Origin of the sequence: Polaromonas sp. CG_9.11 (assembly GCF_015752225.1) — a bacterium.
Taxonomy (GTDB): Bacteria; Pseudomonadota; Gammaproteobacteria; order Burkholderiales; family Burkholderiaceae_C; genus Polaromonas.
This window is the reverse complement of record NZ_JADOVE010000022.1, coordinates 1-57,671: the sequence shown is the minus strand read 5'-3', so window position 1 is coordinate 57,671 and position 57,671 is coordinate 1. Positions and strand designations below refer to the sequence as shown.

42 protein-coding genes and 1 pseudogene (1 of these 43 running past the window's edge) are annotated in these 57,671 nt (G+C 60.0%); 17 read left to right on the top strand and 26 right to left on the bottom strand.

Annotated elements, in window-relative coordinates; translation table 11 throughout:
• Window positions 1-17,989: part of a hypothetical protein coding region (locus tag IWX85_RS16915; RefSeq protein WP_231379892.1), annotated on the bottom strand (this coding region is incomplete at its 3' end). The annotated region extends 12,811 nt beyond the left edge of the window; the window shows 17,989 of its 30,800 annotated nt.
• On the opposite strand from IWX85_RS16915, the gene IWX85_RS20565 reads away from it, so the two are divergent.
• Window positions 17,988-18,161, top strand: a complete 174-nt coding sequence (locus tag IWX85_RS20565) for a hypothetical protein (protein WP_231379891.1) — start codon at window positions 17,988-17,990, stop codon at window positions 18,159-18,161. The two genes, IWX85_RS16915 and IWX85_RS20565, sit on opposite strands and share 2 nt — an antisense overlap.
• Before the next feature lie 32 nt (window positions 18,162-18,193).
• Here IWX85_RS20565 and IWX85_RS21000 read toward each other — a convergent pair.
• A pseudogene (locus IWX85_RS21000) lies at window positions 18,194-18,316 on the bottom strand (LEPR-XLL domain-containing protein); the annotation flags it as partial.
• 311 nt (window positions 18,317-18,627) lie between these two features.
• Between IWX85_RS21000 and IWX85_RS20560 the strand changes: the two are divergent.
• From IWX85_RS20560 to IWX85_RS20550, 3 genes are read left to right on the top strand one after another with little or no spacing between them, the layout of a single operon-like run.
• The gene (locus IWX85_RS20560) at window positions 18,628-19,305 is read left to right on the top strand and encodes a hypothetical protein (RefSeq protein ID WP_231379890.1); all 678 of its coding nucleotides are present in this window, start codon (window positions 18,628-18,630) and stop codon (window positions 19,303-19,305) included.
• 57 nt (window positions 19,306-19,362) lie between these two features.
• Window positions 19,363-19,617: a hypothetical protein gene (locus IWX85_RS20555; RefSeq protein WP_231379888.1), complete on the top strand. Its 255-nt coding sequence runs from the start codon at window positions 19,363-19,365 to the stop codon at window positions 19,615-19,617.
• Window positions 19,618-19,638: 21 nt separating this feature from the next.
• Window positions 19,639-19,989 carry a VWA domain-containing protein gene (locus tag IWX85_RS20550; protein ID WP_370584316.1) on the top strand — a complete coding sequence of 117 codons (351 nt, stop codon included), beginning with the start codon at window positions 19,639-19,641 and terminating at the stop codon, window positions 19,987-19,989.
• Between the two features lie 317 nt (window positions 19,990-20,306).
• On the opposite strand, the gene cheA is transcribed toward IWX85_RS20550, so the two are convergent.
• The 13 genes from cheA to fliE all read right to left on the bottom strand — a co-directional run bounded on the left by cheA (window position 20,307) and on the right by fliE (window position 32,218).
• Window positions 20,307-22,385: a chemotaxis protein CheA gene (cheA, locus tag IWX85_RS16905; protein WP_196870498.1), complete on the bottom strand. Its 2,079-nt coding sequence runs from the start codon at window positions 22,383-22,385 to the stop codon at window positions 20,307-20,309.
• 100 nt (window positions 22,386-22,485) lie between these two features.
• On the bottom strand, window positions 22,486-23,427 hold the full coding sequence (gene motB, locus IWX85_RS16900) for a flagellar motor protein MotB (protein ID WP_196870497.1): 942 nt from the start codon (window positions 23,425-23,427) through the stop codon (window positions 22,486-22,488).
• 21 nt (window positions 23,428-23,448) lie between these two features.
• On the bottom strand, window positions 23,449-24,312 hold the full coding sequence (gene motA / locus IWX85_RS16895; RefSeq protein WP_196870496.1) for a flagellar motor stator protein MotA: 864 nt from the start codon (window positions 24,310-24,312) through the stop codon (window positions 23,449-23,451).
• 57 nt (window positions 24,313-24,369) lie between these two features.
• On the bottom strand, window positions 24,370-24,987 hold the full coding sequence (flhC, locus tag IWX85_RS16890; RefSeq protein WP_196870495.1) for a flagellar transcriptional regulator FlhC: 618 nt from the start codon (window positions 24,985-24,987) through the stop codon (window positions 24,370-24,372).
• A 63-nt stretch (window positions 24,988-25,050) separates the two neighbouring features.
• Complete coding sequence (gene flhD, locus IWX85_RS16885) at window positions 25,051-25,368, bottom strand: flagellar transcriptional regulator FlhD (RefSeq protein WP_036805039.1); 318 nt, start codon at window positions 25,366-25,368, stop codon at window positions 25,051-25,053.
• A gap of 268 nt (window positions 25,369-25,636) precedes the next feature.
• Window positions 25,637-25,942 (bottom strand): EscU/YscU/HrcU family type III secretion system export apparatus switch protein, encoded by a 306-nt coding sequence (locus IWX85_RS16880; RefSeq protein WP_231379885.1) that lies wholly within the window; start codon window positions 25,940-25,942, stop codon window positions 25,637-25,639.
• Complete coding sequence (locus IWX85_RS16875; protein ID WP_196870494.1) at window positions 25,932-27,173, bottom strand: flagellar hook-length control protein FliK; 1,242 nt, start codon at window positions 27,171-27,173, stop codon at window positions 25,932-25,934. The genes IWX85_RS16880 and IWX85_RS16875 overlap by 11 nt, the downstream gene beginning before the upstream one ends.
• Window positions 27,174-27,278: 105 nt before the next feature.
• Complete coding sequence (locus IWX85_RS16870; RefSeq protein ID WP_196870493.1) at window positions 27,279-27,623, bottom strand: flagellar protein FliT; 345 nt, start codon at window positions 27,621-27,623, stop codon at window positions 27,279-27,281.
• A gap of 3 nt (window positions 27,624-27,626) precedes the next feature.
• Entirely contained in the window at window positions 27,627-28,103 is a 477-nt protein-coding gene (gene fliS, locus IWX85_RS16865; RefSeq protein WP_196870492.1) for a flagellar export chaperone FliS, read from the bottom strand.
• A gap of 10 nt (window positions 28,104-28,113) precedes the next feature.
• A complete protein-coding gene (fliD, locus tag IWX85_RS16860; RefSeq protein WP_196870491.1) occupies window positions 28,114-29,580 on the bottom strand; it encodes a flagellar filament capping protein FliD in 1,467 nt (488 codons plus the stop codon).
• A 57-nt stretch (window positions 29,581-29,637) separates the two neighbouring features.
• Window positions 29,638-30,060, bottom strand: coding sequence for a flagellar protein FlaG (locus IWX85_RS16855; protein WP_196870490.1), 423 nt, complete (start codon window positions 30,058-30,060; stop codon window positions 29,638-29,640).
• 171 nt (window positions 30,061-30,231) lie between these two features.
• Window positions 30,232-31,470 (bottom strand): FliC/FljB family flagellin, encoded by a 1,239-nt coding sequence (locus IWX85_RS16850; RefSeq protein ID WP_196870489.1) that lies wholly within the window; start codon window positions 31,468-31,470, stop codon window positions 30,232-30,234.
• 430 nt (window positions 31,471-31,900) lie between these two features.
• A complete protein-coding gene (fliE, locus tag IWX85_RS16845; RefSeq protein ID WP_196870488.1) occupies window positions 31,901-32,218 on the bottom strand; it encodes a flagellar hook-basal body complex protein FliE in 318 nt (105 codons plus the stop codon).
• Between the two features lie 305 nt (window positions 32,219-32,523).
• On the opposite strand from fliE, the gene fliF reads away from it, so the two are divergent.
• From fliF to fliR, 13 genes are all read left to right on the top strand, one after another.
• Window positions 32,524-34,227, top strand: a complete 1,704-nt coding sequence (gene fliF / locus IWX85_RS16840; protein ID WP_196870487.1) for a flagellar basal-body MS-ring/collar protein FliF — start codon at window positions 32,524-32,526, stop codon at window positions 34,225-34,227.
• Complete coding sequence (gene fliG / locus IWX85_RS16835; protein ID WP_196870486.1) at window positions 34,220-35,212, top strand: flagellar motor switch protein FliG; 993 nt, start codon at window positions 34,220-34,222, stop codon at window positions 35,210-35,212. The genes fliF and fliG overlap by 8 nt, the downstream gene beginning before the upstream one ends.
• Window positions 35,205-35,987, top strand: a complete 783-nt coding sequence (fliH, locus tag IWX85_RS16830) for a flagellar assembly protein FliH (RefSeq protein ID WP_081932368.1) — start codon at window positions 35,205-35,207, stop codon at window positions 35,985-35,987. The genes fliG and fliH overlap by 8 nt, the downstream gene beginning before the upstream one ends.
• Window positions 35,984-37,396 (top strand): flagellar protein export ATPase FliI, encoded by a 1,413-nt coding sequence (gene fliI / locus IWX85_RS16825; RefSeq protein WP_196870485.1) that lies wholly within the window; start codon window positions 35,984-35,986, stop codon window positions 37,394-37,396. Before fliH ends, fliI begins: the two co-directional genes overlap by 4 nt.
• Before the next feature lie 29 nt (window positions 37,397-37,425).
• Complete coding sequence (gene fliJ / locus IWX85_RS16820; protein WP_196870484.1) at window positions 37,426-37,881, top strand: flagellar export protein FliJ; 456 nt, start codon at window positions 37,426-37,428, stop codon at window positions 37,879-37,881.
• Between the two features lie 128 nt (window positions 37,882-38,009).
• A complete protein-coding gene (locus tag IWX85_RS16815; RefSeq protein ID WP_196870483.1) occupies window positions 38,010-39,266 on the top strand; it encodes a flagellar hook-length control protein FliK in 1,257 nt (418 codons plus the stop codon).
• Window positions 39,267-39,396: 130 nt separating this feature from the next.
• Complete coding sequence (gene fliL / locus IWX85_RS16810; protein ID WP_036805078.1) at window positions 39,397-39,870, top strand: flagellar basal body-associated protein FliL; 474 nt, start codon at window positions 39,397-39,399, stop codon at window positions 39,868-39,870.
• A 23-nt stretch (window positions 39,871-39,893) separates the two neighbouring features.
• Window positions 39,894-40,907: a flagellar motor switch protein FliM gene (gene fliM / locus IWX85_RS16805; RefSeq protein ID WP_036805081.1), complete on the top strand. Its 1,014-nt coding sequence runs from the start codon at window positions 39,894-39,896 to the stop codon at window positions 40,905-40,907.
• On the top strand, window positions 40,900-41,337 hold the full coding sequence (gene fliN, locus IWX85_RS16800) for a flagellar motor switch protein FliN (RefSeq protein ID WP_196870482.1): 438 nt from the start codon (window positions 40,900-40,902) through the stop codon (window positions 41,335-41,337). Before fliM ends, fliN begins: the two co-directional genes overlap by 8 nt.
• A complete protein-coding gene (gene fliO, locus IWX85_RS16795; RefSeq protein ID WP_036805086.1) occupies window positions 41,334-41,807 on the top strand; it encodes a flagellar biosynthetic protein FliO in 474 nt (157 codons plus the stop codon). Before fliN ends, fliO begins: the two co-directional genes overlap by 4 nt.
• Window positions 41,808-41,860: 53 nt before the next feature.
• The gene (gene fliP, locus IWX85_RS16790; RefSeq protein WP_196870500.1) at window positions 41,861-42,586 is read left to right on the top strand and encodes a flagellar type III secretion system pore protein FliP; all 726 of its coding nucleotides are present in this window, start codon (window positions 41,861-41,863) and stop codon (window positions 42,584-42,586) included.
• 50 nt (window positions 42,587-42,636) lie between these two features.
• The gene (gene fliQ / locus IWX85_RS16785; RefSeq protein ID WP_036805089.1) at window positions 42,637-42,906 is read left to right on the top strand and encodes a flagellar biosynthesis protein FliQ; all 270 of its coding nucleotides are present in this window, start codon (window positions 42,637-42,639) and stop codon (window positions 42,904-42,906) included.
• Complete coding sequence (gene fliR, locus IWX85_RS16780) at window positions 42,907-43,701, top strand: flagellar biosynthetic protein FliR (RefSeq protein WP_036805093.1); 795 nt, start codon at window positions 42,907-42,909, stop codon at window positions 43,699-43,701.
• A 59-nt stretch (window positions 43,702-43,760) separates the two neighbouring features.
• On the opposite strand, the gene flgL is transcribed toward fliR, so the two are convergent.
• From flgL to IWX85_RS16725, 11 genes are all read right to left on the bottom strand, one after another.
• Complete coding sequence (gene flgL / locus IWX85_RS16775; RefSeq protein ID WP_196870481.1) at window positions 43,761-44,969, bottom strand: flagellar hook-associated protein FlgL; 1,209 nt, start codon at window positions 44,967-44,969, stop codon at window positions 43,761-43,763.
• Window positions 44,970-44,989: 20 nt separating this feature from the next.
• Window positions 44,990-46,912: a flagellar hook-associated protein FlgK gene (gene flgK, locus IWX85_RS16770; RefSeq protein ID WP_196870480.1), complete on the bottom strand. Its 1,923-nt coding sequence runs from the start codon at window positions 46,910-46,912 to the stop codon at window positions 44,990-44,992.
• Between the two features lie 163 nt (window positions 46,913-47,075).
• Window positions 47,076-47,495, bottom strand: a complete 420-nt coding sequence (locus IWX85_RS16765) for a BLUF domain-containing protein (RefSeq protein WP_196870479.1) — start codon at window positions 47,493-47,495, stop codon at window positions 47,076-47,078.
• A gap of 156 nt (window positions 47,496-47,651) precedes the next feature.
• Entirely contained in the window at window positions 47,652-49,388 is a 1,737-nt protein-coding gene (locus tag IWX85_RS20820) for a methyl-accepting chemotaxis protein (RefSeq protein WP_196870478.1), read from the bottom strand.
• Between the two features lie 15 nt (window positions 49,389-49,403).
• Entirely contained in the window at window positions 49,404-49,901 is a 498-nt protein-coding gene (locus tag IWX85_RS16755; RefSeq protein ID WP_036805103.1) for a chemotaxis protein CheW, read from the bottom strand.
• Window positions 49,902-49,912: 11 nt separating this feature from the next.
• Window positions 49,913-51,658, bottom strand: a complete 1,746-nt coding sequence (locus IWX85_RS20815) for a methyl-accepting chemotaxis protein (RefSeq protein ID WP_196870477.1) — start codon at window positions 51,656-51,658, stop codon at window positions 49,913-49,915.
• A gap of 36 nt (window positions 51,659-51,694) precedes the next feature.
• Window positions 51,695-52,192: a chemotaxis protein CheW gene (locus IWX85_RS16745; protein ID WP_196870476.1), complete on the bottom strand. Its 498-nt coding sequence runs from the start codon at window positions 52,190-52,192 to the stop codon at window positions 51,695-51,697.
• An 11-nt stretch (window positions 52,193-52,203) separates the two neighbouring features.
• Window positions 52,204-53,946 (bottom strand): methyl-accepting chemotaxis protein, encoded by a 1,743-nt coding sequence (locus IWX85_RS16740; protein ID WP_196870475.1) that lies wholly within the window; start codon window positions 53,944-53,946, stop codon window positions 52,204-52,206.
• A gap of 167 nt (window positions 53,947-54,113) precedes the next feature.
• Window positions 54,114-56,171 carry a methyl-accepting chemotaxis protein gene (locus IWX85_RS16735; RefSeq protein ID WP_196870474.1) on the bottom strand — a complete coding sequence of 686 codons (2,058 nt, stop codon included), beginning with the start codon at window positions 56,169-56,171 and terminating at the stop codon, window positions 54,114-54,116.
• Window positions 56,172-56,325: 154 nt separating this feature from the next.
• Window positions 56,326-56,820, bottom strand: a complete 495-nt coding sequence (locus tag IWX85_RS16730) for a chemotaxis protein CheW (protein WP_196870473.1) — start codon at window positions 56,818-56,820, stop codon at window positions 56,326-56,328.
• A 273-nt stretch (window positions 56,821-57,093) separates the two neighbouring features.
• Window positions 57,094-57,671: methyl-accepting chemotaxis protein (locus IWX85_RS16725; RefSeq protein WP_231379883.1), on the bottom strand; the 578-nt coding region annotated here is incomplete at its 5' end.

The window sequence follows — 57,671 nt, the reverse complement described above, 5'->3', positions numbered from 1 at the left end:
ACACCGCCTGGCGCTGGGCGCTGCTGAGCTGGGTAAAGGCCTTGTACGCACTGGACTTGTAGTCCCCGGTGACCGATTCTGCACCCTGGTCAGGATTGGCATCGGTGCCTGCCTTGCTCCAGTCGACTGCGCTGTTGAAGTAGTCCACCCCTTCGATAAAGAACTCCCGGGCCTTCATGCCCACAGGCGCATTGGGGTTGTAGTACCCGGTTTGCGTGAGCGTGACCTTCATGCTGGTGGAAGTGCTGCCAGTCTGGACCAGCTGGGTTCCGAGTTGCTGAATTTTGGTGAAGTTGCTCCAAGAATCCACATATGTGGTGAAAGTTCCGGCGGCTACTTCTTTCGTTCCGGTAACTTCGACCACGGTTTCGGTGCCCACGCGTACAAAGCGGCTCTGCAGGGTGCTGTCCCCCGCGCCAACCGTTGCGTCCGACAGGACATTGACATCACCACCGGCCTGAATGAATACGTCCCCGGCTGCGTTGACCGTGCCCTTGCCCACAATGGTGATGCGTCCACCGCTCAGGCTGGTGGCGGCTATGACACCTTCCAGCGTGGCGCGGCTTGACAGCACGTTGATGCCCGCACTCATGCGGACGGCACCGGCCGAGATTATTTCCCCGCTAACCTGCATCTGGGTGCCTGCGTTGAGCAAGATCAGCCCATCACTGGCAATGACTTTGAGCACACCGTCCACCGTGATCAAAGGTGACAGCAGGTGAATGAGCGTGTCGGACTGAATGATGGCTTTTTGCAGCGGCTCAATTTTTCCCGAGAGCACCATGGCTTGGCGAGCGTGCATGAACACCTGGGCATCTGCCCCTGTGGCAAAGGCGTGGCTGCCAGGCAGCAAGTTCACCTGGTTTGCGGTGACGCTGATGCTGTACAAAGCGTCAATCAGCCCCAAAGCGGTCACGTTGCCGCCGGAAGAAGCAATGGTGATGTTGCCCACCTTGTTCACAGGCGTGGTGCCGCTGCTGGACGTGCCCACATTGCCGTTGAGCAAGATGGTGTCATTGGCCTTCAAGGTGATGCTGCCGTCCTGTGCCGTGTCCAGCACGCCACCCGCGATGGCGTTGCCCGCATCGGTGGCACTGATGACCACACCCACACGGCTGCTATGGCTTCCGCCAGTGACAACCAGTTGATTGGCAGCGTAGACCAGGTTGTTGACAACCAGCAGGGAGCCCGAAGTCACCGTGGCCTCTGCGCCCGCGCCATCTGCCTTGACCACGCCGTTCAAGGTCATGGTTCCAGCAGAACCCAAGGTGATGCGGCTGTTGCTTGCGTTGGTAGTAATTGAACTGGTATTTGACAGGCTGAGACCAAAGCCATTGCTTTCCTGGCCTGCTTGAATCAAGACTGACCCGCTGGCGCTTATGCCCGCAGAAGCTGCGATCAAGTTGCCGTAACCTGGGCCGGCGGTGAGGTCCACGCGTTGGCCGCCGATGAGAATGCCGCGATCGGCACGCATATCCAGAATGGCGTTGGCGCCGGACGCCACCGTGACGCTGACGTCCGGGTTGAACCCGGCGTGTATTGAACCCGCCAGTTGCATGCTGCCTGCGGTCAAGCGCAATGCACTGTTGGCGGCCTGGGTGTACAGGCTGGCATCACCGGCCAGGCTTAGCAGGCCGCCGGCCTTGATGTCCAGCGCGGTGTCGGCTTGCAACTGAACCGCACGCGCGCTGGTGTCGCCTGCCACAGGGCTGACGTTGCCCAAGTTCAAATAGCCGCCTGACTGCACCCACATGCGCTGACCAAGCTGGTTGGTCTTGATGGTGGTGTTGAACATGTCCAGGTTGCCGCCAGCCTTCATCTGCAGTGACCCGGCAAGGACCATTTCGCCCGACATGGACAGGTAGTTGGCCGCTGTGACCTGGACTTCGTAGTCCAACAGGGATGCCGTGGCGCGGGTACTCGTGACCACGCCCTGGAGCACCACGTTGTTGCCTTTGAGATTGATCTGGCCGGCAGTTTCGACTTGTCCGCCGTCTTTGGCCAGCGTGAGGGTGCCGCGCTCTGCCGTGATGTCCACCAGACTAAGCCCGGCGTTACCCACACCGACAAAGCTGTTGATGACCACATCGTTCAGGCCGGCCAGCAATATGCGGCCGCTGACGCCCGTCGAGCTGAAGCTGCTGCTGGCGTGGGTCTGCAGGCTGACCTGACCCGACACGACGTTGGTTCCCGCACGGACAATGATGTCCCGGCTTACCGTGATCTTGCCATAGATGTCTAGCGTATTGCGGGCTGTGATGATGACGTCAGCATTGGTACCGGCGGCTATCAGGCGGCCATACAAGGCACTGGTGCCTGCGGGGTTGAGCACGATGTTCCCGCTGCGGGTTTCGATCACGCCCAGCACACCCAAATCGAGGTCCTGTCCGCCGTCGCTGGCAATACCCGCATTCAGGTTAACCGCCGAGTGGCCCACCACCCAGTTGTTGAGGCTGATTTTTCCGCCCGTTGCGCCCGCTTTTCCAAGGTTGACTACAGAGCCTTGCTTGCTGGCGTCCACTGCATATTCGCGCACACCGTCGGCCCGGCTGCCGGGGCTGGCGATCTGGGTAAAGCCCAAGCGGCTCGCCCCTGCAGAGCCTGTTGCCAACAAGCTGAAATCGTAATTGCTGGTCAACAGCAGACGGCCATCGACCAGACTGAACTCCAGTTTGGCCACATCGATGGTTTGTTGCGTATTGAGTGCCGGTGCGCCCGAAGCACCACTGGTTTGCACCACGGTGAACTGCGCTGCATACAGAGCAGCGTTCATGTCATCGCGCAAACTACCCAGACCCGTATTGCCAATAGTGACACTCTTGGGAACTTGCACGGTCGCGCGCAGGGTGTAGGTGCCCAGGCTGATTTCGAGGGTCAGCGCCACATCGGCGCTCAGGTCACCGGCCGCAAACTCTGCAAAACTATCGGCCAGTATTTGCTTGTTCCAGGCTGGCGCCAGAACCGTCAGGTTGCCGCTTGAGCTCAGGTTGATGGCACTGTTGTCCAAACCAGTTTTCAGGTGAACGGTGCTCAGCAGCACAACACCCTGATCGGCGTAAGCGCGGTTGCTGTTGGCGGAGGTGGTTCCGCCGCGCAGGTCAATAAGGCTACCTGCATACAAGTCGCGTCCCAGGCGAATTTGCTTGGAGGCTGCGATGGAAATTTTGGACGCACCGGTGCCATGCACCGTGGTCGCGCCCAGGGTATTGCCCCGGCTGTCCAAGTGATCCAGGACTTGCCCGCCCGCCACCAGCGCGCCATACAACTCAGCATCCTGCGCTGCATCAATGATGATTTCACCCGCCGCATTGCTCGTGGCAACGCGCGCGCCTCCGGGCATCTTCAGGCCAATACCGTCGCCATTGCGGCCACTGCCGCCCTGCAGTTTGACAAGCTGGTTGGCACGGATGGTGCCGCCAATTTCCACACTCTCACCCGATTGGGTGAGGGTTTGACCACCCAGGTACAACTGGCCTGTGGCCTTGATGTCCACGCTGGACAACTCGCTGGAGTAGTTGATGGTTTCCGACACCAGGCGACCTGCGTCATAGACCTGCGTGACACTGCCGCCCGAAAGCACCATGCCAATGGCCTCGACATGCCCCTTGGCATCGATTTTTACCAGACCCCCGCTGTTATTCGAAGTGATGCCTGTAGCGGTCAAACCGGACGCAGTGGTGAGGCGAACGGCCACACCATCGTCGTCTGAACCCGGCGTTGCGGTGGTGGTCAGGGTCACTGACTTGGTGGCTTGCAGCCCTGTATTCACCAGAATCTGCTGTCCGGCCCGTACATCGATCGTTGCATCGGCAAAATTTCCGCCGGCTATCGTGGCACCGTTGAGTTCTACGTCTTGGCCACCCCAGATCTTGATCTGGGTTCCGGCATTGAGTGTCTTCAAGAAAGCAGTTGCGTGGGTGTACACACTGACGCCCTGTGCATTGGCACCACCCGAAGGCATGCCCGCGGGATTGGTTCCGTCCAGCTTGACACCACCGTACAAGCTGATGTTGCCAGCGACGCGGGCGGTGCCCTCCATGTAAATCCAACGATCGGACTGCAGTACCAAATTGGCGTTGTCCCCCAGGAGGTTCAGGTTGCCGCGAATGATGACGTCTTTGGCGCCGGTCACGGTCAGACCCTGGTTGGCGTCCAGGGTGGTAATGGTGCCGGTCAACAAGAAACCGTAGCCACGCTGTCCAAGGAGTTCGTGTTTTTCCTGGATCTTGAAACTGTCGATGACTCCGTCTTTCTCGGCGTCGTAGGCATACACCACGTAGGTCTTGCTGCCATCGCTCACGACCCAGCGGTTTTCTTTCCCGTTCGGCAGCGTCGCGTTGCTGTAGTGCAGGCCTTCAGTGAAGCCGTTCATCACCGCTTGTTGTTTAAGCAATGTATCGGGGTTGGCCTTGAAGTAGACCTCGTTCTTGTTCCACGCAAACCCGGTTTGCTCCAACACCCGGAACTGCTGTGCGGGTGTGAGCACGGTTTTGTGGGCTGCAATTTGCGCAGGCGTCAAGTCGCCGCTGAACTGGGCATCTGCTTCAGGAGCGGTGACAGTATTCCAGGCGATCTGGCTATTGCGATAGTCGTAGCGGGTGGCCAGGGTGTACTCACCCGTGCTTGCGTCTTTCGAATTTTCACCTTGGGTGAATGTCAGATTGAAGGTGTTGGAGCTGCTTTTAAACCAGACCTGTCCATCAAAACGGCTGTAGCCGAGCTTGGACAGCACTTTGTCTTGTTGTGCCAACGTCAGGTCTGCAAAAGCTGTGGCAGGCGCCGGCTTGCCAGCATCTGCCCACTGCACGCCCGCTACGGTGTAGTCTGCGGTTGCTCCTTCGGTGAAAGCCGTGCGAATTTGACCTTGCGCCACGGTCGCTGCCGGATTGTAAAAAACCTGTTGTCCGTACAAGTTGTAGCCCAAGCCTTCTGCCACCAAAGTACGCTGGGCAAGGGTCAGGTCTTCGAAAGATGCAAATTCGCTGACCGTGCCACTGGCTTGCATCGGCGCACCCGGACCACCCCAGTCAATGCGGCTGTAGTCGATTTGGCCGGCCATGTGGAAGCCCTTGACCATTTGTTGGCCAGAGGCCGCGTCGGCTTTGTAGAAGCTGGTGCCGTCGAAAATCTCATACCCCAGGGCGAAGGCGACCTGCTTCTTCTGGGCGGCAGACAGTGAGGCAAATGCTGTCTCTGCGCCTGGTGCTCCCGCAGAACCCCAATAAATGTCCGCGTTTTTGTAGTCGGTGACTACCCCTTGCGTGAAGTTGGTGACAATGCGCTTTTCTGGCACGGCACTGAAGTTGCTGAAGTAGTAACCCGCGACGGTTGTGCTGAATTTCAAGGTGTTGGCAACGGCCTCTTTCTGGGCTGGTGTCAACTTGTCAAATGTCGTGTCGGCATCTGGCGCAGCGACCACACCCCAGTTGACTGAGGCAACGTCGTATTCCGGAAAGTAACCCAGATACTTGGCGGCATCTATTTTCTGGTTGATGGTCAGCTGGCTGAGATTTGCATTGGCCGCTGGGGCACCATCCTTGACGCCCCAAGTGGCGGAAGCGTTGAAATAATAAACCCCAAAGGTGCTGCGCTGGTTGTCTGGTACGTCCGGCACATACCCTGCGGACAATGGGTTCTTCGTGAACTGGTATTTCGGTTCTACGTTGTAGCCCAGTTGGCGTGCTACCGCCAGTTTCTGCGCATCGCTCAGGCTACCAAAGTCAGCGTTGACCGATGGAGCTGACACACCCTGGGCGGCCCAGTTGATCTGGTTATTGCTGTAATCGGCAGACTTGCCCTGCAACAAGCCAGTGGTGTATTGCCCCGTGGTGGGGTTGAAGTAATACGTTCCGGAGAGCTTGGAATATCCTCCAGCGGCTGCCTGTGCGTCCTGTTGTCCCGACGTGAGTTGGGCTGGGGCCAGGTTTTCCACGAAGGTGTTGGTGGCAGCGTTGTAGAAGCCCCCTTTGTCGTACACGGTGTAACCCAATGACGTGGCGATGCTGCGCCGCACCTCCAGTGGCAATGACGCAAAAGGCGTGTAGTTGGTCACCGAGGTAACTGTGGGCGTCGTACCCAAAATAATGCCCTTGGCGACCAACGCGTCACGCAATGCGGTGGGCAAAGTACGGTTCTGCAACCCGGTCAAGATCGCGGCGTCAAACCCAACGCTGCTCACTTCGACGCCATTGATGGTGTCAAAGTAGCTGGCGTAATCGTCATTCTTGTCGCCATAGTTCAGGCTCATGCCTCCGGCAGCCGTTACCGCACCATCCAGACGCAAGCGGCCGGCAGTGTCAATGATCAAACGGGTGCCGGTGCCTGTGGCTACCGCCAATTGTTCGCCGTTGACCGTCTCAAATCGGGCGCCCACCGTTACAGCAGCGCCGCTGTCCACGTACAGATAGTCGCTTGATTTGAGGGTAACCAAAGCATTGGAATTACGCGCAGCCACCACGGCGCCAAACTGCAACTGAATGCCCGTGCCAGCATCCATGGTGACGCTGGAGCCCACCCCCTGGGCCTGAATGGTGGTACCACTGATGATGGAGTGGGAGGTTTTAATAACAACGCTGCTCGCGTCATTGTAGGAATAGATGCTGCTGCCTTCGTCTGCCTTCACCGAGTTGGGTGCTGCGCCGAAGGTCACCATGGCGTCAACGCCCGTTGAGCCGTGCACCTGGATATTGACCCGGTCATCACCCCGGATCCAGCCGGTTACCAGCAGTTGCTCGGTCAAATTGATGCGGGTTTCGCGACCATGCACACCCGAATCGGCCGCGCCCATGGGCGCACGCACGTTGGTGCGTTGCACCTCCATCAGGGCCGCTTCAAAGCGCAATACATCAGTGGAGCGCACATCGCCCACGATGTTGATGCGATCGGCCTTGAAGGTGGCTGCGTCACGCAGCATGGCGCTGAAGTTGAAGATGCCAATGGGGAAGTCTTTGACATCTCCAATGTACATCGTGACACCTGAGGCCTGGTGTCCCACGTTGATCTGGGCAAAGCCGTCTTGTAACGCGGAAAGGTCGCGCATCCCCAATTCCATCGCGCCGGTGGCTCCGCCTGTCGAGTAATCTCGTCCATAGACGGATTGCCCTGCGCCGCCAATGCGGTAGTTTTGCGTGGCCGCTTTGGCCGTGATGGTCAACACCCCTGTGCCACGCACCTTGTCGTCACCCGACATGAAGTCAATGTCGTCACTGGTCAGGGTGATGTCCTTGGCACTGGCCGCGGTCTGGATAACACCACTGTCCAGGCTCAGCAAAGCCTCTCGACCAGCGAGTTCAATGTCGATGCTGCCGCTGCTCGCGTACACCCCGCCTGCGGACCCGCGGGCACCCTCGGTGATGGTGAGGCTGTCTGACTCACGAACGATGATATTGCCCGCGCCCAAATTGACCATCGTCAACGCGCCAAGCGTGGTGCGCAGTGTGCCAATGAGGCCGTTGGATTGCAGGTTGAAGTGGCCCAGGGGGGCTACCAACTGGGATTCGCTCACATTGAGCACGCCCGCTGCGGTCAACTTCAGGCCGGTCGCCCCCCACGAGTTGCCGGCGACATTTTTCAGCGTGGTCGTGACCGCGCTGTCGGTCACGACGATCGTGTCTACCGCGTCATCAAAATTGATGGCACGGTCTTTGTACAGGTATTGGTGTGCATTCAGGTAAATCGGCGCATCGGACGTCAGCGCATCCAGCACGACCGTATCCTGCCCTGTGCCACCCTTGACAGTTAGCACGCCGGCGTTGTCGGCATAAACCGTGTTGTTGCCACCACCAAGCGCCAGGCTGGTGTTGGTGGAGCCGCGCACCGTGATGGTGTTGTTGCCGCTGCCTGCATTGATGGTATTTTTGCCCGCACCCATGTCAATGGCGTTGGAGCCCATGCCTCCAGTGAACTTGTCGTTGCCCGCACCGCCGCTGTAGGTAATGCCGCTGACGTCACCACCCATAAAGACATCATTGCCCGCCCCGCCGCTGATGGCGCTGCCTTGTTTTCCACCCAGAATAATTAAATTGTCGTTGCCGTCGCCGCCGTTTATTTCCAGCACCGCGTCCACACCTTCACTGACAAAATAGCTGTCATTGCCCTTGCCGCCATTGGCAACAATGCGTTTGACACCGGTGTAGGTATTTTTCACCCCCAAAGCACTGACGCTGATGCCGCCGGTCAACTTGCCGTCGGTGTCGCGCAGGGCGTCAATGTTGTAGGTTTCGTGGATAACGTCGTCGTAGATGCCGGCGCCGTAGCGCCCAGCAGCATCACCCGAGTGCAGGTACAGCGTGTCGCCGTCCTGATGGCTGATCACCGGTGGAGCGCCCCAGCTCCAGGCATAGCCTGCAGACACACTCATCCCCGCAACCGTCACACTCGCGTTGAGCGTGGCGCTGGCTGCGGTAAGAATAATTTCGCCGCTGAATCCCGCCAAAGTCTCGTTGATTTCAAAAAAGCCCAGGTCAATGTGAACATCCAAACTTCCGTACACACTGGCAGCAAACAGCGTGTTGCTGAAGGTCATGGACATGCCAGCCTTGAGCACCAGAATCTCCATATCCACTTCAACGTCTACCGAACCCTTGATTTCAAAATCACCGTCCGACTGCAAATAGCCGCTGATATCGACCTTCAGAACGCCAAAAAAGTCCAGCGTTGCCTTGTCCAAACGTATTTCGAACACACTGTCGACCAGGCTCATCCCGCCTTTGAAGTCAAGGTCGAATGCCAGTATCTTGATCTTTCCATCCAATTCCAGATTGAAAATGGTGTTGCCCTTGATGACAGCGCCTGTCAAGGTGGTGTAGTCGGCCGAGCCAGTGTTTATCTCCAGCAAGGCGCCGGCCTTGATGCCAATGGCCGCAATGCCGAGGTCCACAGTGGTATTGGCCCGCAGTGCGAAGAACGCGCCATCGCCCTTGTCCATGATGGCAGCAGCACCGGTGAAGCCCAAGGCGCCAAAAGCACCCAGATCAAGCTTCATGTCAAGCGCAGCCTGAATGCCCTGCTTGTCCAGCTTCAGCGCCATGGCGCCTTCGAGCGTGATGCCGACCAGGTCAATGGAGCCAGCACCTTTGAGGAACAAGGTGCTTGCTTCGATGGTGCTTAGCTCGGTCAGGGCCTTGCCATTGCCGTCCCGCATCACCGCCTTGATGGCGTCCAGCTTGAGCGTTTTGACAGTCTGCAACGTGTTGGTGGTGTTGATCTGCAACAGCACGCTGGCTTCAATGGAAAAGGCACCAGCAACTTCAAGCAGTTTTTGGCCAGGTGCGCCTACTTGCAAGCTTCCATATAGGCCTTCTGCCACCATGCCCAATGTGCCCGTGACATCCAGCGGTTTGAGCAAGGGCAAATCCAATGTAGCGGTGACACTCATCTCCATGCCTGACGCGGAAACAATGATGCCAAAGTCGCCATCCAGCTTCAACGCGCCATCCAGCAGGTCAAGGCTGCCGTCCCCCAGCAACTGCACATACATGCCGGTCCACTCGGGTTTGCCACTCGGCGTGGCACTGATGCTGTACTGCCAGTTGGGGAACTGCGCAGGAGCTGTGGCGGGGTTGGTGTCGTCGTCCAAAACATGCTTGAATGCAGCTGGCACGTCATAGACAATGGTTTGTCCAAACGTGTTGAGCGTCAAGTCCAGGTGTGCATCCAGTCGGGCCACGCTGCCCAGATCGATGCCGGCAGACAACTCCATGCGCAACGCCACACCGGCGACGCCACCGCGTTTGCCAATCACCAAAAGGCCGGTTGCTTCTCTTTCTATAGCAAAGGCGCCCTTTCCGATGCGCGCGGTAACGTCGGCAAACACGGTAAGACCGTTACTGGCACTGGCTTGGAAGTCCAGCACACCTGTCATGTGAACCAGGCCATACAGGTCCAATTCGGCTTGCCCAAAGATACGAATCAGCTGTTCCTTGTAGTCAAGGACGATGGGTGCTGACGAATTTCCGGTGGGAATGGCGTAACCAGGCTTGACGATATCGTTGCTGGTGATGTCGTCCTGGTTGACCGCCAGCGACATGTCCTTCCAGTTGCTCTTGGAAAAGTCGATGGTGGTGAGTGCAAAGGTGGCGCTGGCGTCGTTGTACGAAACAGCACCCGTAGCTGAATCTTTGACATACCCACCTGCGCTGATGACGGTGCGTGCGCCGGTGTTCAAGTTCAGCTTCAGACCGGTGGCTTGCAGGGTGACATCGTCGATGCCCACCATTTTGATGCTCTGGATGTTGGCTTGGGCCGCGAGGTAAACGCCTACCGTGAGTCCGCCGGTACCAAACTTGAGTTCTCGGGCGACGACGACACCCAGATCCAGGTTTTCAATGGCCAGGCCGACGGCAGTGGTGTCGGGCGTGTCGCTTGCCTCGATGCGACCGTAGCCAGTGGTTCCTATTGAACTGGTATCGCGCCAATAGGCTCCTACGCCCACAAACCCATAGGCATCGTTGATACCAATGGCCAGGGTGCTGACCTGGGTCACTTCTCCGGTGGACAGCGTGACGGTCTCAGAGCCTTTCTTGGTGAACGCCATAGAGGCCGACAGCTGTGCGAAACCGGCCAGGTTGATCTGCGCGTAACCGACTTTGGCCTGGATGATTTCTTCGGAAAAATCCAGGATGACCGTGCTGCTTCCCCCGGCTGGCACGGCAAAGCCAGATTGAAAACTGGTTTTATAGTTGATGGACGGGGGGCCAATCAACTGCATGGCGGCATTGGCAATTGGGCCGCCGGGAACAAAGAAGGTGTTGATATTGACTTCAATATCGTGCGCCTGAACGTCCAGCAGGCTCTTGTCAATGCCGGTCAGGAATGCGTCACCCACACTGGCTTTGGCCGAGATGAATTTGGGAGCAAGGCTCTTGAGCGATGGACTTGCCGTGAGCAAGGTGGGCGTCATGATGGCCAGACCAAAGTTCACGTTGTCTAGGACCAAGCCCATCGCGCCATTGTTGATGCTGTCCAGCAGGCCATCCGGTGCGCCAGTCATCCCGTCGGCGCCAAAGCGGTCCACGCCATAACGGTAGGGACCGCCCACTCCGGCAAAGCCGCTCAGGTTGGCGCCGCCCAGGGTCATCGCCTCAACCTGCATCGGAACGGTTGGTCCGCTTCCCAATTCGGACAGCAGAGTGGACAGGCCGCCCGGATTGACATCCACGGTAAATCGCTCGCCTTGTCGGAACGCCAGCGAACCACGCAGGCTCAGAAACTCGGAAACCTGGATTTCGGCCATCCCGATGTCCAGACCGATGATGTCTTCTCCGCCAAAATCCAGATACACCGGCGCACCGCCCGTGGCCACCTTGTAACCCACAGGTTTGTTCTTGCTGGCATCTGAATTGCCGGTGACAGCAGGAAAGGTGGTTTTGAAGTCGGCGCGGGAGCGCATCGCCCCACCAAACAGTTCGCCGCCCGCATTGACTTGCAGTGTGACGTCTTGAGCCGTCAGCTTCAGCACATCGCCAAAGCCATAGGTACCCACCTGGTCCGCGTGCGCGGTGAGGGAATAGAAGTTTTTTGCCTTGAAGAAATCGGGCAAATCCGCTTTGAAGATACCGAGACCAATATCCAGATTATCAAGACCAAAACCAGTGAGGCCCGATTGCGTGGAAAAAGCTGTTGTGAAGTCCGGTGTTCCAGAACCGATGAAGGCAGAGATATTCGAGCCCCCCAGTGTCAGGCCCTTGAAGTCAACATTGCTCACGCGTGAGAAATCTGCGGATATGCCACCCAAGGCCTTGATGCCGCTGATGATGGTGCTGGCCGTGCTACCGAGTGCAGATTGAAGCGTTGTCAAGTCTGCCGGCAAACCGGTGTACATGGTGCCATTGAAGGTCTGGCCCAGATTCAGTTCAAAGTCGCCATGCAGGTGAACGAAATCACCCAGACTCAAATCGACATCAGGCAGTGAAATTTTGCCCAGGACGATCGCACCCAAGTTGAGATCGAAGCCAATGGACAGGTCAAGCTTGCTGATGAAGTCGAATGCACCTTTCAAAAACCCGATGTCCGGCATATCCGGAATCAGACCCGTCAATCCTTTCAGGCTGATGGTGGGCATGAAGCCTGTCGGCACATCAAAACCAGGGAGGCTCAGAGAAAAATTGGGCAGGTTGAGTTCTGGAAAAATAATATCCGGGAACTGAACTTTGAGGTCAGGCCAGTTGAGCACCAGGTTAGTCAGGGCAGACAAATCAATTTTTGGAACGCTCCAGCTGAAGTCCGGAATATTGAACAGGCTGAAATCCGGGAACGCTGGCAACTCAGGCAGCCTCGGAAATTGCAGTTTCAGATCGGGCCACTGCGCATATAGCAAATGCAGGCTTGGCAAATCAAACTCTGGAATGTTGATTCCGTCGAGGTCGGGCAAGCTCACGTCCGGAAAATCAAACGCTACGAACTGCAAGGTGGGCAGTTTGAATTTCAGCAGGTCAAAATCCGGCATCGTCACACTGGGCAAGCCAATGCTTCCCAGGTTGATGCTTGGCATTTCAAACTCGAAGTTGAAGTCGTGTTTGATGTCAAACAAGTCAAAAATACCCAACTTGGCCTTGATTTGCAGCCCCAGCAGGTTGGATGCATAGTCCAGGCTCATGGACTGACCCAGCGTGCCGACGGGAATGGTCAACTTTTTATCGGGCAACTCTGTGTAGTCAACAAACAGGCTTGGAATCGGGTAGCCGTTGGCAGTGGCGCCATTGAGCTTCAAGACGACATCGGTCCCTTCCAGCGTCAGGTACGGGTCGGTACCGACCAGCCCTGCCTTGTCCGCACTTGCGTACAAGCTGTAAAAATTGACTCCCGGCACAGCAAAGCCAGACGCCTTTGAAGGCGTCAGCATCGACATGACAAAGTCCAGATTGTCAATAGCAAAGCCAACCGCATCGGGATTGGGCGCGCCGGCCACCAAGACACCATTTGCGTCTTTGGTCACGGTCTTGTACGGACCATTGAAGCCTGCAAACGCTTGAACGCCCATGCCGGCAACGATCAGCGCGTCAGCCGGAGCGACCACTTCCATTCCCGCCAGATTGAAGCCAACGCGATCCAGCGTGCGTTTCTGGAACGTAAATCCACCTTGCAAATTAACAATTCCGGCAACGCTGGCCGTTGCCAAGCCTACCGTGGCTTCAATCAACTGGTCGCTGAAATCCAGCACGATGGGCTTGAGCGGATTCCCTGTGGCAACGCTGACGCCGGTCGAAGCTTTGAGGGTTGATCCGTCATAAGTCTTGGTGAAGTCCAGCACAAACAACGGGTTGCTGGAGGTATTGAGGTTGACCTGAACATCCTGCAGGTCGAACTCAATGAAGTCACCCATACCCATGAAGCCGATCATGTTGGCATCGGCTTTGAGCGCGGTGTATTTGACCTTCGTCACCTTGTCCTGAAACAAGCCCAAACCGAAGCTGAAATCATCAATCACCAAGCCAATGGCATCGGGGTTGGCCAAAGCATCGGCCAGCGTGATGCTGCCGTCCCGGTTGGAGTCGGTGCGGTACGGCCCGCCTACGCCGACAAAGGCCTGCACGTGGCTGGCACCGATGGTGAAGGCATTGGCCAGCACCGGCACATGGATGCCGCCCAGCGTCCTGGCACTGAGGGTTTGCGTGGCCCCCTTTTCAAACGCGAAGGAACCGGTGGCATAGATGAACTCGGAAATCTTTAGCGTGGCCTTGTTCAGGCTGGCACCAATGGTGGCCCCCGTCATGTCCAACAAAACAGGTGTAGCGCCTGTCTGTACTGAATAACCTGCTATTAAATTAATAGCATTTACCGGGAAACTGGTGAGGAAATTGAGGGCCGGGCCGGTGCTGGCGGTGTTGACCTTGAAATCGATCCCGGACAGCGAGAGTTGGAAATCCTTGGGATCAAAGCCATACAACGCCACCGTATCAGCATGCGCCTTGGCGGCGGTGTACTGAACACCCGCGGCTGATTTGACCTGCATGACACCGAAGTCGATGCCTTCGGCACCAAAACCGTACAGGGCGCTCGCCTGTTGGGCAAAGGTCTTGGAACGGTCAAAGCCGCTGCTGGCATAACCCACAAAAACATCAATGTCCGCGCCGCCGATGGCAAAGCCCTTGGCATTGAGTACCGGCTGATCACCTGCTTTGAGGCTGCTGCCAAAGTCGATCTTCTGGAACCCAATAGCACCCTGAGCATAGAAAAACTGCGATATCGACAATGTGGCGCGGTCTGCGTACACCCCCATCGCGCGACTGCTGAAATCGATCACGGTACTGCCAGTGGAGCCCAACTTCAGCCCGCCCGCGAAGGAAGCGGCATAGTCAATGACCGAGCCGCTGGTGTCGGCAGTTGCGTAATCAAAGCGCAAATCAGACGCGGAAAGCTCGAAATCGTTTGAGTCGAAGCCATAGACCGCTGCATTGGTCATGTTGGCCTTGACCGCGGTGTAGGACTGGCTACCGGCCTTGGTCAACACGATGCCGAAATTGACGCCGGTGACGCCAAACCCGTACAGATTGGCGGCCTGCTGCGCCAGCGTCTTGCTGCTGTCAAAACCACCGTCGGCGTAGCCAGCAAAAGCAGTGATGCTGCTGCCGGTGATCGCCAGCATGGAGGCTGCAGTGACTGGTGTCGAGACACCGGTGGTGTTCTTGAGCGTCAGTGGCGAGGTGGGCGTGTATTTTTCGAAACCGATGCGGCCATTGAAATAAGCGAAATCCTGGACTTTGAGCGTGAAGTCGCCTTCTGCGCGCACCAGTTCTCCGGCGGCCCCGGACAGGTCGATTTTGATCGACGTGCCAGTTCCAGTGGTCACGGTCAGATTGCTGGCCGCAAAGTCAACGACCTGGTCGCCGTCTTTGCCCGCCTGATTCACATCGACGGAGACATTGCGCGCGGTTGGCAGCAAGTCGGTCAGCCCCACGAAACTTATCGAGGTTGAATCGGCAGAAAGTGCGGTCCACTTGCGCGAGACATCCGCTTTGGATGTCAACAGGGCCAGGCCGAAATCAATATTTTTAAGCGACAGACCGACCGCATCGGTGTTGAGTTGGCCGTTGGCGTCAAAGCCGCCGCCCACCCCAGCAAACACGTTGACCGAAGCACCACCAATGGTCAGCACGTCCACCGCCACCTGCTCCGCGCTGGATGAACCGGTTTTCTTGGCCAGGGTGACGCTGTCACTGCGCTTTTCAATCGCCAGGTTGCCGTGCACCGACACGAAGCCGTACACGTTGATGTTCAGCATTCCACTGGCTTGCAACAATTCGCCTTTGGCACCATCGAGTGTGAGCTCCAACAACGTGCCTGTGCCCGTGCCTGTGGCCACGTTCAGCGCGGTCTTGCGCTCGGTGGCGCTGCCGGTCTTGAGGCTGTAGTCCACGACTGCGCCGTTGAGCTCCGTCGCTTGGTTGATTTCCACACTGATGTTGGTTCCGCTGATGGTCAGGTCTTGACCCAAACCTACAAAGCCCACACTGCCCGCCGTGGCCTGCAGCGATGTCCACTGGCGAGCCGTGGTGGCAGGGTCGGCATCGGGCTTTTCGCTCAATATCGCCAAGCCAAACGCCACGCCCGACAAACTGAGCCCTGTCATCTCGTTTTTAAGCGTCCCGTCTGCATTGAAACCACCGCCTATCCCCGCATAGGCACTCAGGTTGTTGCCGCCAATGGTCAACACGTCCACCGACAGCTGCGTCGCCGGCTTGGTCACCACATCGTTGGCATCCACCACCGCATCACCCAGCGTGATTTGCTGGGTGCTTTTTTGTATTGCCAGGTTGCCTTGCACCCCAAAAAACCCATTGACATCCAGCGTCAGGTTGCCGCTCGCTTGCAACAATTCTCCACGGGCGCCATCTGCAGACAGGTTCAGGGCCTTTCCGGCAACCGTGATGCCCGTTGCGCGGGTGCCAGAGAAATCAGCCACTTTTTGGCCATTTGAAGCCGTGTTGTAGGTCAGCGCAAGGCCGCTTGCAGCCAGGGTGATCCCGGATATGCCAGACAGGCTCGCGCTGCCTAGCGTTCCAGACAGACTGGTCCACCTGTTGGCCGTATTGGCTGTGTCGGAAAACAGACCCAGAACAAACTCCAGGCCAGTTGCCCGGAACCCGACAAATCCGGACTCACCAGGGTTTAGACCCACCGCCGCGGACATGCCGCTACCGGCTACCCAGATCTGATTCACCAAGCGTGTCGTGTTGTCTGCCAAATTGAGCGTCGCGGGCTGCCCGGCCCATCGCACAGCCAACGAACCAGAGGCCTGGATAAAACCCGCAACCGACAGTTCTGCCCCAACAATAGACAATTCCTGCGTGCCTGCGTTCAAGCCCGCACCAAAGGTGTACGACTGACCTGCGGCCGAAATTACCGAGTTACTTGCATCTGCATTGGTGTCATTCAATCGCAATGTCACCTGCGTGGCGGACAGAGACAGGGCCTCGCCCAGATTGGAACTGACAGCGCCACTGGCCTCAAGCACGCGCCCCGCGGAAGAGATGAACAAGCCCAGGCTGGCCTGCTTAAGCCCGACATTGAAACTGCCGGCGGCCACTTGCGCCGAGGCACCCACCGCCACCACCTGCATGACCGTGCCATTTTTCGCAAAGAAGAAATCCCCGCCCACACTGAGACCCGAGCCCAATGAAGCCGCCAAACCGACGACACTGACAGATTGCAGGTTGCTGGAGGCCGCTACTTCGCCAAAGGTGTAGCTGAAATTACTGGCAAAACTGAGCACGCGCCCCGTCTGGACTGCCTCCGTACGATTAAGAACAACCCGGACAGCCTGCGCACTCACGCTGGCAAAGCCGCCACCCGACAGCGCCAGGCTGCCGGCGGCCTCAAAGACCATGCCAGAGCTGCCATTTACCAGGCCAAAGGTGCCGTTGCTGACACCTGCCGAGACGCCCCCAGCGTTCAGGCTGGCCGTGACATTATTGCCGGCCATGACAAAGTCCGAACCCAGAACCGCTACACCCACCCTGGCGCTGAGGGTCACGTCGCCTACCGACCCGGCCAATTGGCCCGAGGCCAAGAAATACTTGCCGGTGGAGCCATCTGCATTGAAGGTGGTGGAGCCGACCGTGATGGCTTTGGCACTTAAATTCAAAAGCGCATCATTGGCAGCGCCTCCGGCCAAAGTCCCATAGCCGAAGTTAATATCCAGGTCGAGGCTGGTGCCCTGCAGGCTCAGTCCTGAAATGCCGCTGATGGCGGCATTGCTAACGAGCCCCTTGCCCAACACCCAGCCGTAACTCGCGCCCCACGTATTTCCTTGAACGAACGCCATGTCAAGCGTGAGGCCGGACAGTGCCAGACCCTTGCCAGAAACGCCCATGAATGCGCTTGCGTTATTGGCAGTCAGCGACCAAATATTAGTACTCAGGCTGGTGCCACCCACGGGGGTAAACGTTTGCCCAGGGGTGTACCCCAGTGTGAAGTTTCCTTGGGCCGTCAGGCTACTGCTCAGGTCCAGACTGCCAGCGAAAGTGACCGGCGGCAGATTCTGGAAATAGCTGCGATTCAGCAATTCGCCCATTTGGTCTACGGGCTCGTCAATCAAAGCACCCAGAACAAAGTCCATGGACGGCTGCACCGTGCGGGCGGTCAGGAGCAACTTGTCTGTTTCCTGAGCGACTTCAAAGTACAGATGGTCATTCGCCTGCAGCAGGCCCAAGCCATTGGCAAACTTGCCTGTGGCAGAGCCATAGGTCATGACGGTGAAAACGTCGCCATCCTTCGGCTTGAAGTTATCGTAGAGTGAAACCGACAATTTACCGTCCAGCGCGGCAGTACCAGTTACGTTGAGTTGGTCGTAATGTCCAGCGCCCGTGCCTGCTGAATTTCCGCCAATTTCAATTTGCAGAGTTCCGCTGGCATCCTGTGTGTAAGTATTGACGGTTTGAACGCCAGGTGAGTATCCCGGACTCACCACACCCGTATTAAACAGGTCAACATTCATGGAGCCGCTGCCGCCCAGTATTTCGTTGGCAGCAACGCGCAGGGAGGTGTCCATGAAGCCTGACAACGTTGCCATTTGGCCCATGTCGAATAAAACGGCATCGACGGCAAAGGTTGCTGCAGCACTGTTTGCCGCTGGACTTGACAGCAGGCGAGCCATCAATGGCACCGAAATTGAAGGGCTGCTTGCTGCCTGGGCGGCAGCATACGCTTCGGTGATGCTTTGAATATCGTTTCTATCGGGTGGTAACGCAATCAGCATTGGCGCAAAAATCGGATCAGCTGAAAGCAATACGCGAGGCTCCAGAGGCTCTATCCGAAACGCATCGCGACGGATGGCATCACGAATACGCGTTGCCACTGATTTTTTTACTGCATTCATCTCGTCCCAATCAAAAGTCTGACAACTGTTCAGCGCACTAACTGTGTCGAAAAAATTTTTTCAAACCTACTCGCACCTTGTGTGTTTTTGCTCACTACCAGAAGAACAAAAAAACACAAGATCACAATCTTTGCACTTTTACTCCGTTAACAATTGTAAATAAATACTGAAAAATGTACAGATTGATTGTTCGATGTTGAGCGAACTTCAGTGGGAACCCTGCGTAATTTTTGCGTTTGTGTGCTTGCTATAAATGCATCCCGAGAAAATAGAGTCAGGAAACATGTCTAACCCTGGATCTCAAGCTGAGCGTGAAGCCCCCCAAACGTAAGTTTTTCAGAACAGTTGGAGCAAGTCGTTCCTTGGGCTGCGCTGGTGGCTTTAATAGCACCTCACTCCCCGGAAAGTCGCCACGGCAAGTCGCTTTTTTCCATGGAGACGATGCTGCGCGTTCACTTGCACAGCCGCAGTGGCTCACGCTGTTAAAACGCGGCACGAATAAGGCGTTTTTAGACACACCGCTTTTACAGGGTGTTTGCCAAGTTTGCTATTTTTGGCCGGCTTCCCGACGAGCAAGCCATCCGGCGCTTTCGCCAGCAGCTGGAGAAATACAAGTTCACAAAGCAAATCCTGGGGACGGTCAACGAGATATTGACCCAGGGCAGCTTATTGCTCAAAGCGGGCACGGCCGCGCACGCCCTGCGATTACACCGCCCACGCCCACCAACAACAAAGACAAGACTTTCCCACAGGGCCAAAAGACGCATGCCATGCGAGGTAGCGTGGCGTGCAAAAGTGTCCGGCGTCGCCATGGATCCATGGCAAGCACCGTGCGCCAGGAGTCTGGGCTACAGAACATTTTTCGAGTGAAAAATTTTGCTGGCCCAAACAAAAACCGCCACATGGTGCTCAATTTCGTGTGTGACCGCGATGATGGCATGGTGTGGAAAAAGCCGAGTTATTGGTGTTTATCCAGTCGTAGGACCTGAGCGAAACCGTCATCACCGACCTTAGAAAGTCATGCCGACTTTCGCGCCAGGCTGCCGATGGCGCAGCGCCTCTACCAGTCCGAACGGCGCAGCCGGCGCGACATCGCCATCATGCAGCTGGTCGATGTCAGCGGCGCGACCGATGGCTGGATTGCCGCCGACCAGCGCATCATCGACGTCGAGCGCGAAGCGCCGCTGCTGGTGTGTATTGCCCTGGACGGGATGGTCGAGCCCTACAGCGTGCTGGCGTTTTCAGATGAGGGCCCGCAAGCAGTCGTGGTGCGCAGCATCAAGCGTTTTGACGAGCGCTAAAACAACGCAGCGGCACAGCGCATCGCCGTCCTGAAGCCAGAACACCACACCCGCGCCGGTGCTGCCTTGCGTCATGCCAGCACGCTGTTGATGAGGGAGGCCTCCGAGCACCGGCTGCTGCTGCTGCTGCTGTCGGACGGCAAGCCCAATGACATTGACGACTACGAAGGCCGCTACGGCGTGGAAGACCTGCGCCAGGCCGTGGTTGAAGCCAAGCTGCAGGGCATTTCACCGTTTTGCCTGACCATCGACCATCAGGCAGCCAACTATTTGCCCGCCGTGTTCGGCTCGAAACATTACGCGCTGCTGCCCCGGCCTGAACTGCTCCCAAGCGTGTTGCTCGACTGGTTACGGCGGCTGGTGGCGGCATGAAATGGCCAGCTTCGTGCCAACCCTGCAGAGCCTGTCGCCTGTCGCCTGTCGAATCAGCAGCTAAGTGGCAAAACCACTTGCCGGGCAAATTGCCTGGGTTGAGCTGCTCTCCGGATTCTGGCTGATCAGGGCCGTTCGACCCAGCAGTTCCTTCCTGACCAGGCGAAGCCCCAGACATTGCAGACAGTACTGCAGCATGCCAACCCGAAGCAACGACATGTCGGAATGATTTGGAACCGGCATCAAGCACGCCTAGCGCGCCTGGGTCTTTCTGCCGCAAAGCCCGCAGCATCTCTGCCTGGCAGGAGCGTGATGGGTCAACGCACTTTTTTCTCGCGATGGGTGCGCTGGATGGCCGCCACGTCGATGATCAGCGCCACGTTGCCGTCGCCCAAAATGGTGGCAGCGGAAATGCCCGGCACCTTGCGGTAGTTGGTTTCCAGGTTCTTGACCACCACCTGGTGCTGGCCGACCAGCTGGTCCACCAGCAGTGCAAAACGCGTTCCCTCGGCCTGCACGATGACGACAATCGCCTGCGTCGGGTTGTGCACGGCATCGGCCACGGCAAACAGCTTGTGCATCTCGACCAGTGCCAGATACTCGCCGCGCACGTGCAGCACCTGCTCGTCGGCAGTGATCGCATGCAGGTCTTCGGACTTGGGCTGCAGCGATTCAATGACGTAGTTCAGGGGCAGGATATAGATCTCGCTGCCGATCCTGACCGACATGCCGTTGAGGATCGCCAGCGTCAGCGGCAGCACGATGCGGATCGTCGTGCCCCTGCCCTGCACCGACGCAATCTCGACATGGCCGCCCATTTCCTGGATGTTGCGCTTGACCACATCCATGCCGACGCCCCGGCCCGACACATCGGTCACAGCTTCGGCGGTTGAAAAGCCCGGCGCCATGATCAGCAGCCAGACCTCCTCGTCGGGCGCGTTCTCGGCAATGGCGATGCCCTGCTGACGGGCCTTGGCCAGAATTTTGTTCCTCGCCAGGCCACCCCCGTCGTCCTTGACCTCAATCACGATGCTGCCGCCCTGGTGCTGGGCCGACAGCGTGAGCCGGCCGACCGGGTCCTTGCCGGCTGCGGCGCGCTGCGACGGCGGCTCGATGCCATGGTCAAGGCTGTTGCGGACCAGGTGGGTAATCGGGTCGATGATGCGCTCGATCAGGCTCTTGTCCAGTTCGGTTTCCTTGCCCACCGTCACCAGCTCCACCTGCTTGCCCAGCTTGGCCGACAGGTCGCGGATCAGCCGCGGGAAGCGGCTGAACACATAGTCCATCGGCATCATGCGGATCGACATCACCGACTCCTGCAGGTCGCGCGCATTGCGCTCCAGATGACCCAAGCCGCTGAGCAGCCGCTCGTGGAGCACGGGGTCAAGCGCAGAAGCGGTTTGCGTCAGCATCGACTGGGTGATCACGAGTTCGCCGACCAGGTTGATGATCTGGTCCACCTTTTCGACATCCACCCGAATGGAGTTGGACTCCTTGGCCTGGCTGGCGACGGCTGGCGCGGCAGGAGCCGCACTGGGAACGGCGTTTGACAGCAGCACGGGTACCGTTGCGGCTGCATCAGGAAGAAGGGCCATACTTTCCAGCGCAGCCGGGTGTTCCGGCTGTGACGCAGACTGCGGCGGCAATGCCGGCGCCTCTTCTGGCGTCCCAGTGCTGATTTCAATCTGCTCGGTTTCCACGATGAAGCAACTCACCGCCACCAGGTCATCAGCATCGCACGCCGTTTGCAGCCACAGCGTCAGGCTGTCGGCTTCGACAGTCTGCGCCAGCACGGTGCCGAGGTTGGCCATTTCCTCGGCCAGCAGCTTCTGGTCATGGTCCGAGACCTTGGTGAAGCGGACCTTCAGCGTGGGAACGGCTGGCGGGCCGCTGTTGGCCTGCACGGGGGCTGCCGGAACTGGCACTGGCACTGGCACCGGTACCGTTGCCTGCGCAAGTGCTATCGTTTTTATTGCGGGCGGGGCCGTGGCCACGGGCGAGGCGGCGGCATTGGCCTCAAGGGCCAGCTCGCGCAACACGGCGCAAATCTGCGCGACCATCTGTGGCTCGGGTTCCGTGCCCTCGCGGTAAGCGCTCAGTTCTTTTTGCAACACGTCTTTGGTCTCCAGAAAAACATCCATCATCTTGGTGCTCAGCGTCAGCTCGCCATGCCGCGCGCGGTCCAGCAGGTTCTCTAACAGGTGGGTGGTGTCGGTCAGCGCCACAAAGCCAAAGGTGGCAGCGCCGCCCTTGATCGAATGCGCTGCGCGAAACACGGCATTCAGGTTTTCGCTGTCGGGCGCCTGCAGGTCAAGCCCCAAAAGCAGCTGCTCCATTTCCGCCAGCAGTTCATCTGCTTCTTCAAAAAAGGTCTGGTAAAACTGTGTGATGTCCATCTTTTAGGCTTTTCGGGTTGGGTTCTGAGGGCTAGCCAGTCGATCCAGACAAGCATGTCGCATGATAGGTTTATCCGGTGACAAAGCATTGGCAGGGGCGTCAGCTCGGCTGGCCGGGGGCGACAGTTGACAGCTTCACGGCTGTCTGGCCGGCAGGGGCTGGCTGCGAAGCGACCGGCCTGGCAAGTCCACCAGAGGCATTGGCTGCATTGGCTTTCTCGATGGCGGACTGGGCACGCTGGTTGAGCACAACAATGCTGATGCGGCGGTTGATGGGTGCAAATGGGTCTTCCTGGTTCAGATGCATGCTCGATGCAACACCCATGACCCGCAGGATCTTGACCTCCTGAAGGCCACCAGCCACCAGTTCGCGGCGCGACGCATTGGCCCGGTCGGCCGACAGCTCCCAGTTGCTGTAGGACTTGTCACCCTGTGCGTATTGGGTGGCATCGGTATGCCCGGACAAGGTGATCTTGTTGGGCTGTGCATTGATGACCGGGCTGATCTCGCGCAGGATGGTGTGCATGTAGGAAACCACCACGGCGCTGGACCGGTCGAACATCGGCCGGTTGCTGCTGTCGACGATCTGGATGCGCAAGCCTTCTGGCGTGATATCGATCAGCAACTGAGGGCGAAACTGCTTGAGCAGCGGGCTCGATTCGATCATCTCGTCGAGCTGCTTTTTCAGGTTGTCCAGGCGGGCAAAATCCTCGGCATTGGCCATCGCGTCGAGTTCCTCCTCGCTTTTCGGCCTCTTGATCTCGTCCTTGGTCAATGGAGGGTCTCCACCGCCAGGAATCACGCTGGGACTGTTGTTGATCGCCGGCCCACCTTTGAGCGCTGTGCTCAGAGGCATCTGAAAATGTTCAGCAATGCCTCTTAACTGCTTGGGCGACGACGACGACAGCAGCCACATGACCAGAAAAAAAGCGAACATGGCCGTCATGAAGTCGGCAAAGGCAATCTTCCAGGCCCCGCCATGGTGGCCAGCCGCCATCACTTTGCGCTTGATGATGATGATTGGACGTTTATCGGCGCTCATGGCAACTCGTGGCGGCTCGCTTCAGCGGCTCTTGACATCGCGTACATGCCCTTCGAGTTCGCTGAAGGAAGGCCGCTCGGTAGAAACCAGGACCTTGCGGCCGAACTCGACTGCCAGCTGCGGCGCATAACCGTTCAGGCCGGCCATCAAGGTGACCCGGATGCATTCATAAATCTTGAGCGATTCGGCCACCTTGTGCTCGATCAAGGTGCCCAGCGGGGACACGAAACCATAGGCCAGCAAGATGCCCAAAAAGGTTCCGACCATCGCATGCGCAATCAGCTGGCCCATTTCGGCCGGCGGCAGGTCGGCTGACGCCAGCGCATGCACCACGCCCAGCACCGCCGCCACGATGCCCAGCGCCGGCAGTGCATCGCCGACACGTGTCAGGCTGTGAGCGGGAATCAGGCCTTCATGTTTGAAGGTCTCCATTTCCTGCTCCATCAGCTCCCCGATCTCATGCGGATCGGTGTTGCCGCTGACGATCAGGCGCAGGTAGTCTGTCATGAATTCCAGCACGTGGGCATCGGCCAGGATGACCGGGTACTGCGCAAATATCGGGCTGTTCTTCGGGTCCTCGACATCGGACTCCAGCGCCATCATGCCTTCCTTGCGGCCCTTGGACAGCAGCACGTACAGCAGGGCAAGTAACTCCATGAACAAAGCCTTGTCGTGCTTTTTCGAGCTCGTGACCAGTTTGGGCAGTTCCTTCAGCGTGGCGCGTATGGTCTTGCCATCGTTGCCCGCGATGAAGGCACCGACGGCAGCGCCGCCAATGATCAGCAGTTCCAGGGGCTGGTAAAGCACGCCAAAATGCCCGCCCATCAGGGCATAACCGCCAAACACCGACCCCAGCACCACCGCATAACCAATAATCACCAGCACGCCGCTCTCCCCATTCAGTGTTTACTTCACGATTCGTCACCCCCCCCTTGCGGCAGGTCAGGCTCGGGCACCGTTCATCACATCGGCCAGCCATTGCGACGGCGACGTTGCAGGCGTCGCTTGCCTGGACGTGGCAGCCTGCGCCAGCACCGCACGCGGTGCCTTGCTGGTTTTGCCAGCACGCGATGGCGGTCGGCACAGCACACAGACGTAATGGTTCTGCGGTTCGTGCGCATGGGCGACAAAGAGTCCGGTGCAGCGCGTGCAGGTGCTCAGCTGCAACATGTCGCTGTCGAAAAATCGCACCAGCGTCCAGGCCCGCGTGAAATCGAGGATCGGCTCGGCGCCCTGCTGTCCGACCTGCTCCAGGTACAGCCGATAGCTCTTGATGACCGCCGGTATCCGCGCGCAGTCGCCATGCGTGACCATGAAGCGGTAAATGTTGTAGAACATCGAAGAATGAATGTTCGCCAGCCAGGTCATGAACCAGTCGGTGGAAAACGGCAGCAGGCCCTTGGGTGGCGAGACCCCCCGGATTTCCTTGTACAGCTTGATCAGGCGGTCCCGGCTCAGCGTCGTCTCCGCTTCCAGAAACTGCAGGCGGGCGCCCAGCTTGATCAGGTCAATCGCCAGATGGATCTCGCGTGCTTCGCGGATGACGCTTTTAGCAACCATGTAGACTTTCCCCCTTAGATTGGTTAACCATTTTTGAGAAACCGGAAGACGCGATTTGTAACATCACTGCAAGGCGTCGATTCGCTGGCCGGACAACACAATGGCCGCGTGCGCCTGCTGCAAGGGCAGGCTTTTGCCGTCCTGTGTCAGGGCCGACAAAATTGGCTGGTCGTCAAACCGCAGCCGGCATAAAAACAGACTCGAAGCCGCCAGTTTCACTATTTGCGAAAGCGACAGATTGCCCAGCAAATCTGCCACTTCCCGGCTCAGACCCAGCCGAAACATGGCGGTGGCAACGTCTTCCCGCACCAGGCGTTGCGCCAGCAGCAAATAGGTCAGGTTCAAATCACCAATTTCATTAGTATTAGCAGTTTCAGCCATGTGTATGTTCCTTTTCTCTGACTAAGCGACAAGTTCAATTCAATTCAATTCAATTCAATTCAATTCAATTCAATTCACAACCAAATAAATCGAAGAACAGTCCAGAATTTCCAAACTGTACGATTTTTAATCGCAAGAAAATCCGTAACTTTGCTTTTGTCAGATTCTAGAGACTTTTACATGTCTGTCACATTTTAATTTATATTGTTTCAAATCCGCATCGTTTTCATCAATTCATGAAAAATCATGAAAAATCCATGAATCGGGATTAGATGGAAGTGCCAGGTTCGAGCCGGTACAGCCAGGCCAGCACTTCGGCGACGACCAGGTACAGCTGCGGCGGAATTTCGTCGTCCAGGCTGACCTGCATCAACAACTTGACCAGTTCCGGCGATTCATGCACGTACAGGCCGCTGTCGCGCGCGCGCTGGACGATGGAATCGGCCACGGCGCCATAGCCTTTGGCCACCACCAGCGGCGCCCGGTTCTTGTTGGCATAGGAAAGCGCGATGGCGCTGGGCCGGTCGGCCATGCCGGGGCCAGCCGGATCGTCACCGGCAGGGCTAGGTGCCATCGTCGGCTCTCGGCGTGTTCGCGTCGGCAAGAGCCGCAAGCGAGCCGATGTGAAGGCTTGTCAGTTCAAGTCCCAGCGCACTCAGGCGTGCGGGCAGTTCAGCACGGGCGTCATGAAGCCGGCCCTGGGTGCCGTCTTCGCTGGCAGCCAGGCGAACCTGCAAGGCATTGCCGGTCAGGCTGATGCGCACTTCAATGTCTTTGAGCGTCGGAAGCGTCAAGGCCAGCCGCGTGCTCCAGCTTTGCGGCACGGCCTCGTCCCCCGTGGCGGCCTGGCGTTCGTCCTCATGGATTTCCCACTCCATGGGCACGGCGGGCCAGGCTTCGCCGCTCCACCGAAATACCGGTTGCGCCAACAGTTCGAGTTGCTGGCGCACCAGGGCCACCGCATCCTGATGAATGCCCGCCAGCGCAGGCGCGTTGCTGCGTGCCGCATGCGTCGCATTTTCTTCGTAACTTTTCGCCGCAGCCTTGGGTGTACCGTCCTCTTGCATGGACGCGTAGGCATTCTTGTGTGCCTGGCCCGCGTCAAGGCCTGGGGCATGCCGGCCTGAATCCGGGTCAGTAGCCGGCAGGAATGCTGCGACACCGGGCTTGCTGCTGCCGCGCTGTTCCGCCTCGTCTGCCTGCAGCACGACAGGCTGGGCGGCGTGGCTGTTTGCCAGGCCCATGGCCCGTTCGCCATCCCGTCCAGAAGCCTTTGGCAAGCCCGGCTGGACCGGCGCCCCCTTGAGGCTTTCCTCAAGGCGGGCTTGCGGTTCCTGCGCCAGTTCGGCCAGCGAGCGCGTGCCGGCAGCGAACTGCGCCAGGTGCGACTCGTAGAACAGGCCGGAATGGCTGACGGTACGGGCCAGCGTTTCGGCAATCACCGCAGATGGCGGCAGTTGCGCCGACGCCAGCAGCGGGCGGCTGCCGATGACCCGGGTCAATGCGCCCGTCTGGTCATCCAGGATGGCGCTGACCGCACGTGCCGCCGCGCTCAAGGTCACCGCCTGGTCGGGCCGTGCGGCCAAGTCGCCATGGCCACGCAAGCCGCTTTTCAGCGGACCCATGCCCAATTCCTGCTCCGCGGCCGCGCGCGAGGGCAGGCGGACGTCGTTGATCACTTCCTCGACCTGGGTGACCGGTCCCGGACCGGCCACCTGCACTTCGGGCTTGAGCGGCACCAGGTCCACCCGCTGGGCCAGCCGGGTGGCCAGCAGCGTGTCAACCAGAGGCGTCAGGCCACTCATCGGGTTTCCATTTCAATACAAGATCGGGCGCGAAACCGCAGACAGGACCTTGCCGGACACGGCAACGGCCACATCCAGGCCAGGACACGCCGGGTGAAAATGAAATCACATGCGTATGTCGGAATGCTGGCCGTAGACTTTATGAAGGCTTTCCTGCTGCTCAAGATTCCGCATCATTTCACCCAAATGGCGCAGTTGCGGCATGACCAGGCTGGAGATTTCGTCCTGGTGCGTGGCAATGCGGCTGAGCAGCAGGTATTTGCGCCCGATCTGCTCTTCATGCAGCGACTCCAGCGGCTCGATTTGCCTCAGCCGGTCCACCATGCCGCTGTACATCGCTTCATGCGCTGGCAACTCGCCCCACTGGCAGGTGCGCGCCAGCGACAGCATCTGTTCGGCCAATGTGGCAATTTGCTCGTAGCAATGCATCACTTCACTTTGAGAACTCATGGATCAGGCTCCTGCAGAAAAACGTGGGGCGGCATGGTCATTCGACGCTTCAGGCATCGATTGCAATTTTTGCGGATCGATCTCGCGCCAGGCCGAGCCGATGTTTTCCAGCAGCCGTTCCGCCTCGTCCAGCAGCGCCGGGTCGTTGCGCAGGTTGGCCTGCATCAGGCGCTGGTTGATGTAGTCGTACAGCGCTGACAGGTTGGCCACCAGTTCGGCCCCCGCCGGGCCGCCGGCTTCTGCATCCAGGCTGGCCTTCAGCCCGTTGTCGATGATGTTGATGGCCTTGGAAATCGCTTGGCCCTTGGCGGCGATTTCCTTTTGCGCCATGTGGTGGCGGGCCATGGCGATGGCGGTCTTGGCGCCATCAAACAGCAGCGTGATCAACTGGTGCGGCGACGCGCTCATCACCCCCGACTGCAGGCCCACCTGGGCATAACTCCGTGCGCCGGCGCCGGGCGCTGCTGTGCGTGTGTACATGGAATTGGCCTTATTTTTTGTTGCTGTTGTTCAATGAATCGAATTGCTGCGTCAGGTAGGAACTGGTCTGGTTCATCCTGCTCATCATCGTGTCAAGCTGTGTGAACTGCGCCTTGTAGCGCGCAACCGTTGCCTCGACTCGTTCCGACGTCGCCGAGTATTGTTTTGCCAGCGAATCCAGCGTCTTGTTGATGCCTTTGGTAGCCGCTGTCAACACACCGCCCGTGGTATCGGTATAGCCGGCAACCAACGCAGACATCTTGGTTCCAAAGCCGCCAGCGCCGCCAGAAAACAGATGGGCCACGCCGCTCATTTTGCTGCCCAGCGCAGCCGTGAGCTTGCTCGAATCAATGGCCAGCGTGCCGTCTTTCTGAAATGAAATGCCAATTTGGGACAACATCGTCAGGCCGCTGTCATCGGGTGTTTGGGCCGTGGTCAGCGCTGAACGGATACCCATCTGGATGTTGCGCAGCGTGGAGTCTCCCAGCAAAACCGCCCCCGATTTGCTGGCGGGGTCGAACGCCGTCAACCTGTTGGCGACGCTTTGTAAACTGTTGTAGGCCGAAACGAAATTGGTGACCGCGCTTTGCACGCTGGCGCTGTCTTGCTGCACCGACACGGTGGTGGTGCCGATTTTGGACACCGACAGGGTGACATCCTGAATGGCACCCGTCACGCTGTTGGTGGCGCTGGTGATCGCAATGCCGTTCACGGTCAGTTTGGTATTTTGGGCGGCCACGGTTTGCTGCAGCGTCTTTGACGCCGCCGGGTCATTCGTCAGCAAGCCAGACAAAGCAGCATCGCCCGGACCACGCGCACCATCAGGCTGGGCAGGGTCAACCGGATCGCCGGAAACCGTGATGCGCATGCTGGAGGCTTCGCCGGTTTTTGTCGAGGTCAACACCAGGCGAAATGGGCTGCCGCTGCCGTCGTTGACGATCGAAGCCGTCACCCCAAGGGTGGTTTTTGCATTGATCGCCTTGGCAATGTCGGCCAGCGAACTGTGCGCAGGGTCGATGTCGAGCGATTGGGTGCGCGTGGCATCTCCGGCAAAAGCCGTGCCCGACGTTGTGCCAAATTCAAACTGTACCCGGGTCGCTGTCGAGTCATCGCCAATATTGGCACTGGAAGTGGCTTGGCCGGTGGTTGCCAGCGACTGCGCTTGCGACAACTGCGTCACATTCAAGTTGTAGGTGCCGCTCGATGCCGTGGAAAGGGCCGTCGCCGTCAGCACATCGCTCGCCGTCGAGCTGGCCTTGACGCCCTGAAACAATTCGGGTTTTGCCAAGGCTGCAGCGGCAGATTGCAAGCCGCTCAAGGCGCCGCTGAGCTGGCCATAGGCCGTCAGCTTGGTGGTGTAACTGGTTTGCTGCTTTTGAAGCGCGGCCAGCGGCGCTTGCTCACCCGCCTTGATGCCTGCCAGCAAGGCATTCAAATCAAGGCCGGAGCCAATGCCAAGAGAAGAAACTGCTGCCATATTGATTCCTGGTTTTTCTATCCATTGGCCGGGAAAAAGTTTGTCTGCCCGGCGTTGTCACACCGACTGGGCAAACAACAGCCCCTTCAGGTTGTCCATCGCCTTGGACATCTTCACCACTTCTTCGGTCGGAATCTGGCGAATCAGCTTGCCGGTGTCCTCGTCAACCACGTTGATGATGAGCTCTTTGTAGTCGGGATCAATTTTGAATTGCACGCTGATCGACAAGGTGGCCATCACCTTGTTGATATCGTCCAGCGATTGCTGCACATGCAGGGCGCTGGGTTTGACAACGTCGCCGTCCTTTGCATCGGCAGCACGCTTGACGGCTGGCGCGCCGGACAGGTCAGCATTCGCAATTCCTGCTGTTGGCTTGAATGCCGCGCCAGACGCGTCTTTGCCAGCCACGGCGAGCTGTGCTGTTTTTTGGCTGTGCTGCAAGCCGCTGCTTGCGCCAACCGGACCTGTTGAAATCGACATTTTGCTTCTCCCGTCAAATGCGCTATCCGCTCACGCCTAGTAAATTCACAAGGCGGGACCGGGAAGCGCAATCAGGTGGATAGACCTGATTGCCTGACCAATTTGCAAGCAGCAGCCCTTGGGCCGCCGCTTTACTGTCGTCAAGGGCCAGCCCTTGACAAATCCGCTTGCTTATTGCAGCAGAGACATCACGCCCTGGGTCGACTGGTTGGCTTTGGCCAGCACCGAGGTACCGGCTTGCTGCAGGATCTGCGCACGTGTCATGTTCGACACTTCGGTTGCGTAGTCTGCATCTTCAATACGCGAACGTGAAGAAGACAGGTTGGTGACGGTGGTGCCGAGGTTGGAAATAATCGAGTCAAAGCGGTTTTGCACCGCACCCAGTGAACCGCGCAGATCGTCCACTTTTTTCAGTGCTGCGTCGATGGCTGCTAATGGCTTGGCGGTACCACCTATGCTCATACTGGCAGCAGTAATCTTCGATGTATCGATCGTAAAGGTAGCGGTGGTTGTTGCCGTGACAGCAGACTGTGGGTCAAGCGCCACATAACGGTACATGGCAGTACCACTGGTTGCACCTGTGAAACCTTGGTTTACCAACGAAGACGCTTCGCCAGCGGAAGCCGGCGTAATTTTGACTTCAGCATACAAACTGCCATTTTTGTCTGTAACAGCATTTCCGGTTAAGGTGGCACCGCCAGCAGCCATACCCAGAGCGGTAGACAACGTATCGGTAGATTTTTCTGCAACGACAGTCGTAGTGACAGCTGTTGTCGCACCATAGAAACTTTGCAGTTGAGCTGCTGTAGGTGCTTGGCCTGCAGCAGTTGCCTGAACGCCATCAAAACTACCGGTAGTGAGATTGGTAGCAGTAGGACCACTCACGCTAAAGTTTTGCATTCCCAGCGTTTTGGAGCTGATTTCCGTGAGATTAATTGCAATGGTCTCACCGTCATTTGCGCCCACTTGAACATTCAAAGGCTTGGCCGATGCAGACAAAACCTTGACGCCGTTGAAGTCGGTCTGGGTCGACGTGCGGTCGACTTCAGCCATACGCTGGGTAATTTCAGCCTGGATCGAAGCCTTGTCAGCGTTGGAGTTGCTGCCGTTGGTAGCTTGCACCGTCAATTCGCGCACGCGCTGCAGGTTGGTGTTGATTTCGTTCAACGCGCCTTCAGTGGTTTGCGCCAGTGAAATGCCGTCATTGGCATTGCGCTGGGCTTGCGTCAAGCCCTTGATGTTGGCGGTGAAGCGGTTGGCAATGGCCTGACCCGCAGCGTCGTCTTTGGCGCTGTTGATGCGCATGCCGGAAGACAGGCGCTGAATCGAGGTATTCAGCGAAGCTTGCGACTTGTTCAGGTTGTTCTGTGTGAGCAACGAGAGCGAATTGGTATTGATGACTTGGCCCATGGTGTGGCTCCTGTGTACTAAAGTTGATGGACACCGGCTGACTCGCCGTCACGTTGGACTTGCCTGCTAGAAGCAGTCAACAAGCCACCGTTATTTAAGTTATCGGCCAGTGCCCGGAAAACCTTTAGGGCTGGGGACAAATAATTTTCATGTTTTTCCGAAACAGCCCTCTTTCAGTGGGCCAGCGGCAAAGCAATTCCTGCTTTTTTGATCAAAAAGGCTTGTAGCGCTGGTCTGTTCAGCCTGAACAGCTATGAATATAAGAGCATCTTCAGTTTGACCTTGCGCATTGCAGGATCATGGCGCTTGGTGGCCTTCCACGCACGGCCTTGGTGGTTTTTTCAGCCCGACGGCTGAAAATTTATATTAAATACGGCTACAGCGCATGCAGAATAAGCGCAAGCAGCTATGAATAACAGAGCAACCCGCCTCAAGCCGACATGTTCATGACTTCCTGGTAAGCAGCAACCACCTTGTTGCGCACCTGCAAACCGGTCTGGAACGCGATGTTGGCTTTTTGCATGTCGACCATCACGTCGTTCAGCGCCACGCCGGGCTTGCCCATTTCAAACGCCTCGGCCTGGCCGTAGGCGCTTTGCTGCGCACCGCTGATGCGCGCCAGCGATTTTTGCAGCTCGCCGGCAAAACCGCCGGCCGCCGCTTCGCCGCCGGATGCCGGCGCGGCGCCCATCGACGGGGCCAGGGCGCGCATTTGCTGCAGGACGGATTCAATGGACGAAATGGACATGGTGTGTGGGGCGGGCGGCAAACGCGCCCATGGCTGAGGATGGCCTGAAGCGTACCAGCGCCCCCTGCGGCCGCATCGTGCCAAAAGATGGCAAAAGCCCCGGCTATTCAGCCGATCAAGCGCGGGCCGGCACTCTGACAATTGTTCAACAAGGCCGGGGTGCCCTGGCCGCAATGCACGGGCCAGCCCCTTTACCTCTCCTCACCACACGTTGTATGCCACCCCTCGCCCTGCCGCACTGCCTGTCCTGCCTGCCCGTTCTGCGCGCTGTTGACCTGCGCCGCGCGGCGCTGGACCGGTAACGCATGAGCACCCTTGCCGCCGGAACTGGCGCGCAGGCAGCGCCTGGCGCCCTGCCTTTTTTGCAGCAGCTGCGCGCCAACCCGCGCCTGCCGCTGATCATTGGCGCGTCATTTGCCGTGGCAGTCATGGCCGCATTGTGGATGTGGAGCCGCCAGCCCGACTACGGCGTGCTGTACAGCAACCTGTCGGACCGCGATGGCGGCGCCATCATCGCCTCGCTGCAGAAAATGAACGTTCCGTACAAGTTCGCCGAAGGCGGCGGCGCCCTGCTGGTGGAAAAGGGCAAGGTGGCCGAAGCGCGCCTGCGCCTGGCTGCCGAAGGCCTGCCCAAGGGCGGCACGGTCGGCTTCGAGCTGATGGACAACCAGAAATTCGGCACCAGCCAGTTTGCCGAGCAGATCAACTACCAGCGGGCGCTCGAAGGTGAGCTGGCGCGCTCGATCAACTCGATCTCGGCGGTCGAGTCGGCCCGGGTCCACCTGGCGCTGCCCAAGCCGTCGCTGTTCGTGCGCGACCAGAAAAAACCCAGCGCGTCGGTGGTGCTGTCGCTGCACCGGGGGCGCAGCATCGACGAGGGCCAGGTCAGCGCCATCGTCCATTTGATTTCCAGCAGCGTGCCCGAGCTGTCGGACAAGAGCATCACGGTGGTGGACCAGGCGGGCAATCTGCTGTCGGCGGCCAATTCGGGCACGCGCGGCCTGGACGTGAGCCAATTGAAATACGCCCAGGAAATCGAGCAGGGCTATATCCGGCGCATCGAGGCCATCTTGCAGCCGCTCATGGGCACGGCCAACGTGCATGCGCAGGTGGCGGCGGAGATCGATTTTTCGGTGGTCGAGAACACCGATGAGAAATACCGCCCCAACCAGACGCCGGGCAGCGCGGCGATTCGCAGCCAGCAGTCGAGCGATTCCAGCCAGACCGGGGCCAACCCGCCCGGCGGCGTTCCGGGCGCGCTGAGCAACCAGCCGCCGGTCAATCCGGTGGCGCCCATCGCTCCTCCGGCAGCGGCTGGCCAGACAGCCACGACGGCGGCAATGGCACCAGCCCCACCCCCGCCGGGAACTGCCCGCAAGGACGGCACGATCAACTACGAGCTGGACCGCTCGATCCGCCACGTGCAGCAAGGCGCTGGCGGCATCAAGCGGCTGTCGGTGGCGGTGGTGGTCAACTACCGGGGCAGCACCGATGCGCAGGGCAAGCGCGTGGCCAAGGCCTTGACGGCCAGCGAACTGGAGCAGGTCAACAACCTGGTCAAGGAAGCCATGGGCTTCAGTGCCGACCGGGGCGACTCGCTGAACGTGGTCAACAGCGCGTTTGCCTCCGACACCGTCGAAGCGGTTGAACTGCCGCTGTGGAAGCAGCCCGAGAACATCGAGCTGGCCAAGGCCGGCGGACAGTACCTGCTGGTGGCGCTGCTGGCGCTGTTTGCATGGTTTGCCGTGCTTCGGCCCTTGCTGCGCAAGCACCTGCACCCGCTGGCCCCGCTGCAGGCAGAACAAGACGAAGAAACGTTGCCAACCCCCGGCACCGTGGAACAGCCGCCGTCGCAGGCGCAGACTACGGCAAGCCGCCAGGCCGAAGCCCGGGAACGGCGCGAGCAGCGCAATGCCGACAACATTCAGTACGCGCACGAGACCTCGGCAAAGAACCCGCAGGTCGTGGCCATGCTGATCAAGCAATGGATGGCGGAAAAAGATGACTAAACACCTGAGAAAAAGCGCCATCTTGCTGATGTCGCTGGGCGAGGAAGGCGCCGGCAGCGTGCTGCAACACATGTCGCCGTCTGAAATCCATCTTCTGGGCGAGGCCATGGGCAAGCTGACGCAGGTCAAGCGCGAGGAAGCCAATGCCATCCTGGAAGAGTTCCGGGTCGAAACCGAGCAGTACTCGGCGATTCACATCAACTCCGGCAACTACCTGAAAACGGTGCTGAACAAGGCGCTGGGCAACAACCGCGCGGCGACCCTGCTCGACAGCATCTTCGAGCCGAGCGAGACAGCCACGGGCATCGACCGGCTGAACCACCTGGAAGCCAGCGAGGTGGTCGAGCTGATCCATGACGAGCATCCGCAGATCATTGCCACGCTGCTGGTTCACATGGACCGCGACAAGGCCGCCGCGGTGCTGGAAAAACTGCCCGAGCGGGTGCGCGACGATGCGGTCATGCGCATCGCCACCTTTGGCGGCGTGCAGCCGGCAGCGCTCAAGGAACTGACCGATGTGCTGAACACCATGCTGTCAGGGGAAGGCACCAAGCGCAGCCGCCTGGGCGGCGTGCGGGCGGCGGCGGAAATCGTCAACCTGATCAACAGCACGCAGGAAGAAAGCGTGATCAAGCACCTTCGCGCGCAGGACGAGCTGCTGGCGCAGAAGATCATCGACGAGATGTTCCTGTTCGAAAAGCTGCTGCTGATCGAGGACCGCGGCATCCAGTTGCTGCTCAAGGAAATCGAGTCGGAGTCGCTGATCATCGCGCTCAAGGGCTCGCCGCAGGAAATGCGCGACAAGTTCTTGAAAAACATGTCCACCCGGGCGGCGGACATGCTGCGCGAAGACATCGAAATGCGCGGCCCGGTGCGGGTTTCGCAGGTCGAGGCAGAACAAAAGAGCATCCTGCAGGTCGTGCGCCGCCTGGCCGATTCGGGCGAGCTGGTGCTGGGCGGCCAGGGCAACGACGCGTATGTCTAGCCAACCCGGTCTTCACCGGTTCAATGCCGGCAAATTCCTGCCACAAGCATCGGCTGCACTGCAGCCGCCCGCCACCAAGGCAGCGCAAACCGCCTGGGAACGCTGGGAAATGGCCTCGTTTGCGAAAAGTTCCGATGCCTCCGCCGGCGACCTGACGACACCGCCGCCGGAGCCGGCGCCGCTCGTGCCAGTCACGCAGATCGACGAGGCCGAACTGGCCGAGTTGCGGCTTCAGGCCCACAAGGCTGGCGAAGCCGAAGGCCGCGAGCAAGGCCATGCACGCGGACTGGCCGAAGGCCATGCCGCCGGACTGGCAGCCGTCCAGGCACAGGCCGCGCAATTGCTGGCCCTGGCGCAGGCCTTGCCCGCCGCCCTGCAGCTGGCCCAGAACAGCGTCGCCGATGACCTGCTGGCGCTGGCGCTCGACATTGCCCGGCAGGTGCTGGGCCAGGCGCTGGCCGCCGAGCCGCAGGCCATCCTGGCCGTGGTGCATGAGCTGCTGCAGGCCGAACCCAGCCTGTCCGGCGCACCGCAACTGCTGCTGCACCCCGACGATGCGGTGATGGTGAAGGAATTGCTGGCCGACGACCTGAAAGCCGCCGGCTGGCGCGTTCGGACCGATGCGCAGATCGCACGCGGCGGCTGCCGGGTCATGGCCCACAGCGGCGAGCGCGACGCAACCGTTCAAGCGCGCTGGGAGCGGGTCAGCGCCGCGCTGGTGCGCCACCCTGCCCCTGAAAACCTGGCGGCGCCCGAAAGCGCCGAACCGGCATGACGGAACAACCCGTGAGCGCCGACGCCAATCCGCACCTGTCTGCCTGGCAGTCGGCGCTGGGCGAGGCGCGGGTGGCGGTTGGCCTGACGGTGCCGGTTCGCACCTACGGACGGCTGACGCGCGCGGTGGGCCTGGTGCTTGAAGCGGTGGGCTTGCGCCTGCCGGTGGGCAGCGACTGCCTGATCGAGCTGCCGCCCGGCTACCCAGACAAAACCGCCGAAGCCGAGGTGGTCGGCTTTGCCGGCGACCGCATTTTGCTGATGCCGCTCAGCGTGGTCGACGGCCTGCTGCCGGGTGCCCGCGTGTATGCGCCGGAGTCGCCGGCCGGCGGCGCTGGCCCGCGCACCAAGCGACTGCCGGTGGGCGACGGCATGCTGGGCCGCGTGGTCGATGCGTCCGGCCGGCCACTCGATGGCCTGGGGCCGCTCGATGTGGACCAGGAAGTGCCGCTGTCGCGGGCGCCGGTCAATCCGCTGACCCGCGCGCCGATCAAGGACGTGCTGGACGTCGGCGTGCGCGCCATCAACGCCATGCTGACCGTGGGGCGCGGCCAGCGCATGGGACTGTTTGCCGGCTCGGGCGTGGGCAAGAGCGTGCTGCTCGGCATGATGGCCCGCTACACCAGCGCCGACGTGATCGTCGTCGGCCTGATTGGCGAGCGTGGCCGAGAGGTGAAGGATTTCATCGACAACACATTGGGCAAGGAAGGCATGGCCCGGGCCGTGCTGGTGGCGGCGCCGGCCGACACCTCGCCGCTGCTGCGACTGCAGGGCGCGGCCTATGCTACGTGCCTGGCCGAGTATTTCCGGGACCGGGGCAAAAGCGTGCTGCTGATCATGGATTCGCTCACCCGCTATGCCATGGCCCAGCGCGAGATTGCGCTGGCGGTCGGCGAGCCGCCGGCCACCAAAGGCTACCCGCCGTCGGTGTTTGCCAAGCTGCCGGCGCTGGTCGAGCGCGCCGGCAACGGCGAGATCAATGCCGAAGGCCAGGGCGGCTCGATCACCGCCTTCTACACCGTGCTGACCGAAGGCGACGACCAGCAGGACCCGATTGCCGACTCGGCCCGGGCCATTTTGGACGGCCATGTGGTGCTGTCGCGCAGCCTGGCCGAATCGGGCCACTACCCGGCGATCGACATCGAGGCGTCGATCAGCCGGGCCATGACGGCGCTGATCGAGCCGTCGCAGTTTGAATCGGTGCGCAGCGTCAAGCAGATGCTGTCGCGCTACCAGCGCAACCGCGATTTGATCAGCGTGGGCGCCTATGCGCCCGGCCATGACGCGCAACTGGACAAGGCGATTGCGCTGTACCCAAAGATCGAAGCCTTTTTGCAGCAGACGATGGACGAGCGCGCCGACTACGCCGCGTCCGTCAGCCAGCTGCATGGAATTTTCAATGCCCGCTAGCCCCTTTCAACCCCTGCCCAAGGCACACCATGTCTGAAAAACTGCCGCTTGCCACGCTCATCGAACTGGCCCAGACCAAGACCGACGACGCCACGCGCCGGCTGGGCCAGTTGCAAAACGCCCAGACCAGTGCCAGTGCCAAGCTGGAGATGCTGGTGCAGTACCGGCAGGAATACCTGGCGCAGTTTAACGGGCAGATGCAAGGCGGCCTGCCTGCGTCGCAGGTGCGCAACTTCCAGAACTTCATCGGCACGCTTGACAGCGCCATCGAGCAGCAGCGGGCGCTGACCCTGCAGGCTGACACCCGCCTGGGGCAGGGTCGCACCGACTGGCAAAGCAGCAAGCGCCGCTTGATTTCCTTCGGCACGCTGGCGGACCGGGTTCGCCAGTTCGAGCTCGGGGTGGCCAATAAAAAGGAACAGCGCGAAAGCGACGAGCGCTCTGCCCGACAGTTTTTCCTGCGTTCCACGGCATTGACCGACTGATTCCGTTTTTAAATCAATCCGAGATCAGGCGCGAAGCCGCCGACAGTGCTGAAGCACGGCAAGTCGAAGCAACGACATACCGGATTGATTTGGAAATTGAATAAACCCCTTGGTTTACGGAGCCCGACATGCCTTTCATCCTTTCATCCCCAGCGGCCGCGCCGCCGCCAACAGTCAGTCCCGGCACCCGGGCGTCCGCACGCTCCGGCGACCAGGACGCCAGCCAGCCCGGAAGCTTTGGCGAAGCCATGGCCCGCTCACGCGAAGCCGGTCAGGAAAAGCCTGCTGAACCGGTTGTCAGGCCTGCTCCGGCCAAGACCGCACGCCGTCTGGCCGATGCTGAAAAAGCGCCTGCGCAAGACAGCGTCAACCCGATGGCAGTGCTGCTGACGGTTCCGCTGGAAAGCAGGCACGCTACTGCCGCTACGGCCGTGCCAGGCGGTGCCGCAGCTGCTGGCCCGATCGAAAACCCTGAAATTCCTGCCGATGCCGGCCTGAACAACCTGCTGGCGGCAGCGCCAGCGGCGGCGGGCGGGCTTGCAGATGCATCCGGTATCGTGGGGGACACGAACGCCCAGGCGGCGATATCCCTGGGCCTAGGCGCCATCCTCCCCAAATCCGCTGACCTGGCGCCGGCCCAGGTCCGGGCGACAGCAGCCCGCATCGGCATGCCCATGGCCGCAGACCCCCGCGCGGCGATGGCGCAGGCCAATGCAGCCAGCGCAGGCCTGTCGGACCCATCGTCCGGACCAGGCGACGATGGCGCCAACAGCACGGCCGCAGCCCTTGATGGACGGGCCGAACCCTTGCTGGAAGCAGCGGACACCATGTCTTTTGCTGGCACGGCCTCCCTGGCGCCGCCTGGAGTCGGTGCGCTGCAGCAGCCGGGCAGCCTGGCGGCGTCAAATACGCCAGCGCCCGTGGCATCGGCACTGCTGACGCCCGAGGTGGGCAGCAGCGAATGGGGCAAGGCGCTGGGCCAGCAGGTCATCCACCTGAGCGCGGCCGACCGCCAGGTGGCAGAACTCCAGCTCAATCCTCCCGGGCTTGGACCGTTGAAGGTCACGCTGAGCATGAGCGACCACCAGATGCAGGCGGCCTTCGTCTCGGCGCATGGGTCTGTTCGGGCTGCCGTGGAAGCGGCGTTGCCGCAACTGCGGGCGCTGCTGGCCGAAAGCGGCATCAGCCTGGGCCAGACCTCGGTCGGCGCCGAAAGCCAGTCGCAGACAGCGTTTGCCAACAGCCAGGGCGATTCCGGCGGCACTTCGCCACGCACCAGCCCCCGTGGCCGGGAAGCGGACAAGGCCGCGCTGCTTTTTTCCGGCCAGCCGGCTGCGTTGCAGCGCCGCCCCGGTCAGGGGCTGCGCATTGACACCTACGCCTGAGCCGGCCTGAAGGGAAGAATTGCCGGCACCGTGCAAAGGCCTGAGTTGAAGCGCTTTACCCCTTTTTATCAAGCCATGCAATCAAGCCCTTCTGGCCAACAATGGCCTTTACACCCAAGGCACACCCCTCATGGCTACCAGCAAAGAAGAAACCGCACCTCCCGGCAAAAGCAAACGGAAAATCCTTGTCTTCGGTCTGCTGGCGTTGGCACTGGCAGGCGCGGGAGGCGGCGGCTACTGGTTCATGAAGGGCAACGCCGCGCCGGCCCCTGCGCAAGTCAAGGTCGAAGCGCCGATCTTCTTTGCGCTGGAGCCCTTCACGGTCAATCTGCAGCCCGGCGGCAGAAACCGTTTTCTGCATGTCGCCGTGACACTGAAAATGGCCGATGCGAAATCGCAGGTGCAAATGACCCAGTACCTGCCTGAAGTGCGCAGCCGGGTGCTGAGCACACTGTCCAACCGCGAAGCCGAGTCGTTGGCGACGCCCGAGGACAAAGCCCGGCTGAGCGGCGAAATCATCCTGTCGCTGGGCAAGCCTTTTGGCCCGAACACGCCGCAGCAGAAAATATCCAGCGTGATGTTCACCACCTTCATGCTGCAGTAAAGCCGCCCGAATGAAATTTTTCCATGGCTTATGAACAGCAGCTGTCACAGGAGGAGGTCGATGCCTTGCTCCAGGGTGTCACGGGCGATACCGATACACCTGGTGCATCCGCTGCAGCCGAGGGCGTGGTTTCGGGCCCGCCGGCTTACCGTTTCGGCACCGACGAGCGCATTGTGCGCAGCCGGATGCACACGCTGGAAGTCATCAACGAGCGTTTTGCCAGGCACCTGCGCAGCGCACTGCTGACCTACATGCGCCGCAATGCCGATATTTCAGTCGGTGCGATACAGATCCAGAAGTACGGCGACTTCATCCGCAACCTGCCGGTTCCCGCCAACATCAACCTGATCCAGATGAAGCCGCTGCGCGGCACGGCGCTGTTCGTGTTTGACCCGAAGCTGGTGTTCCTGGTGGTGGACAACCTGTTCGGCAGCGATGGCCGCTACCACGTCCGCGTCGAGGGCCGGGACTTCACGCCGACCGAGCAGCGCATCATCAAGCGCCTGCTCAACCTGAGCCTGGAAAGCTACGGCAGCGCCTGGCAACCGGTCTATCCGCTCGACTTCGACTATGTGCGCTCCGAAATGCATGCCCGGCTGGCCAATATCGTCACGCCCAACGAGCTGGTCGTCAACACCACCTTTCACATCGAGTTCGGCCCGGTGGGCGGCTCGCTCAATGTCTGCATTCCGTATTCGATGATCGAGCCCATCAGAAGCATGCTGTCGAATCCGCTGCAGGACGAGATCGAGGTTGACAAGCGCTGGGTGAAGCAGCTGGCGCAGCAGGTGCAAAGCGCCGATGTCGAGCTCGAGGCCCAGTTCCTGACCGTGCAGTCGAGCATTGGCCAGTTGCTCAAGCTCAAAGTGGGCGATGTACTGCCGGTCGATATTCCGGAGTCGGTGCTGGCGCGAATCAATGGCGTGCCCGTCATGGAATGCAGCTATGGAATGTCCAATGGCCGCTATGCCCTCAGGGTCCAGAAAATGATCAAACACCAATACCTAGATTCAAGCAAGGGAAGCGAACATGAGTGACCTCGAAAACCCCGACCCGGTGGACGATGCGATGGATGACTGGGGAAGCGCCATGGCCGAACAGGCATCGGCGACTGCGCCCCAGGCGACAGTCGCAGCGCCAGCCGTGCCGGCCGCCGGGCGGGTGTTCCAGCCACTACAGGGCCATGCCGGACCGGACGCCGGCCAGGGCGACATCGACCGGGTGCTCGATGTGCCGGTGCAGCTGACGGCCGAACTGGGCCGGGCGCGCATCACCATCAAAAGCCTGCTCCAGCTCTCCCAGGGGTCGGTGGTCGAGCTTGACGGCCTGGCTGGCGAACCGATGGACATCTTGATCAATGGCTACCTGATTGCCCAAGGCGAAGTGGTGGTGGTGAACGAGAAGTTTGGCATCCGCCTGACGGACATCATCACGCCGTCAGAGCGCATCCAGAAGCTGAGCCGATGAAAGCGCGGGTGCTTGTGCAGGCGGCGGCTGCGCTGCCGGCATTGTCCTGGCATGCGGCCCATGCGGTGCTGCCCACCGTCGCCAGCCCCGCTGCCGAGCCGGTCCGCTCGTTCGCGGCGGCCGGCCTGCTGCAGGCCGGCCTGGGCCTGGCCGTGGTCATCGGGCTGATCTTTGGGTTTGCCTGGATGGCCAGGCGCTTTGGCCTGCAGCCTTCGGGCAACGGCAAGCTGATCAAGGTGGTGTCCAGCGCCATGGTCGGCCAGCGTGAACGTGTGGTGGTGGTGGAGATTGGCGACGCATGGCTGGTGCTCGGCGTTGCCGGCGGCCAGGTTCGCGCGCTGCACACCATGCCGGCCGGCCAGCTGCCTGACGCGCCGGCGCCGTCCTTGGCTGCGTTCACCGGTACGGGCGCGTTCTCGCAAAAACTGATCGATTCAATGGCCAAACTGACCAAGTCCAGGGCAGGCTGAGGATGCTGGCCTGCCTGCGACTGCCGGTGGTGCGCCCGGCCCTGCTGCGCTTCATGCTTGCCGTGGCGGCCTGCTTGATGCTGCCGGGTCTGGCATCCGCCCAGGGCCTGCCCGGCATCACCAGCACGACCGGGCCGGGCGGCGTGCAGACCTGGTCGCTCAGCGTGCAAATGCTGGTGCTGATCACGTCGCTGTCGTTTTTGCCGGCGCTGCTGCTGTCGATGACCAGCTTCACCCGGATCCTGATTGTCCTGGGCCTGTTGCGCACCGCCATAGGAACGCAGTCGTCGCCACCCAACCAGGTCCTGGTCGGCCTGTCGCTGTTCCTGACATTTTTTGTGATGTCGCCGGTGTTCGACAAGGTGTACACCGACGCCTACAAGCCGTTCTCGGAAAATAGCCTGAGTGCCGAAAAGGCGCTGGAGCGCGGCGTCGAGCCGTTCAAGCAGTTCATGCTCAAGCAGACCCGGGAAGCCGACCTGGCACTGTTCGCCAAACTGGCCAAGATTGACAACATGCAGGGGCCTGAACAGGTTCCGCTGCGCATCCTGCTGCCGGCCTATGTGATCAGCGAGTTAAAGACCGCGTTCCAGATCGGCTTCACGATTTTCATTCCCTTCCTGATTATTGACCTGGTGGTGGCCAGCGTCTTGATGTCGATGGGCATGATGATGGTTCCGCCGGCCACCATTTCGCTGCCCTTCAAGCTGATGCTGTTCGTGCTGGTGGACGGCTGGCAGCTGCTGATCGGCGCGCTGGCGCAGAGCTTCTACCTGTGAGCTGTTTGTCTTTTTCCATGTTCACGTTTACAGCACAGGAATAAAGTGAAATGACCTCCGAGTTCGTCATGAGCATGGGCTATGAGGCCATGAAGCTGGCCCTGCTGCTGTCCGCGCCGCTGCTGCTGGTGGCGCTGGTGACGGGCCTGCTCATCAGCCTGTTTCAGGCCGCCACGCAGATCAATGAAGCGACGCTGTCCTTCATTCCCAAGCTGCTGGCGGTGTTTGCCACCGCCGTCATCGCCGGCCCCTGGATGCTTGGGCTGGTGCTGGACTACATGCGCACCTTGTTTTCGTCGATTCCGCAACTGGTGGGCTGATTGCCGCCGGTCTTTTCCGTCACTTCGGACCAGCTGAATGTCTGGCTGGTGGCATTTTTCTGGCCTTTCGTCCGAATGCTGTCGCTGATCGGCACGGCACCCCTGTTCAGCGAAAAGGCGGTGTCTCGAACGGTCAAGGTCACCCTGGCCGGCCTGATGGCGATGGCCATCGCGCCCACGCTGGGCCCGCTTCCGCAGGTGCCGCTGGTGTCGGCGGCCGGCCTGTGGATCGTGGTGCAGCAAATCCTGATCGGCGCGGCCATGGGCTTTTCCATGAAGCTGGTGTTTGCCATGGTGCAGGCCGCCGGCGAATACACCGGCCTGCAGATGGGCCTGTCGTTCGCGTCCTTCTTTGACCCGACCAGCGGCGGCAACACGATGGTGCTGGCGCGGTTCCTGAACGTCATGGCCATGCTGGTGTTCCTGGCGGTCGATGGCCACCTGGTGCTGATTGCCACGCTGGCCGAAAGCTTTCAGATCCTGCCGATTGCCGACGCGCCGCTGGCGGCCGCCGGCTGGTTCCTGCTGGCGTCGGCAGGCGGCCAGGTATTTCTGGGCGGCCTCATTCTGGCGCTGCCGCTGATTGCCACGCTGCTGACGCTGAACCTGGCCATGGGCATCCTGAACCGTGTGTCGCCCCAGTTCAGCATTTTTGCCGTGGGCTTTCCCATCACGCTGCTCGCAGGCATTGCCATGCTGCAGTTGCTGATGCAGTACTTCGCGCCCTTCCTGGAACCCCGGATTGCCGCCGGTTTCACGTCAATGCTGGAAGTTTTGCAAGGTTTAAGGCCTTAGCGCAAGTCTGGCCTGCATTAGCAGCTATTCTTTTAATAGCACGAGCAGACCGGTACTTTTTAAAGATAGTTGAACAGGGAAAGCTGCTGGATCTTGACGAAGGTTTGCTGGCTGGCCTGCAAGCCGGTCTGACGCTGGTAGAACTCGGCAATGGCGCTGCTGTAATCCAGGTCCTGCAGGTCCGACAGATAGCTCTTGTCAAACAGGGTGCGGTTGTCCGCGACGACCGCCAGCACGTCGAGCTCCTGCAGGCGTGAGCCGACCGAGGCGCGCACCGTCAGCACGTTGTCGTGGGCGTTGGTCAGCTTGCGGTTCGCGGTGCTCAGGGCATTGAGCACCAGCGCCTGGTTTTCCGGGCCATCCACCGGTGTCCTGAGCGCATTGATCACATCACCAATGGCGGCAAACACGTCCGAACCAGCATTCCTCGCGGTGGCAACATTCACCTGGTCGCCTGCAGCGGGCGTGCCGCTGATGCTGATCTGCAGCCCGCCAAACGTGATGGCGCTGCCCGGTGTGAAAGGCGTGGCAGCCACCAGCGGGGTGGCCGAAGGCGGCACCGTGACCTGATAGCTTCCGGCGTCCGGAAAGCTGATGACGAAATCCTTGCCGTAATCCACGTCGTTCGGGTTGACCACCGACGTCGAGCTGAAAACGCCGCTGCCGGTGTTGGTGCTCGGCGCCGACGCCACGTAACCCGCGCCTGATTGCACCGACATAAAAATACTGCGCCCGTCGTCCGTTCCCGCCATCTGCCGCGACACATCGACCTGCACCTGGCGCTGGCCCTGGTCGCCGTTGTATTCGATGCTGCCGCCTGCCTGGCGTACAAAGGGGGCGCTGCTGCTCCTGAAGCCGGCAAACAAGAACTGGCCGTTGCCGTCGTCGGTGTTGGCCAGTCCCTGCAACTGGTCCAGGTTGCTTTGCAGCGTGGTGGCAATGGTGGCGCGGTCGGCATCGGTCATCGTGCCGTTGCCAGCTTCAATCAGGCTGCTCTTGATGTTCTGCAGCAAGCTGGTGACACTTTGCAGGGCATTTTCTTCCAGCGACAAGGTCTGCACGGCATGGTCGCGGCTGGCCGAGTACTGCGCCGTGAGCGAGATCGACTGGGAAATGGCCAGCGCGCGGGTGGCGCCCAGCGGATCGTCCGAAGGCGCAAGGATCTTGGTTCCGGCGCCAAGCTGCTGCTGCACGCGCAGCAGGCTGCTCTGCTGCGAACCCATGCTGGTGCGGCTTTGCTCGTAAAAGGTCTGTGTGCTGATGCGCATGTGGGCTCCTGGGGGTGCGTTTAGCGGATGCCCAGCACGGCGTCGAACATGGTCGATGCGGTCTGGATCACCTTGGCATTGGCTTGGTACATCTGCTGGAACATCAGCAAATTGGCGGTTTCTTCATCCTGGTTGACCCCCGACACCGACTGCTGGGCGGTGCGGATCTGCAGTGTCAGGCTGGTTTGCGCAGTGTTCGATATCTGCAGCTGCCGTGCCTTGTTGCCCACCGTGCTGACCAGTTGCGCATAGGCATCGCTGAAGCTGGCGGTGCCGCCGGCCATGGTTTTCTTGTTTTGCAGCGCGCCCAGCAGCAAGGCATTGCTGCCATCCGACACGCCGCCGGTGTTTTTCCCGATGGTGAAGGAGTCGCCCTCGGCCGGGGTGCCGCTGATGCTGACCGTGATGCCGTCAAAGGCCAGGGTGGTCACGGGTGCGCCATTCACCGTTGTTGCGGTCACCACCGCATTCGCCGGCATGCCGGAAAAGGTGCTGGTGGCGCTGTCGTAGGTCAGGCTCACGCCCATCGTTGAAAGCTGCGTGGCCGAGCCCAGGTAGCCCGCGTCAACCTTGGGCGTGCCGATGGCAGCGCTGCCCTTGTTGTTAAAAGCGTTGCCGGTAACAAGGGGCGAAGCCGCCGCAACCTTGGCGGGGTCGACCAGGTTCACTGTCAGATCGCGCGCGCCGGTGCGGGTCGGCTGCACCAGGAAGGAGTCTGTGGCAACGCCGCCGGTGAAGTTCAGTGTCAAGCCGTCAAACGCACCCGTGGAATCAGCCGCCACCGTGGCGTTGTCTGACAGCCGCGTCACCTTGAAGGCCCCGGGCCCGGTGGCATCGACCCGGTAATCGCTGGTGGTCAGCTTGCCGATGTCGGCAAAGCTTGCCGTCAGGGCGCCGACCGGCGCGGCCTGGCTGTTGTTTGCATTGGAAACAACAGCCGGGCTGGCCTGCGAGAAAAAATTGCTTCCCATGTCGCCGTTGAGATCGACACCGAGTTTTTGCTGGGCATTGAAGGAGTCCGACAGCGAAATGGCCATGCGGCCCAGCGCGTTCTGCGCATTGGACAGCGTTTCATCCCGGAACCGCAGCAAGCCGCTCAGCGTGCCACCGGTGACCATGTCCTCCTGAATCTCCAGGGCCTTGCCAGCAGTGTTCACGGCCGCCAGGGTGGTGCGGCCCGGATCGATGCTGGAGCTGACGGCGGCAAGCGTGGTCGCCTTGCCGCCCAGCACCAGCGTTTGCCCGTTGCCAATGAAGACGTTGAACTGGCCACCATCCTGCACCACCACCTTGGTTCCGACCAGCTTGCTCAGGTCGCTGACCAGCTGGTCGCGCTGGTCCAGAAGGTCATTCGGGGCCTGAGAGCCCGAGGCATTGCCGAACATGGCCACCTGCTTGTTCAGGCTGGCAATTTGTCCTGCGTAGGTATTGATCTGGTCGACCATGCCCGACACCTGACCATTCACATTGGCGTTCAGGCCGGTCAGGTACTGGTCCATCGAGCGGAACTGGTTGGCCAGCGCCTGGCTGGAACTGATCAGCTGCTGGCGCGCCGAAGTGTCGGCCGGGGTATTGGCCACCGCTTGCACATGGGTAAACAGCGTCTGCATCTGCGGCGCCAGACCGGCCGTCTGGTTGGCCAGCAGGTTGTCGATCTGGTTGATCTGCGCCCCATAGGTGGTCAGCGACTGGTTCATCGACTGGGCCTGGTTGAGCTGTGACGTGAGGTACTGGTCGTAACTGCGGCTGACCTCGGTGACTTTGACGCCGTTTCCGAAGAAACCCACACCGGGGATGTTCGAGCCGCCACTCGCGGAAATCTGCGCAGTCTGCCGGCTGTAGCCGGGGGTATTGATGTTGGCAGTGTTGTGACCCGTCGTCACCAGTGCCGCCTGCGCGGCATTCAGGCCGCTAAGCCCGGTATAAAACATGTTGTTCGACATAAACCTGATTCCCTGAAGCAACGACCTGTACCCGAAAGCTTTTAAAGACCTACACCGCGTTTAACGACAAACCGCCAGAAAAACTTGAGCGTGGAATGGACAGAATTTGTAATGATTGATTTCCGGGTGCGCAAGCCAGGCGGTGCCGCCCTGAAGCACATCATCACAAGGCCATCCAGTTGGCGCTGGCGGTCAAGCTTCGAACCAGCGAATTAATCGTTACGGTGTCTGCGTTATAAAGATCGAGCGAGCCCGAAGGGTTGAATTGTTGAAAAATCTTTTTGGTTTCGTCATTCCAGGTGAGCAAACCCATCGACCAGCCAGGAAATGCACGCTCTGAAATCGGCTTGCTTTCGAGGATCTTCGGTGCCGCGTGGCGGGAATCTTGTTCGATTCGCTTGTACAGCGTGGTAACGACGCTGGCCTCGCCCTCGAGATACTGCAGATAAAGTCCATCAAGAAAGCCCATGGCCCCGGTGACACCCAATGCAGGGTTGTTTTTGCGGGACGAGGCCAAGATATCTTTAAGCTCAAGCGGAAGAGAATATCTGGCCCGACTGACATAAATAATGCGAAGCAACATGGCGTTTTCCTTGATGACAATGAATGCGCTGCGTTCTTGTGCTGTTGCTTGCGACCGAACGCAACTGAAAATTATTTTCCCAGACCTGCGGCAGAAATAGCTACTTGGGTCAGTAGTAACCCTGTGCTTTTCCTGCGCCCTTGAGGCCTGTGGCGTTCAAAACTCCTCCCACTGCCCGGCGGCACTCGCTGCAGCCAGTTGTGGGGCGGGCAGCGGCGTCTTGCGTGCCTTTGGCGCTGGCGCGGCAATGGCGCGCTTGACCGCAGGGGGCTGCTTGTGCTGAGCGTCTCGCTTGTTTGACGCAGGCCGCACCGGGGAATGGCGGCTTGACGAAGCAAGTTGCGGGTCTTCGCTGCCCAGCTTGAACACGCTGACCACCTGCAGCAAACCGCCAGCCTGCTCCTGCAGCGACTGCGCCGCCGCTGCCGCCTCTTCCACCAATGCCGCGTTTTGCTGCGTCACCTGGTCCATCTGCGTGATCGCCTGGTTGATCTGCTCGATCCCCTGCGTCTGCTCCTGGCTGGCCGCCTGGATCTCGGCCATGATGTCCGTCACGCGGCGTACGCTGTCAACGATCTCGTCCATTGTTTTCCCCGCTTCAAGCACCTGCCGGCCGCCCTCCTCGACCTTGTCCACCGAGTCGCCAATCAGGGTCTTGATCTCTTTGGCCGCCGCCGCGCTTCTTTGTGCCAGATTTCTCACCTCGGCGGCGACCACCGCAAAGCCCCGGCCCTGCTCGCCAGCCCGCGCTGCTTCGACCGCCGCATTGAGTGCCAGGATGTTGGTCTGGAAGGCAATCCCGTCGATCACGCCGATGATGTCGACGATCTTTTTCGACGAGGTGTTGATGGCGCCCATCGTGCCCACCACCTGCGCCACCACCGCGCCGCCACGCACGGCCACGCTAGATGCCGAAACGGCGAGCTGGTTGGCCTGGCGCGCGTTGTCGGCGTTTTGCTTAACGGTGGAAGTGAGTTCTTCCATTGAGGCGGCTGTTTCTTCGAGCGAGGACGCCTGCTGCTCGGTGCGGCTGGACAGATCCTGGTTGCCCGCAGCGATCTGGCTGGACGCCGTGGCGATGGTGTCGGTGCCTTGGCGGACCTGACCGACGATACCGATCAGACTGGACTGCATGGCCGAGAGAGAAGTCAGCAGTTGGGCGACTTCATCCTTTCCCTTGACCAAGATGGGATGCGTCAGGTCACCTTGCGCAACCGCATTGGAAGCGGCCATGGCTTGGGCCAGTGAACGCGTGATGCCCCGGATCAGGAACAGGCCGAAAACCAGGGCAAACAAAACCCCAGCCACGATAGCGCTGATAGCCGCATTGCGAATAGTTTGGTACTGCGAAATGGCGCCATCGTATTCAGCTTTTGCGACTTCAAGCTGCAGCTTGGCCAGCGCGTTCAGAGCCGCCCGAAAGGGAACAGAAAGCGGACCGACCTTTTCGTTCATGATCAGTTTGGCGTCTTCCAGGTCGTTGGCACGCAGGGCTTCCACGGCAGGCTTGAGTCCTTCCCGCACAAATTTAGCGCGCGCCTCGGCAAATGTTCTGGCGATTTCTCGCTCCTCTGGTATCAAATAACTTGCCATATAAGCCTCCCATATTTTGCCGATGGCCATGATATTGGCGTCGATCTGGGCGGTTTTTTTGGCAATGTCCTCGGGTATGGGCGTGATATAGCTGGACGCAAGAAACAGCTGGTTTGCCAGAGAAAGGCTGTCGATCTCACCAAGCTGACTGATCGGCACGGTGCGGTCTGCATACACCGTTTTCAGCGCTTCGTTGGACTGGCTGATGCCGAACAGGCCAATGCTGCCAATACCAATCAGCAAGATCGACAAAATGCTGATCAGAATCATCAGACGGGTGGATATTTTGAGATTGTTCATAATTTTTTTGTTTCTTTAATAAGCGGCTTCGGTAATCAACCCCATCTCGCTGCTCGACATCAGCTTGTCGATATCCACCAGAATCAGCATGCGTTCGTCCAACGTTCCCAGCCCGATCAGGTAGCCCGTCTCCAGCACCGAGCCCATCTCCGGCGCCGGCTTGATCTGCTCGGGCGTCAAGGTGATCACGTCCGAGACGCCGTCGACCACCATGCCCATCACGCGGCTGGCCAGGTTCAAAATAATCACCACCGTGAACTGGTCGTACGTCGGCTCGCCGAGCTGAAACTTGATGCGCATGTCCACGATGGGAACGATGATGCCGCGCAGGTTCACCACGCCTTTGATGTGCTCGGGCACGTTGGCAATGCGCGTGACCGCGTCATAGCCGCGCAACTCCTGCACTTTCTGGATATCGATGCCGTACTCTTCCTGGCCCAAGTTGAAGGACAAAAACTCCAGCGCCTTGGGAGCTGCAGCGGTGGAAGAAGCAGTGCTGGTTGTTGCGTGCATGGCTTGTCCTGTTAGAACTCTTCCCACTCGCCAGCGCCTGTCGTGCTGGTCGCTGCGGCCAAACGAGTGGCGGGCAAAGCATCGCTGCTGCGCGTGCGCGCTGCCTGGGGCGCGGCAATGGCGTGCTTGATTGCTGGCGGCTGCTTGGCCTGTGCACGGTTGGGACGCACTGCCGTTGGCCTGGGCGGCGCTGCGTGCCTGAGCTGCTGCTCGCTGCTCCCCAGCTTGAAGACGCTCACGACTTGCAAGAGGCCGCCGGCCTGCTCCTGCAGCGAAGCAGCTGCCGCTGCCGCTTCCTCGACCAGCGCGGCGTTTTGCTGCGTCACCTGGTCCATTTGCGCGATCGCCTGGTTGACCTGCTCGATGCCCTGGGTCTGCTCCTGGCTGGCCGCGGTGATCTTGGCCATGATGTCGGCCACGCGTTGGGCGCTGCCGACGATCTCGGTCATGGTCTTGCCGGCTTCTATAGCTTGTTGGCTGCCTTCTGCGACCTTGTCGACCGAGTCGCCGATCAGTGTCTTGATCTCTTTGGCCGCTGCGGCGCTGCGCTGGGCCAGGCTTCTGACTTCTGATGCCACCACGGCAAAGCCTCTGCCTTGCTCGCCAGCGCGGGCCGCTTCAACGGCAGCATTGAGCGCCAGGATGTTGGTTTGAAAGGCAATGCTGTCGATCACGCCGATGATGTCGACAATCTTCTTGGACGAGGTGTTGATGGCGCTCATGGTGTGCACCACCTGGGCGACGACCGCTCCGCCGCGCGCCGCCAAACCCGAGTTGGTTAGCGCCAGCTGGTTGACTTGGCGGGCGTTTTCAGCGTTTTGCTTGACGGTGGATGTGAGTTCCTCCATCGATGCAGCGGTTTCTTCCAGCGAGGAAGCCTGCTGCTCGGTGCGGCTGGACAGGTCCTGGTTGCCTGCGGCAATCTGGCTCGACGCCGTGGCAATGGTGTCGGTGCTTTGGCGGACTTCACCGACGACTTGAGCCAGGCTGTCACGCATGCCCTTCATCGCAAACAACAGACTGGTGTTGTCGCCAGCGCGCACTTGCACATCAATGGCAAGGTTGCCGGCAGCAATTTCGCGGGCCACGGTAGATGCGTAATCTGGCTCACCCCCCAGCTGGCGAGTGATGGCCTTGACGACCCAAATCACGATCGCCAGTGATATGACGGCGGCCAGCAGCATGAAGACAACAATGATCGTACGCAGCTTGTCGATGGATTGGTTGGCGGCCTCAAAAGACTCCGCGCTGTTCTTGCGTTGCATCTCGATCAGTTCAGCGAAACCCTTAACCGTAGCCGCCCCCACCGGCGTGGTGACCTCGGCGCGAATTTTTGCCGCTTCCTCGATCTTGCCCTCTGAGAAAGCCGTGCCCCATCTGGCGCGCCCTTCAACATAAGTGGTAAAAGTCTCGCGCAGCGTCTTCAGGCTTTTGCGTTCCTCTGCATGGCTGGCCAAGCTCTCGAACTTGGCCAGGGCTTTCTCGGCTTCCTCGCGCAGCCTGGGGCTGTTGGCGAGCACCTTGGCGCGCGCTGCGTCGTCGGTCAGGGCAATCATCTGGGCCACACCCCAGCGCAGCTCCCACAAGGCGCTCTGGGCATCGGCCAGCGCCGCCGTCTGCACGGTACTGTTACGCCCCGCCTCCAGCGTCTGATCGGCCAGGCGGCCCAACTGCCAGACCAAGGCACCGCTGACGACCAGCATGAGGATCACGAATCCGAATGAGGCGTACAAACGCTTGGCAAGACTGAGTTTCATAAGGCTTTCTAGTGGTTGGTGTGTTAAATGACGAACTTATTGCAAGGTCTGCGCGACCCGGCCCATCTCCGCACTCGACATCAGCTTCTCGATATCCACCAGAATCAGCATGCGTTCATCGAACGTGCCCAGGCCGATGAGGTAGTTGGTATCCAGTACCGAACCGATCTCGGGTGCGGGCCTGACCCGCTCCGGGCTCCAGGCGATCACGTCCGAGACGCCGTCGACCACCATGCCCATCACGCGGCTGGCCAAGTTCAAAATAATCACCACCGTGAACTGGTCGTACGTCGGCTCGCCGAGCTGGAACTTGATGCGCATGTCCACGATGGGAACGATGATGCCGCGCAGGTTCACCACGCCTTTGATGTGCTCGGGCACGTTGGCAATGCGCGTGACCGCGTCATAGCCGCGCAACTCATGCACTTTCTGGATATCGATGCCGTACTCTTCCTGGCCCAAGTTGAAGGACAAAAACTCCAGCGCCTTGGGAGCTGCAGCGGTGGAAGAGGCAGTGCTGGTTGTTGCGTGCATGGCTTGTCCTGTTAGAACTCTTCCCACTCGCCAGCGCCTGTCGTGCTGGTCGCTGCGGCCAAACGAGTGGCGGGCAAAGCATCGCTGCTGCGCGTGCGCGCTGCCTGGGGCGCGGCAATGGCGTGCTTGATTGCTGGCGGCTGCTTGGCCTGTGCACGGTTGGGACGCACTGCCGTTGGCCTGGGCGGCGCTGCGTGCCTGAGCTGCTGCTCGCTGCTCCCCAGCTTGAAGACGCTCACGACTTGCAAGAGGCCACTGGCCTGTTCCTGCAGCGACGCGGCCGCAGCCGCTGCTTGCTCGACCAGGGCAGCGTTTTGCTGCGTCACCTGGTCCATCTGCGTGATCGCCTGGTTGATCTGCTCGATACCCTGCGTCTGCTCCTGGCTGGCTGCGGTGATCTCGGCCATGATGTCGGTCACGCGGCGCACGCTGTCCACGATTTCTTCCATCGTTTTGCCCGCGTCGGCTACCTGGCGGCTGCCCTCGCCAACCTTTTCCACCGAATCATCGATGAGCACCTTGATCTCCTTGGCCGCTGTCGCGCTGCGCTGCGCCAGGCTTCTGACTTCAGCGGCCACGACGGCAAAGCCCCGCCCCTGCTCGCCCGCTCTTGCCGCTTCCACTGCGGCATTCAGCGCCAGGATGTTCGTCTGAAACGCAATGCCGTCGATCACGCCGATGATGTCGACGATCTTGCGCGACGAGGTGTTGATAGCGCCCATGGTATCCACCACCTGCGCGACAACGTTGCCGCCCTTAACGGCAACGCTAGACGCCGAGACGGCGAGCTGGTTGGCCTGGCGCGCGTTGTCGGCGTTTTGCTTGACGGTCGAGGTCAGCTCTTCCATCGAGGCGGCGGTTTCTTCGAGTGAAGAGGCTTGTTGCTCGGTGCGGCTGGACAGGTCCTGGTTGCCCGCAGCAATCTGGCTGGACGCCGTGGCAATGGTGTCCGCCCCCTGGCGGACGTTGCCGACGATCGTCGCCAGCCGGGACTGCATGTGTTTCAGGTCGTCCAGCAGTTGAGCAGCTTCGTCGCGGCCCACACTGACGATAGGCTCGGTCAGGTTCCCGTCGGCGATGCTGCGCGCGCTGCGGCCAGCCTGCTGTAGCGGAAAAATGATGGAGCGGCTCAGAAAAAACGACAGCGCAGCGCCCAGCAGCAAAGCCAGCGCGGCGCCTGCCAGAAGTATCGTCCGGCCTTGCGCGGCATTGTGTTCTGCCTCTGTCAGCGAAACGTCGTACCGCAGCTGCTGGCGCTTTTCCAGCTGGTGGACCGACTCGCTGTAGGCCATCGCCAGCGGTTTGAGGTCGCGCTCGAAGGCGGCATTCACATCTTCGCCAGCGAGCTTTCTTTTCAGCAGCGCCGCCCGTGGCGTATGGTAGGCTTCACGCGCTGCATCGATGTTGGCCACCAACTTCTTGCCTTCGTCCGAACGAATGTTCTCGATTAAATACTTGCGGGACGAGACCGAGATTTCAGAGGTTTTGTCCATCTCGGCCTGCCACATCGCTATGCGGCTGGTGTCGGCATCCAGCACGGAAGCCTGGGTGCGAATCCAGTTCAAGTCAATGGTCTGGCGCAATCGCATGGCCATCTTGAGTTTTTCGTTGTCCTCAACGCCAAGCTGGCGGGTGGTGCTGGCAAGCTCCTGCAGGCGCCAGACACCGATGCTGGCAATCACTGCCGTGATGAGCAGAATCAGGCCAAAGGCCAGCGCGAGTCGGCTGCCCACCTTGATGTTGTTGAGGATCATGAGAATAACTTTCGAAAAATAACGGCGATACAGATTCGGAATCTTTGCTTTGTGAAAGCAATTTTTCAGTCAGGCCTTTTCCTGCGGTGTGCCTGAATTTTTTAACCGTCCTGGCGCTGTGGCTGGTCAGCAGCTATTCAGGCCTCCGCTCCAGCCAGTTTCTGCCCCTATGGGCCCACAATGCCGAGCGTGTCGCGCGGCGGCTGCCTGTGCGTGGGTGGCCTGGCGCTTGCTGCATCCTGCATGGCGGCAGCTTGCCGGGCGGGTGCTGTGGCGTGCCCGCTCTCCAACTGGAACACGCTGACCACCTGGCTGAGCCCGCCGGCCTGCTCCTGCAGCGACTGCGCGGCCGCCGCAGCTTCCTCCACCAGCGCGGCGTTTTGCTGCGTCACCTGGTCCATCTGCGTGATCGCCTGGTTGACCTGCTCGATCCCCTGCGTCTGCTCCTGGCTGGCCGCCTGGATCTCGGCCATGATGTCCGTCACCCGGCGCACGCTGCCCACGATCTCGTCCATCGTCTTGCCCGCCTCGGCCACCTGTTTGCTGCCTTCTTCAACCTTGTCCACCGAGTCGCCAATCAGCACCTTGATCTCCTTGGCAGCCGCGGCGCTGCGCTGGGCCAGGTTCCTCACCTCGGCGGCGACCACCGCAAAGCCCCGGCCCTGCTCGCCCGCCCGGGCCGCCTCGACTGCGGCGTTGAGCGCCAGAATGTTGGTCTGAAAGGCAATCCCGTCGATCACGCCGATGATGTCGACGATCTTCTTGGACGAGGCGTTGATGGCGCTCATGGTGTCCACCACCTGCGACACCACCGCGCCGCCGCGCACGGCCACGCTCGACGCCGACACGGCCAGCTGGTTGGCTTGCCTGGCGTTGTCGGCATTCTGTTTGACGGTCGAGGTCAGCTCTTCCATCGAGGCGGCGGTTTCCTCCAGCGAGCTGGCTTGCTGCTCGGTGCGCGAGGACAGGTCCTGGTTGCCTGCGGCAATCTGGCTGGAAGCCGTGGCGATCGTGTCGGTGCCCTGGCGGACATTGCCGACAATGTCCACCAGACTGTTGCGCATGAACTCCACGGACCGGCTGATCACGCCAATTTCATCGGACCGATCCGACAGCACAGGCTGGGACAGGTCCCCCTGGCCAATGGCTTCCAGTCGCTCGCTGATACGCTGCAGGGGCTTCACCGCCCGTCGAATCATGATGGCGAGCGCAATCGCCATCATCACGACGGCCAGCACGAAGGCGCCACCGAGAAACCCCATCTCGCGGTACAGGGCGGCGAGCGCCTCGTCAGCAGGAACTTCAGCAACCACCAGCCAGCCTGTTGCCTCGCTCTTGGAGACAGAAGCAAAATACGACCCGCTCCGCAAGGGATCAAGAACTGCCGGCGCCTTGTCAAGCCATCGCCCATCGCCACCCTGCAGGCGTGCGAGCCAATTGGCAGAATCGACAGGCAGAATTTCAGCCAGTTTCTTGCCCGCCGCTTTCCGATGAAAGACCAGGGAGGCCTCGGCAGGCGCACTGCCTGGGTTGATGACATAAAGGCCACCGCTGTCGAAGATTTGGTATTTGTTCACCGCATCCGCCATGGAGGCTTCCTGGCCCGAGATGTCCAGACCGATATAGAGAACGGCGACCACCTTGTCAGACGCGTCGCGCACCGGCATGTAGACAGTCATGAAAGGTCGCCCGAACAGCACCACCCGACCGACAAACTTTTTTCCGGTACGCAGCAGTGCATAAGCGGCACTTTTGCGGTCCAGCAAGGTTCCCACCGCTCGCTCGCCGTTTTCCTTTTTCACCGAGGTCGCAATCCGCCTGAAGTCTTCTCCATGCACCACGAACACGGTGGCATTGCCTCCTGCAAAGGTGCTGGCAAAACTGTCAACTTCCGTGGTGTTGTCGTTGATCAGTGTTCCGTAATTCGACAAAGAGCCTTTGTCTGCATCCTCAAGCGCAAGCACCGCTCCGAACTGACGCCGAAAAACGCTGAAGGCATTTTCTGCCGTCAGTTTCATGGTCTGGTCGAATACATCCAGGGAACGGGCAATGCTTTCTGCTTTGGCATTGGTGTATTGCGAGGCGCTACGCTGTTGTTGCGATGACACCAGGGCATAAAACAAGACGAGCAGGAGAGCCATGCCTAAAAAAATGGCGGCGCTTGCCTTGATCGTCATGGTCCGCGCCATCGAGACAAAACGAAGCGGTGCATGATGCTCACGCATGCCGGACTCCCGATGAAAACACGGCTGCGCTGATGAAGCCCCGTGCGAGTAAAAACGCCATCAGCGGATCGAAGTTCTTGGGGCTTGTTTGACGGTTTATCATATTCATGCTTTTAGTAGGTTGTCCGTTTTGGTCTGTTCCTGCGCCGCGCGCTCAGGCCGCCAGCTTTTCGATGAGGCCCATCTCGTCGCTGGACATGAGCCTGTCCAGGTCGATCAGGATCAGCATGCGCTCGTCCAGCGTGCCCAGGCCCATCAGGTACTCGGTGTCCAGCACCGAGCCCATGGCCGGCGCGGGCTTGATTTGTTCCGGCTTGAGCGTGATCACATCCGAGACGCTGTCCACGACCATGCCCATGACCCGGCTGGCGATGTTGAGAATGATCACCACCGTGAACTGGTCGTACGTGGGCGTTCCCAGGTTGAATTTGATGCGCATGTCGATGATCGGCACGATGATCCCGCGCAGGTTCACCACGCCCTTGATGTGTTCGGGCGCATTGGCAATGCGCGTTACGGTGTCGTAGCCGCGCAGCTCCTGTACCTTTTGGATGTCGATGCCGTACTCTTCCTGCCCCAAGGTAAAGGACAGGAATTCCAGTGCTTTGGAGGCAGACGACGTCATTGAGCTGCCTGTTTTCGTGTGCATGTGCGTTCCTCTGTTAACAATAAGATTGAAGATGCCCGCCAATCGGGAAGTGCCAGCTCAGAACCTGGCAAACAATAACTTTTCGTCCTTCACGTACAGGCGTGAATCCGGAAAGACGCCCTGAACGATTGAAAGATTCTCGGTACCCGCCTTGGCGGGTATGCCGCAGGAAAGTTGTTGCGGATCGCATCACTGGTTATCGGCCGGATTTGAAAAATCTTGAGGTGAATCAGCTCTTTTTTAAAGCTTTGTCCGCTGCATTGGCCAGGAATTTCAGCCGCCTTGCAAAGATGGCAAAGCGTGGCTGGGAGACAGCGCCGTCAGCGGTGTTCGCCTGGCGCTTGCAAAGTGGGTGGGTTGCCGGTCCTGATGGGCAGCCCTGCCCAGCGTGAACACGCTGACCACCTGGCTGAGCCCGCCGGCCTGCTCCTGCAGCGACTGCGCGGCCGCTGCCGCCTCTTCGACCAATGCCGCGTTTTGCTGCGTCACCTGGTCCATCTGCGTGATCGCCTGGTTGATCTGCTCGATCCCCTGCGTCTGCTCCTGGCTGGCCGCCTGGATCTCGGCCATGATGTCCGTCACCCTGCGCACGCTGCCCACGATCTCGTCCATCGTCTTGCCCGCCTCGGCCACCTGTTTGCTGCCTTCTTCAACCTTGTCCACCGAGTCGCCAATCAGCACCTTGATCTCCTTGGCAGCCGCGGCGCTGCGCTGGGCCAGGTTCCTCACCTCGGCGGCAACCACCGCAAAGCCCCTGCCCTGCTCGCCCGCCCGGGCCGCCTCGACTGCGGCGTTGAGCGCCAGAATGTTGGTCTGAAAGGCAATCCCGTCGATCACGCCGATGATGTCGA

Bases quoted from the DNA above. Each gene is read 5' to 3' on its own strand.
- IWX85_RS20565 (WP_231379891.1), top strand. From the start codon at position 17,988: ATGAAGCCTGACAACGTTGCCATTTGGCCCATGTCGAATAAAACGGCA.
- IWX85_RS20555 (WP_231379888.1), top strand. From the start codon at position 19,363: ATGGCGCAGCGCCTCTACCAGTCCGAACGGCGCAGCCGGCGCGACATC.
- cheA (WP_196870498.1), bottom strand. From the start codon at position 22,385: ATGGACATCACACAGTTTTACCAGACCTTTTTTGAAGAAGCAGATGAA.
- motB (WP_196870497.1), bottom strand. From the start codon at position 23,427: ATGAGCGCCGATAAACGTCCAATCATCATCATCAAGCGCAAAGTGATG.
- flhC (WP_196870495.1), bottom strand. From the start codon at position 24,987: ATGGTTGCTAAAAGCGTCATCCGCGAAGCACGCGAGATCCATCTGGCG.
- flhD (WP_036805039.1), bottom strand. From the start codon at position 25,368: ATGGCTGAAACTGCTAATACTAATGAAATTGGTGATTTGAACCTGACC.
- IWX85_RS16880 (WP_231379885.1), bottom strand. From the start codon at position 25,942: ATGGCACCTAGCCCTGCCGGTGACGATCCGGCTGGCCCCGGCATGGCC.
- IWX85_RS16875 (WP_196870494.1), bottom strand. From the start codon at position 27,173: ATGAGTGGCCTGACGCCTCTGGTTGACACGCTGCTGGCCACCCGGCTG.
- IWX85_RS16870 (WP_196870493.1), bottom strand. From the start codon at position 27,623: ATGAGTTCTCAAAGTGAAGTGATGCATTGCTACGAGCAAATTGCCACA.
- fliS (WP_196870492.1), bottom strand. From the start codon at position 28,103: ATGTACACACGCACAGCAGCGCCCGGCGCCGGCGCACGGAGTTATGCC.
- fliD (WP_196870491.1), bottom strand. From the start codon at position 29,580: ATGGCAGCAGTTTCTTCTCTTGGCATTGGCTCCGGCCTTGATTTGAAT.
- IWX85_RS16855 (WP_196870490.1), bottom strand. From the start codon at position 30,060: ATGTCGATTTCAACAGGTCCGGTTGGCGCAAGCAGCGGCTTGCAGCAC.
- IWX85_RS16850 (WP_196870489.1), bottom strand. From the start codon at position 31,470: ATGGGCCAAGTCATCAATACCAATTCGCTCTCGTTGCTCACACAGAAC.
- fliE (WP_196870488.1), bottom strand. From the start codon at position 32,218: ATGTCCATTTCGTCCATTGAATCCGTCCTGCAGCAAATGCGCGCCCTG.
- fliF (WP_196870487.1), top strand. From the start codon at position 32,524: ATGAGCACCCTTGCCGCCGGAACTGGCGCGCAGGCAGCGCCTGGCGCC.
- fliG (WP_196870486.1), top strand. From the start codon at position 34,220: ATGACTAAACACCTGAGAAAAAGCGCCATCTTGCTGATGTCGCTGGGC.
- fliH (WP_081932368.1), top strand. From the start codon at position 35,205: ATGTCTAGCCAACCCGGTCTTCACCGGTTCAATGCCGGCAAATTCCTG.
- fliI (WP_196870485.1), top strand. From the start codon at position 35,984: ATGACGGAACAACCCGTGAGCGCCGACGCCAATCCGCACCTGTCTGCC.
- fliJ (WP_196870484.1), top strand. From the start codon at position 37,426: ATGTCTGAAAAACTGCCGCTTGCCACGCTCATCGAACTGGCCCAGACC.
- IWX85_RS16815 (WP_196870483.1), top strand. From the start codon at position 38,010: ATGCCTTTCATCCTTTCATCCCCAGCGGCCGCGCCGCCGCCAACAGTC.
- fliL (WP_036805078.1), top strand. From the start codon at position 39,397: ATGGCTACCAGCAAAGAAGAAACCGCACCTCCCGGCAAAAGCAAACGG.
- fliM (WP_036805081.1), top strand. From the start codon at position 39,894: ATGGCTTATGAACAGCAGCTGTCACAGGAGGAGGTCGATGCCTTGCTC.
- fliN (WP_196870482.1), top strand. From the start codon at position 40,900: ATGAGTGACCTCGAAAACCCCGACCCGGTGGACGATGCGATGGATGAC.
- fliO (WP_036805086.1), top strand. From the start codon at position 41,334: ATGAAAGCGCGGGTGCTTGTGCAGGCGGCGGCTGCGCTGCCGGCATTG.
- fliP (WP_196870500.1), top strand. From the start codon at position 41,861: ATGCTTGCCGTGGCGGCCTGCTTGATGCTGCCGGGTCTGGCATCCGCC.
- fliQ (WP_036805089.1), top strand. From the start codon at position 42,637: ATGACCTCCGAGTTCGTCATGAGCATGGGCTATGAGGCCATGAAGCTG.
- flgL (WP_196870481.1), bottom strand. From the start codon at position 44,969: ATGCGCATCAGCACACAGACCTTTTACGAGCAAAGCCGCACCAGCATG.
- flgK (WP_196870480.1), bottom strand. From the start codon at position 46,912: ATGTCGAACAACATGTTTTATACCGGGCTTAGCGGCCTGAATGCCGCG.
- IWX85_RS16765 (WP_196870479.1), bottom strand. From the start codon at position 47,495: ATGTTGCTTCGCATTATTTATGTCAGTCGGGCCAGATATTCTCTTCCG.
- IWX85_RS20820 (WP_196870478.1), bottom strand. From the start codon at position 49,388: ATGAACAATCTCAAAATATCCACCCGTCTGATGATTCTGATCAGCATT.
- IWX85_RS16755 (WP_036805103.1), bottom strand. From the start codon at position 49,901: ATGCACGCAACAACCAGCACTGCTTCTTCCACCGCTGCAGCTCCCAAG.
- IWX85_RS20815 (WP_196870477.1), bottom strand. From the start codon at position 51,658: ATGAAACTCAGTCTTGCCAAGCGTTTGTACGCCTCATTCGGATTCGTG.
- IWX85_RS16745 (WP_196870476.1), bottom strand. From the start codon at position 52,192: ATGCACGCAACAACCAGCACTGCCTCTTCCACCGCTGCAGCTCCCAAG.
- IWX85_RS16740 (WP_196870475.1), bottom strand. From the start codon at position 53,946: ATGATCCTCAACAACATCAAGGTGGGCAGCCGACTCGCGCTGGCCTTT.
- IWX85_RS16735 (WP_196870474.1), bottom strand. From the start codon at position 56,171: ATGCGTGAGCATCATGCACCGCTTCGTTTTGTCTCGATGGCGCGGACC.
- IWX85_RS16730 (WP_196870473.1), bottom strand. From the start codon at position 56,820: ATGCACACGAAAACAGGCAGCTCAATGACGTCGTCTGCCTCCAAAGCA.